At 69.1% G+C, this 55,328-nt stretch carries 56 protein-coding genes and 2 pseudogenes (2 of these 58 running past the window's edge); 26 read left to right on the top strand and 32 right to left on the bottom strand.

Annotated features, from left to right (window positions below; translation table 11 throughout):
• Positions 1–8 carry the 3' end of a PE-PPE domain-containing protein gene (locus ACXDF8_RS12065; protein ID WP_457223493.1) on the top strand. 1,483 nt of this gene lie to the left of the window's left edge, so the window shows 8 of its 1,491 coding nt (coding positions 1,484–1,491); its start codon lies beyond the left edge, outside the window; the stop codon is at positions 6–8.
• Positions 9–11: 3 nt separating this feature from the next.
• Here ACXDF8_RS12065 and satS read toward each other — a convergent pair whose 3' ends face one another.
• Positions 12–1,265 (bottom strand): protein export chaperone SatS, encoded by a 1,254-nt coding sequence (gene satS / locus ACXDF8_RS12060; RefSeq protein WP_457223492.1) that lies wholly within the window; start codon positions 1,263–1,265, stop codon positions 12–14.
• Positions 1,266–1,309: 44 nt separating this feature from the next.
• Between satS and ACXDF8_RS12055 the strand changes: the two genes are divergently transcribed.
• On the top strand, positions 1,310–1,885 hold the full coding sequence (locus ACXDF8_RS12055; protein WP_457223491.1) for a YdcF family protein: 576 nt from the start codon (positions 1,310–1,312) through the stop codon (positions 1,883–1,885).
• Between the two features lie 22 nt (positions 1,886–1,907).
• Entirely contained in the window at positions 1,908–2,531 is a 624-nt protein-coding gene (upp, locus tag ACXDF8_RS12050) for a uracil phosphoribosyltransferase (RefSeq protein ID WP_457223490.1), read from the top strand.
• Here the strand turns inward: upp and ACXDF8_RS12045 are convergent, their stop codons facing one another.
• Together ACXDF8_RS12045 and ACXDF8_RS12040 are read right to left on the bottom strand one after the other, a co-directional pair.
• Positions 2,532–4,124 carry a phospho-sugar mutase gene (locus tag ACXDF8_RS12045; protein ID WP_457223489.1) on the bottom strand — a complete coding sequence of 531 codons (1,593 nt, stop codon included), beginning with the start codon at positions 4,122–4,124 and terminating at the stop codon, positions 2,532–2,534.
• The gene (locus tag ACXDF8_RS12040; protein ID WP_457223488.1) at positions 4,121–4,573 is read right to left on the bottom strand and encodes a MarR family winged helix-turn-helix transcriptional regulator; all 453 of its coding nucleotides are present in this window, start codon (positions 4,571–4,573) and stop codon (positions 4,121–4,123) included. Before ACXDF8_RS12040 ends, ACXDF8_RS12045 begins: the two co-directional genes overlap by 4 nt.
• Positions 4,574–4,659: 86 nt before the next feature.
• On the opposite strand from ACXDF8_RS12040, the gene ACXDF8_RS12035 reads away from it, so the two are divergent.
• A complete protein-coding gene (locus tag ACXDF8_RS12035; protein WP_457223487.1) occupies positions 4,660–5,775 on the top strand; it encodes an AbrB family protein in 1,116 nt (371 codons plus the stop codon).
• On the opposite strand, the gene ACXDF8_RS12030 is transcribed toward ACXDF8_RS12035, so the two are convergent.
• On the bottom strand, positions 5,694–6,479 hold the full coding sequence (locus tag ACXDF8_RS12030; protein WP_457223486.1) for a purine-nucleoside phosphorylase: 786 nt from the start codon (positions 6,477–6,479) through the stop codon (positions 5,694–5,696). The two genes, ACXDF8_RS12035 and ACXDF8_RS12030, sit on opposite strands and share 82 nt — an antisense overlap.
• A gap of 37 nt (positions 6,480–6,516) precedes the next feature.
• On the opposite strand from ACXDF8_RS12030, the gene ACXDF8_RS12025 reads away from it, so the two are divergent.
• The 3 genes from ACXDF8_RS12025 to galE are packed head-to-tail and all read left to right on the top strand — an operon-like array spanning position 6,517 to position 9,826.
• Positions 6,517–7,704: a M20 family metallopeptidase gene (locus tag ACXDF8_RS12025; protein ID WP_457223485.1), complete on the top strand. Its 1,188-nt coding sequence runs from the start codon at positions 6,517–6,519 to the stop codon at positions 7,702–7,704.
• Positions 7,701–8,870, top strand: a complete 1,170-nt coding sequence (locus ACXDF8_RS12020; protein WP_457223484.1) for a M20 family metallopeptidase — start codon at positions 7,701–7,703, stop codon at positions 8,868–8,870. Before ACXDF8_RS12025 ends, ACXDF8_RS12020 begins: the two co-directional genes overlap by 4 nt.
• The gene (galE, locus tag ACXDF8_RS12015; RefSeq protein WP_457223483.1) at positions 8,870–9,826 is read left to right on the top strand and encodes a UDP-glucose 4-epimerase GalE; all 957 of its coding nucleotides are present in this window, start codon (positions 8,870–8,872) and stop codon (positions 9,824–9,826) included. The genes ACXDF8_RS12020 and galE overlap by 1 nt, the downstream gene beginning before the upstream one ends.
• A gap of 1 nt (position 9,827) precedes the next feature.
• Here the strand turns inward: galE and ACXDF8_RS12010 are convergent, their stop codons facing one another.
• Positions 9,828–10,307 (bottom strand): gamma-glutamylcyclotransferase family protein, encoded by a 480-nt coding sequence (locus ACXDF8_RS12010; RefSeq protein ID WP_457223482.1) that lies wholly within the window; start codon positions 10,305–10,307, stop codon positions 9,828–9,830.
• Positions 10,308–10,407: 100 nt separating this feature from the next.
• Between ACXDF8_RS12010 and ACXDF8_RS12005 the strand changes: the two genes are divergently transcribed.
• The 3 genes from ACXDF8_RS12005 to ACXDF8_RS11995 are packed head-to-tail and all read left to right on the top strand — an operon-like array spanning position 10,408 to position 14,433.
• Positions 10,408–11,823, top strand: a complete 1,416-nt coding sequence (locus ACXDF8_RS12005; protein ID WP_457223481.1) for an NAD(P)H-quinone dehydrogenase — start codon at positions 10,408–10,410, stop codon at positions 11,821–11,823.
• Between the two features lie 10 nt (positions 11,824–11,833).
• Positions 11,834–13,579, top strand: a complete 1,746-nt coding sequence (locus ACXDF8_RS12000) for a glycerol-3-phosphate dehydrogenase/oxidase (protein ID WP_457223480.1) — start codon at positions 11,834–11,836, stop codon at positions 13,577–13,579.
• Positions 13,576–14,433 carry a pseudouridine synthase gene (locus tag ACXDF8_RS11995; RefSeq protein WP_457223479.1) on the top strand — a complete coding sequence of 286 codons (858 nt, stop codon included), beginning with the start codon at positions 13,576–13,578 and terminating at the stop codon, positions 14,431–14,433. The genes ACXDF8_RS12000 and ACXDF8_RS11995 overlap by 4 nt, the downstream gene beginning before the upstream one ends.
• Here the strand turns inward: ACXDF8_RS11995 and ACXDF8_RS11990 are convergent.
• On the bottom strand, positions 14,419–15,420 hold the full coding sequence (locus ACXDF8_RS11990; RefSeq protein WP_457223478.1) for an AraC family transcriptional regulator: 1,002 nt from the start codon (positions 15,418–15,420) through the stop codon (positions 14,419–14,421). The two genes, ACXDF8_RS11995 and ACXDF8_RS11990, sit on opposite strands and share 15 nt — an antisense overlap.
• 71 nt (positions 15,421–15,491) lie before the next feature.
• Here ACXDF8_RS11990 and ACXDF8_RS11985 point away from each other — a divergent pair, with 71 nt between their 5' ends.
• From ACXDF8_RS11985 to ACXDF8_RS11975, 3 genes are read left to right on the top strand one after another with little or no spacing between them, the layout of a single operon-like run.
• Entirely contained in the window at positions 15,492–16,379 is an 888-nt protein-coding gene (locus tag ACXDF8_RS11985) for an alpha/beta fold hydrolase (RefSeq protein WP_457223477.1), read from the top strand.
• On the top strand, positions 16,343–16,723 hold the full coding sequence (locus tag ACXDF8_RS11980; protein ID WP_457223476.1) for a DUF1330 domain-containing protein: 381 nt from the start codon (positions 16,343–16,345) through the stop codon (positions 16,721–16,723). The genes ACXDF8_RS11985 and ACXDF8_RS11980 overlap by 37 nt, the downstream gene beginning before the upstream one ends.
• Before the next feature lie 31 nt (positions 16,724–16,754).
• Positions 16,755–17,327 (top strand): DUF1269 domain-containing protein, encoded by a 573-nt coding sequence (locus tag ACXDF8_RS11975; protein WP_457223475.1) that lies wholly within the window; start codon positions 16,755–16,757, stop codon positions 17,325–17,327.
• Here the strand turns inward: ACXDF8_RS11975 and nei2 are convergent.
• The gene (gene nei2, locus ACXDF8_RS11970; RefSeq protein WP_457223474.1) at positions 17,296–18,060 is read right to left on the bottom strand and encodes an endonuclease VIII Nei2; all 765 of its coding nucleotides are present in this window, start codon (positions 18,058–18,060) and stop codon (positions 17,296–17,298) included. The two genes, ACXDF8_RS11975 and nei2, sit on opposite strands and share 32 nt — an antisense overlap.
• Before the next feature lie 9 nt (positions 18,061–18,069).
• Positions 18,070–19,455, bottom strand: a complete 1,386-nt coding sequence (locus ACXDF8_RS11965) for an HNH endonuclease signature motif containing protein (RefSeq protein WP_457223473.1) — start codon at positions 19,453–19,455, stop codon at positions 18,070–18,072.
• Between the two features lie 63 nt (positions 19,456–19,518).
• On the opposite strand from ACXDF8_RS11965, the pseudogene ACXDF8_RS11960 reads away from it, so the two are divergent.
• Positions 19,519–19,972: pseudogene (locus tag ACXDF8_RS11960) on the top strand (maleylpyruvate isomerase family mycothiol-dependent enzyme).
• Here ACXDF8_RS11960 and ACXDF8_RS11955 read toward each other — a convergent pair.
• From ACXDF8_RS11955 to ACXDF8_RS11935, 5 genes are read right to left on the bottom strand one after another with little or no spacing between them, the layout of a single operon-like run.
• A complete protein-coding gene (locus ACXDF8_RS11955) occupies positions 19,969–24,480 on the bottom strand; it encodes an ATP-dependent helicase (protein WP_457223602.1) in 4,512 nt (1,503 codons plus the stop codon). The pseudogene ACXDF8_RS11960 and the gene ACXDF8_RS11955 overlap by 4 nt on opposite strands.
• A 52-nt stretch (positions 24,481–24,532) precedes the next feature.
• The gene (locus ACXDF8_RS11950) at positions 24,533–25,792 is read right to left on the bottom strand and encodes a cytochrome P450 (RefSeq protein ID WP_457223472.1); all 1,260 of its coding nucleotides are present in this window, start codon (positions 25,790–25,792) and stop codon (positions 24,533–24,535) included.
• A gap of 14 nt (positions 25,793–25,806) precedes the next feature.
• Complete coding sequence (locus ACXDF8_RS11945; protein WP_457223471.1) at positions 25,807–27,207, bottom strand: NAD(P)/FAD-dependent oxidoreductase; 1,401 nt, start codon at positions 27,205–27,207, stop codon at positions 25,807–25,809.
• Complete coding sequence (locus tag ACXDF8_RS11940; RefSeq protein ID WP_457223470.1) at positions 27,204–27,419, bottom strand: ferredoxin; 216 nt, start codon at positions 27,417–27,419, stop codon at positions 27,204–27,206. The genes ACXDF8_RS11945 and ACXDF8_RS11940 overlap by 4 nt, the downstream gene beginning before the upstream one ends.
• 58 nt (positions 27,420–27,477) lie before the next feature.
• Complete coding sequence (locus tag ACXDF8_RS11935; protein WP_457223469.1) at positions 27,478–27,846, bottom strand: heme-binding protein; 369 nt, start codon at positions 27,844–27,846, stop codon at positions 27,478–27,480.
• 109 nt (positions 27,847–27,955) lie between these two features.
• Here ACXDF8_RS11935 and ACXDF8_RS11930 point away from each other — a divergent pair, with 109 nt between their 5' ends.
• On the top strand, positions 27,956–28,216 hold the full coding sequence (locus ACXDF8_RS11930; RefSeq protein WP_457223468.1) for a hypothetical protein: 261 nt from the start codon (positions 27,956–27,958) through the stop codon (positions 28,214–28,216).
• On the top strand, positions 28,213–29,316 hold the full coding sequence (locus ACXDF8_RS11925; RefSeq protein ID WP_457223467.1) for an epoxide hydrolase family protein: 1,104 nt from the start codon (positions 28,213–28,215) through the stop codon (positions 29,314–29,316). Before ACXDF8_RS11930 ends, ACXDF8_RS11925 begins: the two co-directional genes overlap by 4 nt.
• Here ACXDF8_RS11925 and ACXDF8_RS11920 read toward each other — a convergent pair.
• Positions 29,313–29,963: a TetR/AcrR family transcriptional regulator gene (locus tag ACXDF8_RS11920; RefSeq protein WP_457223466.1), complete on the bottom strand. Its 651-nt coding sequence runs from the start codon at positions 29,961–29,963 to the stop codon at positions 29,313–29,315. The genes ACXDF8_RS11925 and ACXDF8_RS11920 overlap by 4 nt on opposite strands.
• 102 nt (positions 29,964–30,065) lie before the next feature.
• On the opposite strand from ACXDF8_RS11920, the gene ACXDF8_RS11915 reads away from it, so the two are divergent.
• Positions 30,066–31,322, top strand: a complete 1,257-nt coding sequence (locus tag ACXDF8_RS11915; protein WP_457223465.1) for a nucleotide disphospho-sugar-binding domain-containing protein — start codon at positions 30,066–30,068, stop codon at positions 31,320–31,322.
• On the opposite strand, the gene amaB is transcribed toward ACXDF8_RS11915, so the two are convergent.
• Together amaB and hglS are read right to left on the bottom strand one after the other, a co-directional pair.
• Positions 31,323–32,885 (bottom strand): L-piperidine-6-carboxylate dehydrogenase, encoded by a 1,563-nt coding sequence (gene amaB / locus ACXDF8_RS11910; protein WP_457223464.1) that lies wholly within the window; start codon positions 32,883–32,885, stop codon positions 31,323–31,325. It lies immediately after the preceding gene.
• A complete protein-coding gene (gene hglS / locus ACXDF8_RS11905) occupies positions 32,882–34,126 on the bottom strand; it encodes a 2-oxoadipate dioxygenase/decarboxylase (RefSeq protein WP_457223463.1) in 1,245 nt (414 codons plus the stop codon). Before hglS ends, amaB begins: the two co-directional genes overlap by 4 nt.
• Positions 34,127–34,156: 30 nt before the next feature.
• Here hglS and ACXDF8_RS11900 point away from each other — a divergent pair, with 30 nt between their 5' ends.
• The 3 genes from ACXDF8_RS11900 to ACXDF8_RS11890 are packed head-to-tail and all read left to right on the top strand — an operon-like array spanning position 34,157 to position 36,704.
• Entirely contained in the window at positions 34,157–34,630 is a 474-nt protein-coding gene (locus ACXDF8_RS11900) for an Lrp/AsnC family transcriptional regulator (RefSeq protein WP_457223462.1), read from the top strand.
• 50 nt (positions 34,631–34,680) lie between these two features.
• A complete protein-coding gene (lat, locus tag ACXDF8_RS11895) occupies positions 34,681–36,018 on the top strand; it encodes an L-lysine 6-transaminase (RefSeq protein WP_457223461.1) in 1,338 nt (445 codons plus the stop codon).
• Positions 36,019–36,029: 11 nt separating this feature from the next.
• Positions 36,030–36,704 carry a sensor domain-containing protein gene (locus tag ACXDF8_RS11890; RefSeq protein ID WP_457223460.1) on the top strand — a complete coding sequence of 225 codons (675 nt, stop codon included), beginning with the start codon at positions 36,030–36,032 and terminating at the stop codon, positions 36,702–36,704.
• On the opposite strand, the gene ACXDF8_RS11885 is transcribed toward ACXDF8_RS11890, so the two are convergent.
• The 3 genes from ACXDF8_RS11885 to ACXDF8_RS11875 all read right to left on the bottom strand — a co-directional run bounded on the left by ACXDF8_RS11885 (position 36,643) and on the right by ACXDF8_RS11875 (position 40,783).
• Positions 36,643–39,405, bottom strand: coding sequence for a molybdopterin-dependent oxidoreductase (locus tag ACXDF8_RS11885; RefSeq protein ID WP_457223459.1), 2,763 nt, complete (start codon positions 39,403–39,405; stop codon positions 36,643–36,645). The two genes, ACXDF8_RS11890 and ACXDF8_RS11885, sit on opposite strands and share 62 nt — an antisense overlap.
• Positions 39,402–40,235: an FAD binding domain-containing protein gene (locus tag ACXDF8_RS11880; protein ID WP_457223458.1), complete on the bottom strand. Its 834-nt coding sequence runs from the start codon at positions 40,233–40,235 to the stop codon at positions 39,402–39,404. Before ACXDF8_RS11880 ends, ACXDF8_RS11885 begins: the two co-directional genes overlap by 4 nt.
• Before the next feature lie 353 nt (positions 40,236–40,588).
• Positions 40,589–40,783, bottom strand: coding sequence for a hypothetical protein (locus ACXDF8_RS11875; RefSeq protein ID WP_457223457.1), 195 nt, complete (start codon positions 40,781–40,783; stop codon positions 40,589–40,591).
• A gap of 48 nt (positions 40,784–40,831) precedes the next feature.
• On the opposite strand from ACXDF8_RS11875, the pseudogene ACXDF8_RS11870 reads away from it, so the two are divergent.
• The 3 genes and pseudogenes from ACXDF8_RS11870 to ACXDF8_RS11860 all read left to right on the top strand — a co-directional run.
• Positions 40,832–41,344 (top strand): annotated as a pseudogene (locus ACXDF8_RS11870) (FAD-dependent oxidoreductase); the annotation flags it as partial.
• Positions 41,345–41,506: 162 nt separating this feature from the next.
• Positions 41,507–41,944, top strand: coding sequence for an ATP-binding protein (locus tag ACXDF8_RS11865; RefSeq protein ID WP_457223456.1), 438 nt, complete (start codon positions 41,507–41,509; stop codon positions 41,942–41,944).
• A 59-nt stretch (positions 41,945–42,003) separates the two neighbouring features.
• Positions 42,004–42,729 (top strand): RNA polymerase sigma factor SigF, encoded by a 726-nt coding sequence (locus tag ACXDF8_RS11860; RefSeq protein ID WP_457223601.1) that lies wholly within the window; start codon positions 42,004–42,006, stop codon positions 42,727–42,729.
• Here ACXDF8_RS11860 and ACXDF8_RS11855 read toward each other — a convergent pair.
• The 5 genes from ACXDF8_RS11855 to ACXDF8_RS11835 all read right to left on the bottom strand — a co-directional run bounded on the left by ACXDF8_RS11855 (position 42,700) and on the right by ACXDF8_RS11835 (position 47,233).
• On the bottom strand, positions 42,700–43,140 hold the full coding sequence (locus ACXDF8_RS11855; RefSeq protein ID WP_457223455.1) for an STAS domain-containing protein: 441 nt from the start codon (positions 43,138–43,140) through the stop codon (positions 42,700–42,702). The two genes, ACXDF8_RS11860 and ACXDF8_RS11855, sit on opposite strands and share 30 nt — an antisense overlap.
• Positions 43,141–43,339: 199 nt before the next feature.
• Positions 43,340–44,506, bottom strand: coding sequence for an FAD-dependent urate hydroxylase HpxO (hpxO, locus tag ACXDF8_RS11850; protein WP_457223454.1), 1,167 nt, complete (start codon positions 44,504–44,506; stop codon positions 43,340–43,342).
• A 3-nt stretch (positions 44,507–44,509) separates the two neighbouring features.
• Positions 44,510–44,830 (bottom strand): hydroxyisourate hydrolase, encoded by a 321-nt coding sequence (uraH, locus tag ACXDF8_RS11845; RefSeq protein ID WP_457223453.1) that lies wholly within the window; start codon positions 44,828–44,830, stop codon positions 44,510–44,512.
• A 4-nt stretch (positions 44,831–44,834) separates the two neighbouring features.
• Positions 44,835–45,338 carry a 2-oxo-4-hydroxy-4-carboxy-5-ureidoimidazoline decarboxylase gene (uraD, locus tag ACXDF8_RS11840; RefSeq protein WP_457223452.1) on the bottom strand — a complete coding sequence of 168 codons (504 nt, stop codon included), beginning with the start codon at positions 45,336–45,338 and terminating at the stop codon, positions 44,835–44,837.
• On the bottom strand, positions 45,335–47,233 hold the full coding sequence (locus tag ACXDF8_RS11835) for a PbuX/PucJ/PucK family nucleobase permease (RefSeq protein WP_457223451.1): 1,899 nt from the start codon (positions 47,231–47,233) through the stop codon (positions 45,335–45,337). The genes uraD and ACXDF8_RS11835 overlap by 4 nt, the downstream gene beginning before the upstream one ends.
• 33 nt (positions 47,234–47,266) lie before the next feature.
• On the opposite strand from ACXDF8_RS11835, the gene ACXDF8_RS11830 reads away from it, so the two are divergent.
• Entirely contained in the window at positions 47,267–47,806 is a 540-nt protein-coding gene (locus ACXDF8_RS11830; protein ID WP_457223450.1) for a nucleotidyltransferase family protein, read from the top strand.
• On the opposite strand, the gene ACXDF8_RS11825 is transcribed toward ACXDF8_RS11830, so the two are convergent.
• On the bottom strand, positions 47,803–48,120 hold the full coding sequence (locus ACXDF8_RS11825; protein ID WP_457223449.1) for a hypothetical protein: 318 nt from the start codon (positions 48,118–48,120) through the stop codon (positions 47,803–47,805). The two genes, ACXDF8_RS11830 and ACXDF8_RS11825, sit on opposite strands and share 4 nt — an antisense overlap.
• A gap of 1 nt (position 48,121) precedes the next feature.
• Positions 48,122–48,475 carry a DUF1707 SHOCT-like domain-containing protein gene (locus ACXDF8_RS11820; protein ID WP_457223448.1) on the bottom strand — a complete coding sequence of 118 codons (354 nt, stop codon included), beginning with the start codon at positions 48,473–48,475 and terminating at the stop codon, positions 48,122–48,124.
• Positions 48,476–48,492: 17 nt separating this feature from the next.
• Between ACXDF8_RS11820 and ACXDF8_RS11815 the strand changes: the two genes are divergently transcribed.
• Complete coding sequence (locus ACXDF8_RS11815) at positions 48,493–49,317, top strand: phosphatase PAP2 family protein (protein WP_457223447.1); 825 nt, start codon at positions 48,493–48,495, stop codon at positions 49,315–49,317.
• Here the strand turns inward: ACXDF8_RS11815 and ACXDF8_RS11810 are convergent.
• The 6 genes from ACXDF8_RS11810 to ACXDF8_RS11785 all read right to left on the bottom strand — a co-directional run bounded on the left by ACXDF8_RS11810 (position 49,310) and on the right by ACXDF8_RS11785 (position 55,206).
• Positions 49,310–51,097, bottom strand: a complete 1,788-nt coding sequence (locus tag ACXDF8_RS11810) for an acetyl/propionyl/methylcrotonyl-CoA carboxylase subunit alpha (RefSeq protein WP_457223446.1) — start codon at positions 51,095–51,097, stop codon at positions 49,310–49,312. The two genes, ACXDF8_RS11815 and ACXDF8_RS11810, sit on opposite strands and share 8 nt — an antisense overlap.
• 115 nt (positions 51,098–51,212) lie before the next feature.
• Positions 51,213–51,632, bottom strand: coding sequence for a SufE family protein (locus ACXDF8_RS11805; RefSeq protein ID WP_457223445.1), 420 nt, complete (start codon positions 51,630–51,632; stop codon positions 51,213–51,215).
• Complete coding sequence (locus ACXDF8_RS11800) at positions 51,629–52,513, bottom strand: sulfurtransferase (RefSeq protein WP_457223444.1); 885 nt, start codon at positions 52,511–52,513, stop codon at positions 51,629–51,631. The genes ACXDF8_RS11805 and ACXDF8_RS11800 overlap by 4 nt, the downstream gene beginning before the upstream one ends.
• Positions 52,514–52,532: 19 nt before the next feature.
• Positions 52,533–53,174 carry a Maf family protein gene (locus tag ACXDF8_RS11795; protein ID WP_457223443.1) on the bottom strand — a complete coding sequence of 214 codons (642 nt, stop codon included), beginning with the start codon at positions 53,172–53,174 and terminating at the stop codon, positions 52,533–52,535.
• A complete protein-coding gene (locus ACXDF8_RS11790; RefSeq protein ID WP_457223442.1) occupies positions 53,171–53,449 on the bottom strand; it encodes an acyl-CoA carboxylase epsilon subunit in 279 nt (92 codons plus the stop codon). Before ACXDF8_RS11790 ends, ACXDF8_RS11795 begins: the two co-directional genes overlap by 4 nt.
• 128 nt (positions 53,450–53,577) lie before the next feature.
• Positions 53,578–55,206 (bottom strand): acyl-CoA carboxylase subunit beta, encoded by a 1,629-nt coding sequence (locus ACXDF8_RS11785; protein WP_457223441.1) that lies wholly within the window; start codon positions 55,204–55,206, stop codon positions 53,578–53,580.
• Between the two features lie 85 nt (positions 55,207–55,291).
• On the opposite strand from ACXDF8_RS11785, the gene ACXDF8_RS11780 reads away from it, so the two are divergent.
• Positions 55,292–55,328: the 5' portion of a PH domain-containing protein gene (locus ACXDF8_RS11780; protein ID WP_457223440.1), read on the top strand. The gene runs 482 nt beyond the window's last position; 37 of the gene's 519 nt are visible here — the first part of the coding sequence; its start codon is at positions 55,292–55,294; its stop codon lies off the right edge, out of view.

Here is a 55,328-nt window from a genome sequence, read left to right as displayed (position 1 = left end):
CCGGCTAGCCGCTATTCGCGGCGCAGGCGCGACTCGACGAAGCGCTCGAGCTCTTCCCACTCCTTGGCCGCCGCCGTGTACGGTCCGGCGGGCCGGGAGTTCTCCGCGGGCTCCAGCACGTGGTTGACCAGCTTGCCCAGCGCACCGTCGTCGGCCAGCAGACGGTCGGCGGTGTCCTCTTCGGAGTAGTCGCCCACATCGCGGACCAGCTCCACAGCGAGTTCCAGCTGGTCGTGGTCGATGGCGTCGGGGCCGTCGGCGATGTCGTCGACCAGACCGGTCAACACGTAGACGTTGTCGTCGGTGACCTCTACACGCAGCGAGCCGTCGGTGGCTGCGGTGCGGATGTCGTCGTAGGTGCTCAGGTCCGACAGGTCGTGGTCGTGTTCGTCGGCCAGATAACGTGCCAGCGCCCGCTCGGAGCCGAACACGCTGATCCGGCCGTTACGACCGAGGAAGATCGGTCGGTCGTCGAAGTAGCAGCGCAGCGTGTACAGCGTCCCCGAGGCGGTCATGATCCGCACCGGATCGATGCCGACCTCGATCCAGAAATCCTCGTCGCTGCCGAGCACCGGGGCGGGCCCGGCTGCGACATCTTCGGCCACCTCCTCGTCTGAGTCGTCTGAGTCGTCGTCGGCGGCGATCACCTCGTCGCCGTCGTCCTCGAACGGCTCCTCGAGCTCGGCGGCGGCCAGCTTGGCCACCCGCTCGTCGACCTCGGGGACGGTGATCACCTCGTCGACCGCCGACAGCACGCTGTCCCAGCCGCGGGCCACGATGTCGCCGACCATGTTCCAGCGCTTGAGTCCAGCCTTACCGCTGAACTGCTCGAACCCACCCGACACCAGGCCCAGGTTGGGGTTGCCGTTGAAGAACCGTGTCACCGCGGGGAGTTCGCACACCGACCCGATGGACGAGACGATGGCCAGCGTGTTGGCCACTGCCGTCACCGACTCCTCGGTGGGCTTCTCGGCCAGCAGCTCCTCGACGGCGATCAGATCGACCTGGCGTGCCTCGGCCGGCTGCAGCTTGTGGGCGTTGACCTTGGTCACGTCGTCCCACGCGGGGTGGTCGCTCAGGTCGTTGTCGGTGTTGGTCCGCACGAAGGCGACCAGATCGGACACCGATTCGAAGGCGTACAGATCCTCGTCCTTGCCGAGGAACGCCTCCCACTCGTCAGCGCCGTCGCGCCAGCGGGGCGCCCACAGTGTGTAAAGGTCACCAGCAGTCACGCCGATGCGGACCGGAACGAGCTCAGCAGCCATGCCGCACAGCCTAACGACGGCCCCTGGCCGGTAACCTGCCCCCCGTGGGGAGGGCCGGTCGCGCGTTGGGGATCGCCGCGCTCGTCGGCGCCGTCATCCTGGCGGCGTTGGGTGTCAGCGGGTACTTCCTGTTCACCCGGCCGCACGCCGATCCGCTGGTGCCGGCCGACGCCGTCATCGTCCTGGGTGGCGACAACGACGGCCGGTTCCAGTACGGCCTGAGCCTGGCGCAACAGGGCTACGCCAACACGGTGGTGTTGTCCAATTCCTACGACGATAGAGCGGAAGCGGACCGGGCCGATTTCCGGCGGGCCTGCGCCGCCGGCACCGCGGCGGTCACCGTAATCTGCTTCACGCCGAACCCCTTCACCACCCGCGGCGAGGCGATGTACGTCGCCCGGATCGCCAAGCAACGCAACTGGACCCACGTGATCGTGGTGTCGTGGAACTACCACACCGTGCGGGCCCGCTACATCTTCGGACAGTGCTTCCACGGCTCGGTGACGATGCGCCCGGTGCCGCGCACCTACGACTACTCGCTGTGGCGCTGGGCCACCGAGTACGCCTACCAGTACACCGCGTTGGTGAAAGCGTTCGTGCTGGGCTGCGACACCCCCTGAGCACTCACTACAGTCACTGCGCATGGATGTGTGCGTGATCGACCACCCGCTGGCCGCGGCACGGCTGACCACCCTGCGTGACGAGCGCACCGACAACGCCGGGTTCCGGGCGGCCCTGCGCGACCTGACCCACATGCTGGTCTACGAAGCCACTCGGGACGCGGTCCGTGAAGAGATCACCGTGCGCACGCCGATGGCCGACAGCCTCGGCTCGCGGCTGGCACGGCCACCACTTCTGGTGCCGGTGCTGCGGGCCGGCCTGGGTATGGTCGATCAGGCGCACGCGCTGATCCCGGAAGCGCAGGTCGGCTTCGTCGGTGTCGCCCGCGACGAGACCACCCACACTCCGACGCCGTACCTGGAGTCACTGCCCGACGACCTGAGCACCCAACCGGTGATGGTGCTCGACCCGATGCTCGCGACCGGCGGCTCGATGGCGCACACGATCGGACTGCTGCACAACCGGGGCGCGGTGGACATCACCGTGGTCTGCGTGGTGTGTGCTCCGGAAGGCGTTGCCGCGCTGGAGAAAGTCGCCCCGGAGGCCAGGCTGTTCACCGCCGCGATCGACGACGGTCTGAACGAGATCGCCTACATCGTGCCCGGCCTCGGTGACGCCGGGGACCGGCAGTTCGGGCCCCGCTGACTACCAGGTTCGGGCCACGTCGAGCAGCTGAGCCTGGAGCGCGGCGGCTTCGCGACGGGCTTCGGCCAGCTCGGCGGTGACGGCACGACGCACCTCGGTGTAGCACTTGACCTTGGGTTCGGTGCCTGAGGGTCGCACCACGACGCGCACCGAGGTGGCGGCGTCTCCACCGGCCAGGATCACCGCGTCAGCCGTCTCCGATGCCCTGACGGGTACGCCGGCCACGCTCGCCGGAGGTGCGGTGCGCAACCTGGTCATCATCGCCGCGGCCTCGGCGGGGCTGGCGACCCGCCGCGACAGCGCCGCGGTGGTGTACACGCCATGCCGCAGCGCCAGCCGGTCCAGCGCCGCGGTGACCGAATCGCCTTGTGCGAGTGTGCCGGCCAGTAGGTCGCAGCTGAGGACTGCGGCGCTGATGCCGTCCTTGTCGCGGACGGCGCCGGGGTTCACGCAGTGGCCGATCGCCTCCTCGTAGGCGTACACGAGGGTGCATCCCGGCAGATCGGTGTCGGCGCGGGCCAGCCACTTGAACCCGGTGAGGGTCTGGACGTGCCGGGCGCCGTGGTCGGCGGCGATCGAGGCCAGCAGCTGGGAGGACACCAGGCTGCTGGCCACCACGCTGGTGGAGAGCAGCTCGGGCGGTGTCGTCGCCAGGATGTAATCGCCCAATAGCCAACCTGTTTCGTCACCGGAGAGCATCCGCCATCCGGTGCCGGTGGGGATACCCACCGCGCAGCGGTCGGCGTCGGGGTCCAGCGCGATCGCGACGTCGGCGCCCACCCGGGCCGCCAGCTCCAGCAACGCGTCGGTCGCGCCGGGTTCCTCGGGGTTGGGAAAGGTCACCGTCGGGAAATCCGGGTCTGGTCCGAATTGACTTGGCACAGTGTGAATGTCGTCGAATCCGGCGGCTCGCAGGGTGCGCACCGCCAGTTCGCCGCCGACTCCGTGCATGGCGGTCAGCGCCACCCGCAGCCGGCCGTGCCGGGTGCGCCGCACCGCTGCCGCCCGCTCGACGTAGGCGTCGATCAGCGCGTCGCCGGCCGGGTCGACCGGCCGGCGGGGGATCTGGTCGGCGGGCGGCGCGGCGGCCATCGCCGCCTCGATCTCGCGATCGGTGGGCGAGATGATCTGCAGCCCGCCGTCGAGGTAGACCTTGTATCCGTTGTCGGCCGCCGGATTGTGCGAGGCGGTGATCTGAACGCCCGCGGCGGCGCCGGTGTGCCGGACCGCGAACGCGACGACCGGAGTGGGCACCGGGTGGGCCCAGGTGGTCACCGCGAATCCCGCGGCGGCAAGCACTTCGGCGGCCGCCGCGGCGAACTGCACCGACCCGTGCCGAGCGTCGCGGCCCACCACGACGGACGACCCGTCCAGTCCGCGACGGCTCAACACCTGGGCCAGCGCCCAGGTGGCCCGTGCCACCACCGCCAGGTTCATCGCGTCCGGCCCGCCGCGCACCGGACCGCGCAGTCCGGCGGTGCCGAATGCCAACGGGTGGGCGAACCGCGCGGCCAGTTCGTCGCCGTCCAGCGCGGCCAGTTCGGCGGCAGTGACGGGATCGGGATCGTGGGCGATCCAGTCCTCGGGTCTCACGCGACCGATTGTGCCGGGTGGTCGGCGTCGGCGAGCTTGCGCAGGATCGGGGCGGTCAACATCAGCAGGTTGTATTCCAGCTCGCTAAGGTGGTCGTGCATCGTCTCGTGCAACCAGTCGTCCCGCTGGGCCCGGTCGCGCAGCAGCAGGTCCATGCCGGCCGGAGTCAGTTCGATCAGCTGCCGGCGGCGATCGGCGTCATCGGGGCGCCGGGAGAGCAGGGCCCGGTTGTGCAGCTCGTTGATGCTGTCGGTCAGCGACTGCACCCGCACCTGCAGGCGGCCGGCGATCTCGGCGGGCGTGGTGACGCCGGCCCGGCTGACCTCGCCGAGCACTTCGAGCTGGCTCAACGTCAACCCGTTGTCCGGACGGTGCCGGCGAAGCTGGCGGGCCAGCGCCATCATGGCCTCCCGCAGCTCGGTGGCCGCCGCAGCGCTCTCTGGGCTCATATTCCAAGTTATACCTTGTCAATTAGTGAGATTTATCCCGTGAAACGCAGGTGACATCCCAGTAAAGACAAGGTCATACTTGTTTTGTGCGTTGGGTTCTGCTGGTACTGGTGACGATCGGAGTGACCGTGCCGCTGGACCTGTTGGGCGTGCCGAGCGCGGCGTTGTTCGCCGCGCTGCTGGTTGGCGTCGTCCTCGCCGTCACCCGGCTGGCGCCCGCCGGCGTCCCGCGTCGGGCTGGGCTGGCCGCCCAGGGCGTTCTGGGCGTCTACATCGGCACCATGGTCCATTCGGGCGCACTGTCTGCGCTCGGGCCGCACTGGCCTATCGTGCTCGGCGTCGGCGTGGCGACCCTGCTACTGAGCATCGTCGCCGGGGCGCTGCTGGGGCTGCATCGCGACATCAGCGCGCTCACCGGAGCGCTGGCGCTGGTCGCCGGCGGGGCGTCGGGTCTGGTCGCCATCGCGCGGGAACTCGGTGGTGACGACCGCGTCGTCGCTGTGGTCCAGTACCTGCGCGTCGCGGTGATCACCGCGGCCATGCCCGTCGTCGTCACCCTCGTCTACCACGCCGACCGGACCTCGGCAGCTACTTCGTCTTCCCTTCAAACCGGTTCAGCGCCTTGGTATCTGAGCCTGGCGCCGATCGCCGCACTGGTACTCGCCGGCTCGATCGCGGGCCGCCTCGCGCGACTACCCGGCGCGGGTCTCCTCGGCCCGATGGCGCTGACCATCGTGCTGGAACTGGGCGGCTGGTCGCTGGGGCTCACCGTGCCAGCGGTGCTGGTGTCGGCGTCCTACATGGTGATCGGCTGGCAGGCCGGGGTGGCCTTCACCCGCGAATCGTTGCGCGCCATCGAACGCCTGCTGCCCGCCGCGCTCGGGCTGATCGTGCTACTCAACCTCGCCACGGCCGGCCTCGGCGCCGCACTGTCGAAGATCACCGGTGTCAGCCTGCTCGACGGCTATCTGGCCACCAGCCCCGGCGGCATCTACGCGGTGCTCGCCACCGCGGTCGAGACCGGCTCGAACGTGACGTTCGTGATCGCCGCGCAGGTGTTGCGCATCCTGCTCATGCTGTTCGCTGCGCCACTGCTGGCCCGCGGCTTCGTCCGGGTGGCCTACAGACGGGCCAGCACCGACGCCAGGAGCGAGCCCATCGCGGTCGCCGATGCGCGGCCCGCCGCCAGCACCTCGTCGTGACTGAGCGGCTCGCCTGTCATCCCGGCAGCCAGGTTCGTCACCAGCGAGATCCCCAATACCTCGGCGCCCACTGCGCGGGCAGCGATGGTCTCGTGCACCGTTGACATCCCGACCAGATCGGCTCCGAGCGTGCGCAGCATCCGGATCTCCGCCGGAGTCTCGTAGTGCGGGCCGGGCAGGCCGGCGTAGACGCCCTCGACCAGGCTCGGGTCGACGGCGCGGGCCAGCGCCCGCAGTCGCGGCGAATAGGCGTCGACGAGGTCGACGAACTGCGCACCCACCAGCGGGGAGCGGGCCGTCAGGTTGAGGTGGTCGCTGATCAGCACCGCCTGCCCGACTCGGTACTCCGGGCGTAGGCCGCCCGCGGCATTGGTCAGCACCACGACCCCGGCGCCCGCGGCCCGCGCGGTGCGCACCGGGTGGACGACATCACGCAGGTCGTGGCCCTCGTAGGCGTGGGTGCGGCCCAGCAGCACCAGTACGTTGTGCGATCCCAGCGGCACCGAGAGGATGCGGCCACGGTGCCCGAGCGCCGACGGCGGTGTGAAGCCGGGAATCTCCGACATCGGGATCTCGGCGACCGGCACGCCGAGGGCGTCAGCAGCCGGGGTCCACCCCGATCCCAGGACGATCGCCACGTCGTGGCGTGCGACGCCGGTGCGCTCGGCGATCACGGCGGCGGCGTGTTCGGCGTCTGGACTCACAGCCAGCGAGCCTAGTCCCGAATGCGATACTGCGTTGATGCCAACAGCCACTGCGTCGACCCGCGTCGAGGATGTGATTGCGGCACGCGGCGGTGACCTCATCGAGCTGTCCCACGCCATCCATGCCGAGCCGGAACTCGCATTCGACGAACACCGCAGCTGCGCCAAGGCACAGGCGCTGGTCGCCGAGCGGGGCTTCGCGATGAGCGCCGCGCCGGGCGGGCTGGCCACGGCTTTTCGGGCCGACTACGGCTCCGGACCGCTGGTCATCGGGATCTGCGCCGAATACGACGCGCTGCCCGGCATCGGCCACGCGTGTGGCCACAACATCATTGCGGCCGCCGCCGTCGGCACCGCGCTGGCGCTGGCCGAGGTGGCCGACGAGCTGGGACTCACCGTGGCACTGATCGGTACTCCCGCCGAGGAGTCCGGCGGTGGCAAGGCACTGCTGATCGACGCGGGGGTTTTCGACGACGTCGCGGCCGCAGTGATGCTGCACCCCGGTCCAATCGACATCGCCGCCGCCCGCTCATTGGCTCTGACCGAGGTGACCGTCACCTACACCGGTCGCGAGTCGCACGCGGCCGTCGCGCCGTACCTGGGCATCAACGCCGCCGACGCCGTTACCGTCGCGCAGGTGGCGATCGGCCTGCTGCGCCAGCAGATGGCTCCCGGACAGCTCGCCCACGGCATCGTCACCGAGGGTGGCTCGGCCACCAACATCATTCCGGGCCGGGCCCGGCTGCAGTACACGATGCGGGCCACCGACAGCGACTCGTTGAGCGCGCTGGAGGCCAAGATGCGCGGGTGTTTCGCCGCCGGCGCGATAGCGACCGGGTGCGAGTACGACCTCGCCGAGGCCGCCCCGCCCTACGCCGAACTGGCTCCAGACCCGTGGCTTGCCAATGTGTTCCGCGACGAGATGGTGCGGATGGGACGCAGTCCGGTGCCTGCCGAGATGGAGGCGGCCATGCCGCTGGGCAGCACCGACATGGGCAACGTCACCCAGCTGTTGCCGGGCATCCACCCGGTGGTCGGCGTCGACGCCGGCGGCGCGGTGATCCACCAGCCCGGGTTCGCCACCGCCGCGGCCGGTCCGAGCGGCGATCGTGCCGTTACCGAGGGGGCAACGATGTTGGCGCGCACGGTCGTCCGGCTGGCCGAGACGGCGAGCGAGCGCGACCGGGTGCTGGAGCTGCGGGACCGGCGGGGGGTGCGAGCGTGAGCCTTGCCGACACGTGCGAATCCTGGCTGGCCGCCCACTTCGACGATCTGGTCGAGTGGCGTCGCCACATTCACCGTTATCCGGAGCTGGGCCGGCAGGAGTTCGCCACCACCCAGTTCGTCGCCGACCGGCTGGTGGAGGCCGGGCTCAACCCGAAGGTTCTGCCGGGTGGCACGGGTCTGACGTGTGACTTCGGGCCCGAGTATGCGCCGCGGATCGCGTTGCGCGCCGACATGGATGCGTTGCCGATGGCCGAGCGCACCGGCGCGCCGTACAGCTCGACGATGCCGAACGTCGCCCACGCCTGCGGCCACGACGCCCACACCGCGATGCTGATCGGTGCGGCGAGCGCGCTGGCGTCGGTGCCCGAACTGCCCGTCGGTGTGCGGCTGCTGTTCCAGGCCGCCGAAGAGTTGATGCCCGGCGGCGCGATCGACGCCATCAACGCGGGCGCGCTGAACGGCGTGTCGCGGATCTTCGCGCTGCACTGCGACCCGCGGCTGGCGGTGGGCCGGGTGGCGGTCATCCCGGGGCCGATCACCTCGGCCGCGGACTCCCTGGAGATCGTCCTGCATTCGCCCGGTGGTCACACCTCGCGTCCGCACCTCACCTCCGACCTCGTGTACGGCATGGGCACGCTGATCACCGGCCTGCCCGGGGTGCTGTCCCGGCGGGTCGACCCCCGGCACAACACCGTGATGGTGTGGGGCGCGGCCAATGCCGGTGTGGCGGCGAACGCCATCCCACAGACCGGAATGCTCGCTGGAACCGTCCGCACCGCCAGCCGCGAAACCTGGGTATCCATGGAAAATCTTGTGCGCGAGATCATTTCGGGTCTGTTGGCCCCGCTCGGCATCGAGCACACGGTGAACTATCACCGGGGTGTGCCACCGGTGGTCAACGAGGAGCGTTCGACGCAGATCATGACCCACGCCATCGAGGCCGTCGCGCCCGACGCACTGGCCGACACCCGCCAGTCCGGCGGCGGCGAGGATTTCTCCTGGTATCTGGAAGAGGTGCCCGGCGCGATGGCCCGCCTGGGAGTATGGGGCGGGCAGGGGCCACAACTCGACCTGCACCAGCCGACGTTCGACCTCGACGAGCGGGCGCTGGCGGTGGGGGTGCGGGTGCTGGTCAACATCATCGAACAATCTGCGGGGTTCTGATGAAGCTTCTGGTCACCGGCGGAGCCGGGTACGTGGGCAGTGTGTGCGCCCAGGTGCTGCTGGAGTCCGGTCACGAGGTGGTGGTCGTCGATGATCTGTCGACGGGCAACGCCGACGCGGTGCCGGCCGGTGCGCAGTTCGTCCAGGACGACATCGTCGAGGCTGCGCCGCGGCTGCTCGGTGACGGCTCCTTCGACGGAGTGCTGCATTTCGCGGCGAAGTCGCTGGTCGGCGAGTCGGTCGTAGCGCCCGAGCTGTATTGGCACGGCAACGTCGTCAAGACCTTGCAGCTGCTGGAGGCGATGCGGGCCGCCGGCACGCCGCGGCTGGTGTTCTCCTCGACCGCGGCGACCTACGGCGAACCCGAGTCGGTACCGATCACCGAGGACGCGCCGAAGCGTCCCACCAACGCCTACGGCGCCACCAAGCTCGCCATCGACCACGCCATCACCTCGTATGCCGCCGCCCACGGGCTGGCCGCCACGAGCCTGCGCTACTTCAACGTCGCCGGTGCCTACGCCGGCCTCGGCGAGCGTCACGCCACCGAGACGCACCTGATCCCGCTGGTACTGCAGGTCGCAACCGGCCAGCGCGAGCAGATCCTGGTCTTCGGCACCGACTGGCCCACGCCCGACGGCACCTGCATCCGCGACTACATCCACGTCCGCGACCTCGCCGACGCCCACCTGCTGGCATTGCAGATCGCCAAGCCCGGCGAGCACCGCATCTACAACCTGGGCAACGGCACCGGCTTCTCGGTGCGGGAGGTGATCGCCTGCTGCCAGCGGGTCACCGGCAGGCCCATCGCGGTGCGCGACGTCGAGCGCCGCGCCGGCGACCCAGCCGTGCTGATCGCCTCCAGCGAGAAGGCATTCACCGAACTGGGCTGGCGGCCCCGGCACACCAGCATCGACGAGATCGTGGCCGCTGCTTGGGAATTCACCCAGTCGCGCTGAGTCAGCTCCCGTGGCCCGGCCCGATATTGCGGGCGGGACGGGTGCGCAGGTCGTGGACATACTCCGCCGGCGCACCGGCGATCTCGGCGGCGTCGGCCATCACCCCGAGGTAGCGCGCCGAGGGCAGCCCGCCCTCCCACGCGTCCAGCACGTAGAGCCAGGCCAGCACGGGATCGGTTGTGGTGTCAGTGGATTCGCACTCGATGCGGCACCGGATCTTCTTGTGGAAGCCCAGTTCCGAACCCTCCCAGCGGTCCAGGTTCTGTTCGTCGGCCGGCGTCATGTCGTAGAGCACCACGAACACCCTGGAATCCGGGTCTTCGACCAGGGTCGCCAGCGCGCCCTCCCAGCCGATGTCCTCGCCGGCGAACGTCAGCCGCCAGCCGTGCAGCCATCCGGTGCCGGCCATCGGGGAATGTGGTGCACGTTCCAGCATCTGCTCGGGATGCATGTTGGACCCGTAGGCGGCGTAGAGCGGCACGGGGGCAAGCCTAGAGCGTCCCTGTGTCGGCAGCGCAGCGACTGGGGTGATTACTTCGGTGGGGAGGAGCACACCGGCACCGTCCACTAGATTGGGCCGCGTGACGACGCGGATCGTGATCATCGGTGGGGGGCCGGCTGGCTACGAGGCCGCGCTGGTCGCCGCAGGTCGCGGCAAGGATGTGGCCGAGGTCACGGTGGTGGACAGCGACGGCATCGGTGGCGCCTGTGTGCTCTACGACTGCGTACCGTCCAAGACGTTCATCGCCTCCACCGGGGTGCGCACCGAACTTCGCCGCGCCGCCGGGCTCGGGTTCGAGATCGGCATCGACGACGCCAAGATCTCGCTGCCCCAGATCAACAACCGGGTCAAGACGCTGGCCCGCTCGCAGTCCGCCGACATCGGCACGCAGCTGCTGCGTGAGAAGGTCAACGTCATCGAGGGCCACGGCGAACTGATCGACGACGTGCCCGGCATGGCGCACCACCGCGTCAAGGTCACCGCACGCAGCGGCCAGATCGGGGTCCTGAAGGCCGACGTGGTGCTCATCGCCACCGGCGCCAGCCCGCGGGTGCTGCCCAGCGCGGTGCCCGACGGCGAGCGGATCCTGACCTGGCGCCAGCTCTACGACCTCGCCGAGCTGCCCGAACACTTGGTGATCGTCGGGTCCGGCGTGACCGGTGCGGAGTTCTGCAACGCCTACACCGAGCTCGGTGTCGACGTGACCGTAGTGGCCAGCCGCGACCAGATCCTGCCGCACGAGGACAGCGACGCCGCCGCGGTGCTCGAGGAGGTGTTCGCCGAACGCGGCGTGACGCTGGTCAAGAACGCCAGAGCCGACTCCGTGGTCCGTACCGCCGAGGGAGTCCGGGTGACCATGGCCGACGGTCGCACCGTCGAGGGCAGCCATGCCCTGATGACCGTCGGCTCGGTTCCCAACACCGGTGGCCTGGGTCTGGAGCGGGTCGGCATCGACCTGGGTCCCGGTAACTACATCCCGGTCGACCGGGTGTCGCGGACCTCCGCTGCCGGGATCTACGCCGCCGGGGACTGCACCGGGCTACTGCCGCTGGCCTCGGTCGCGGCCATGCAAGGCCGCATCGCGATGTACCACGCACTGGGGGAAGGGGTGGCCCCGATCCGGCTCCGCACGGTCGCGTCGGCGACGTTCACCCGGCCGGAGATCGCCGCGGTCGGCGTTCCGCAGACCGCCATCGACAGCGGCTCGGTGCCGGCCCGCACCCTGATGCTGCCACTGACCACCAACGCGCGGGCCAAGATGTCGCTGCTGCGCCGCGGCTTCGTCAAGATCTTCTGCCGGCCCGCGACCGGAGTGGTCATCGGCGGTGTGGTGGTCGCGCCGATCGCCTCCGAGCTGATCCTGCCGATCGCCCTGGCGGTGCAGAACCGGATCTCGGTGACCGATCTGGCCCAGACGCTGTCGGTCTACCCCTCGCTGTCCGGATCGATCGTCGAGGCCGCTCGCCGCCTGATGGCACACGACGATCTCGACTAGCCTGGAGGACATGAGCGACCCGATCCAACGACCGGGCACCGGCCAGACCTTCCTCGGGCCCACGCAGCGGGCGCAGGCCTGGGAGCGGCTGAGTGGCGAACAGTTCGACGTCATTGTCGTCGGTGGCGGCGTGGTCGGCGCCGGTGCGGCCCTGGATGCGGCCACCCGCGGGCTCAAGGTGGCGTTGGTGGAGGCGCGCGACTTCGCGTCGGGAACCTCGAGCCGCAGCTCGAAGATGTTCCACGGTGGCCTGCGCTACCTCGAACAGCTGGAGTTCGGCCTGGTCCGTGAGGCCCTGCACGAGCGGGAGCTGTCGCTGACCACGCTGGCGCCGCATCTGGTCAAGCCGCTGCCGTTCCTGTTCCCGTTGACCAAGCGGGTCTGGGAGCGGCCCTACATCGCCGCCGGCATCTTCCTCTACGACCAGCTCGGTGGTGCGAAATCCGTTCCCGCGCAAAAACATCTGACCAAATCCGGTGCGCTGCGGCTGGCGCCCGGACTCAAACGAAGCTCGCTGATCGGCGGCATCCGCTATTACGACACCGTCGTCGATGACGCCCGCCACACCATGACTGTCGCTCGCACGGCCGCCCACTACGGCGCGGTGGTCCGCACCTCCACGCAGGTGGTGTCGCTGCTGCGAGAGGGTGACCGGGTGGTGGGTGCGGCCATCCGCGACTCGGAGGACGGCGCCGTCACTGAGGTGCGCGGCCACGTCGTGATCAACGCGACCGGGGTGTGGACCGACGAGGTCCAGGCGCTGAGCAAGGAGCGGGGCCGGTTTCGGGTGCGCGCCTCCAAGGGTGTGCACATCGTGGTGCCGCGCGACCGCATCGTCTCCGAGGTGGCGATCATCCTGCGCACCGAGAAGTCGGTGCTGTTCGTCATCCCGTGGGGCACGCACTGGATCATCGGGACCACCGACACCGACTGGAACCTGGATCTGGCGCATCCGGCGGCCACCAAGGTCGACATCGACTACATCCTCGACCACGTCAACACGGTGCTGGCCACCCCTCTCACGCACGACGACATCGACGGGGTCTATGCCGGGTTGCGCCCGTTGCTGGCCGGGGAGAGTGAAGAGACCTCCAAGCTGTCCCGCGAACACGCGGTCGCGGTGCCGTCGCCCGGGCTGGTCGCCATCGCGGGCGGTAAGTACACCACCTACCGGGTGATGGCCGCCGACGCCGTCGATGCCGCCGCGGAATTTGTCCCGGCCCGGGTCGCGCCGTCGATCACCGAGAAGGTGCCCCTGATGGGTGCCGATGGATACTTCGCGCTGGTGAACCAGACTCAGAGCGTCGGAGCCCGCTACGGCCTGCACCCCTACCGGGTGCGGCACCTGCTCGACCGGTACGGCTCGCTGATCGACGAAGTGCTGGAGCTTGCGGTCGGCCGCCCCGACCTGCTCGAACCGATCACCGACGCCCCGGTCTACCTCAAGGTCGAGGCTGCCTACGCCGCGACTGCCGAGGGTGCGCTGCACCTGGAGGACATCCTGGCCCGCCGCATGCGGATCTCCATCGAATACCCGCACCGCGGCGTGGACTGTGCCGCCCAGGTCGCCGACATCGTCGCGCCGATCCTCGGTTGGAGCGAGGCCGACTGCGCCCGGGAGGTGGCCACCTACCTGGCCCGGGTGGAGGCCGAAGTGCTGTCCCAGACCCAGCCCGACGACGCCTCCGCCGACGCGCTGCGGGCGTCGGCGCCCGAAGCCCGCGTCGAGATCCTCGAGCCGGTACCCCTGACGTGAGACGTCCGGCCCCGCTCCCGGATCGTGACGGCGTCGGTCCGGCGCGGGTGCGGCTGCGCGGGGGAGCGGTGCTCGTCGAACTGGCCGACCGGTTCGGGGAGGCGGCCGCGGAGAAGGTGTTCGCCGGTGAGGTCGTCGACGCCGACGGTGTGGTCGTCACCGCCGCGACGGTGATGGCGCCGGGATCGCATGTGTACCTGTACCGGGAGCTGCCCGACGAGGTCGTCGTGCCGTTTCCCATCCCGATCCTGTATCAAGACGAGAACCTGGTCGTCGTCGACAAGCCACATTTCCTGGCCACGATGCCGCGCGGTGGTCACGTCGCGCAGACCGCGCTGGTGCAGTTACGCCGTTCGCTCGACCTGCCGGAGCTGAGTCCGGCCCACCGGCTGGACCGGCTGACGGCGGGGGTGTTGTTGTTCACCGTGCGCCGCGAGGTGCGCGGCGCATACCAGACGCTGTTCGCCCGTGGTCTGGTAAGCAAGACCTATCTGGCGCGGTCCTCGGCGTCGCCGCGCATCGAGTTACCGACAGTGGTGCGCAGCCGGATCATCAAGCAGCGCAGGGCTTTACAAGCCTTTGAAGAGCCCGGTGAACCGAATGCCGAAACGCTGGTCGAGGCACTCGGGGGCGGGCGCTACCGGCTGAGCCCTCGCACCGGCCGCACCCACCAACTCCGGGTGCACATGGCCTCGCTCGGGCTGCCCATCGACAACGACCCGCTCTACCCGGTGGTCCTCGACGTAGCGGCCGATGACTTCTCCGCACCGTTGCAGCTGCTGGCCCAACGGCTGGAATTCGACGACCCGCTCACCGGCGAGCCGCGGTCCTTCGTCAGTTCAGCGCAGCTGTAACTGTTTGCGGTAGGCAGCCGGTCCGCATCCGAACCACCGCCGACACGATCGGGTGAGCACGCTCTGCTCGGCGTAGCCGAGCTCGCGGGCCAAGTGTGCCAACGTGATTCGAGTGTCGCGCAGATACCGCGCGGTCAGCTCGCGGCGGGCCTCGTCGACGATCGTGGCGAACGTGGTGCCGTCGGCGGACAGCCGGCGTTGCAGCGCCTTGGGATGCAGGTGCAGCTGCTCGGCCACCAGTTCGAGGGTGACGGTGCCGCTGGGCAGCAGCTGGCGCACCAACGTCCCGACCGATGCGATGGCACGGGGCTCGGCGGTGGTGATGGTGTTCAGATACCGGACGACGGCGTCGTGCGCGAGCTTGTCGCGCCGCAGCGGCCGGGACAGGTCCGCGGTACGGATCGTGAAACCGATTGCGCGCTCGTCGAATACCGGCCGGCAGCCGAAGTAGTCGCGGTAATCGTCGACGTCGGTCAGCGGCGGGTGCGGCAGGTGCACCGACAGTGGGGCGTAGTCCGCGCCGAGCAGGAAACGCAGCACACGCAGGATCACTCCGAGTGACAGTTCGTCGCCCTGCGGATGCGGCGACATGTCCCGGCCGACCATCAGGTACTCGACGAAGGTGCACTCGGGATCGGTCAACATCGTGGTGCGCAGGGTGATCGCCGGGCTGTAGGCGGACAGGAAGTTCTCGAAGATGGCCAATGCGTCGGCGACCGTTGCGGCCGTGCGGGCGGCCACCCCGACCGGACCGAGGATCTCGATGCCCTGCAGCTGCGCCAGCCGGCGACCGAAGTCCGGGGTATCGGTTGCGGTGGCGGCCGACTCGATGGCGACGGCTACTCGGGGCAGTGGGACGAACACGTCCTGGCGTCCGACGCAGGCCGGGTCGATGCCGGCCGCGGCCAGTAGGGCCACGGGATCGCCGCCGAGGCGGGCGACCAGTTGCGGATAGTTCGACAGTGAGGTCCCCCGCACGATCGACATGTCCTCAAATGTCAAGTTTTGGTCGCCGAATGTCAAGGCCGCAGGCGGGCGGGTGCGGCAGCATGGCGGGTATGACGTCGATCGAGACCCGGCGGATCACCGTCGACGGCATCACCACCTCGGTGCTGATCGGCGGTCGTGGTGCACCCGGCGAGGCGGTGGTGTTCGTGCACGGCAACCCCGATGCCGGTGGTGATTGGATGCCGCTGCTGGTGCCTGTCGCCGAGTTCGCCACCGTCGTCGCGCCGGATCTGCCGGGCTTCGGTGCCGCCGACTCGCGGGCGGATGGCGACTACACCGTGGCCGGGTACGCGCGGTTCCTCCACGGCCTGATCGGTCAGCTCGGTATCGACCGCGTGCACCTGGTCGCCCACGACTTCGGCGGGCCGTTCGCGTTGACCTGGGCCGCCGACCACCCCGAGTTGGTCGCCAGCGTCACCCTGCTAAACACGGGTGTGATGATCGGCTACCGCTGGCACCGGATGGCGCGGATCTGGCGCACCCCGTTGCTCGGCGAGTTCATGATGCGCCGGACCACGCTCAGCGTCGCCCGGGCGGTGTTGGGCCGAGAGAACCGTGGCTTGTCGCGGGAGTGGGCGGACGCGATCGCCCGTCACCTGGTGCCGGCCGAGACCAAACGTGCGGTGCTCAAGCTCTACCGGTCCACCCGCGTCGACGACGTCGCCGCGCTGGCCCCGCGGCTGCGCTCGGCTGACCACGACGCCCTGGTGGTGTGGGGCGGCGCCGACTCGTACCTGCCCGCCGAACTGGCCTACCGTCAGACGCAGGCGTTCCCGCGCGCCGACATCCAGATCCTGCCCGGCGTCGGCCACTGGCCGTGGCTGGAGCAGACCGAGCAGGTTGCCGCGCACGTCGTGCCGTTCCTGCGCCGATCAATACTCAAACCGCACAAGGAGATTGAATGTCCAACGTCGTCGATACCCGGCCCGTCAACCTGAATGCCTTCGCGGAGCTGCCCGCCGACGCTCCGGTGTTCATGATCAACCTGCTCAAGTTCAACGAGGGCGAGGGCCGCGAGCGCTACCTGCAGTACGGGCGCGAGGTCCAGCCGCATCTCGATCGGGTGGGCGCCGCCATCCGCTACGCCGGGACATCGCCGGTCAACGTCATCGGTGACGGCGAGCACCCGTGGTGGGACGCCATCCTGGTGGTCGAGTATCCGACACCGCAGGCCTTCGTCAACATGGTCAGCGACCCGGGCTACCAGCAGGTGCACGAGCATCGCGCCGCGGCGCTGGAGCAGGGCGACCTGGTCGCCACCTCGCAATGGGTGGTCGGCTGATCGGCCAATAGGCCGCAATGCCCTGCCGGTGGTGACCTTCGGTCCCTGGCGGGTGGCAGTGACCTGGGTCACGATTGGCGGTATGGACGACGATCACGAGCTGGTCCTCATTGCCGCCTACCGCGACCTCGAGTCGGCGCGCACCGACTTCGGGGAGTTGGAGAAGCGGATCAAGCACGGCCTGGAGTTGCGCGCCGCCGCTCTGGTGACCAAGGACGCCGAGGGGCATCCGCACGTGATCGAGGCGCAGAATCGCCACGGCCGGGTGGCGGCCGGGTTGGGCGCAGGCATGGGAATCCTCGTGGGGCTCTTCTTGCCGCCGGTGGGGCTGGCGGTTGTCGTCGGCGGGGCCGCGGGTGCGCTGGTCGGGGCGTTCGCCGAACATGAGTTGCGCACCGGGCTGCAGCACGAGATCGGCGCCGCTCTTGAGGCCGGCACCGGTGTGGTGATCGCGCTGGTCTATGCCAACGGTCGGGGGCCGGTGGAATCGACCCTGGTGCGCGCGGCGGAGATGCGATCGCTGCGGCTGGATCGGGCGACCATCAGCACTCTCGATGACCTGGTCGCCGAGGCTATCGCTGGCACGACGGACACCAGTAGGTAATCCGTTCGGTGTCGGTCTCGGCACGCCGGATGGGGGTACCGCAACGTCGGCAGGGTTGGCCGGCGCGGCCGTAGACCCACAGTTCCTGGCCGGCCCTGCGATTGCCGGTGGTGGTGCGGTTCCAGCGGCTGCGGTTGGCCCACAACATGTCTCGCGCGCGGGTGGCGACGCGGCGTGGGTCGGTGAGCGTGCCGACCGGGCTGGTGGGCAGGCGGCCGAAGATGAAGCACAGCTCGTTGGCGTAGACGTTGCCGACGCCGGCCAGGTTTCGTTGGTCCAGCAGCGCGGCCGCGATCGGTCGGTCCGGATCGGCGGTCAGGTTCGTCGCGGCGAGATCGGGATCCCAGTCGTCACCCAGTAGGTCGGGGCCCAGATGGGCGACGGCGTCGTCGTCGTGGTCGCGCTCGAGGACTTCCAGGATGCCGAGGTCTATGCCCAGGGCTTGAATCTCACCGGCTTCCAGGATGATTCGGATCTTGTGGGCGCGCGGCACCGGCTTGCCGCGCCGGTCGACCCGCCAGCTGCCGTCCATCTTCAGGTGTGAGTGGATGCTGGCCGGGCCGACGCGGATGAACAGGTGCTTGCCGCGGCTGATCACCTCGTCGACGGTGTGGCCGCTCAGATCCACCGTGGCGTACTGCGGAACGCGGATATCGCAACGGGTCAGCGTCTCGCCGACCAGGGCCTCACGCAGGTTGGCCGCGGTGTGGAAGACGGTGTCGCCTTCGGGCATGGTTCCAGCCTAGAAGGGCGGCGGATCGGCGGTGGTCTTCGCCTCGTTGCATTCGCGTTCCCAGCGGATGCGTGCGGCCCGCTCTTGGGTCCGGGTCTGCCGACGTACGGGCATCATCACCCCCCGTCGCGGCCGGAGATGCAGGCTCGCGGTATCCGGTAGCGCGAGTTTCTCGGTGGGAGTGAAGAACTTCGGGAACAGAAGTGCACCGCCAGGTTTGGTCGTGTAGATGCGACCGCTCGGGGATGTCCAGATGACGGTGCCGTCGGGTTGTTGAGTGTCGCGCCAGCCTTTGGGTCCGGTGTGGAAGGTCTTCAAAAGGTGGTGTACCCGGCACAGCAGTTTCAGGTTGGACGGGTGCGTCGGCCCGAACGGGTACGGCACGGTGTGGTCGATGTCGGCGAATTCGGCGGGGCAGTCGCATCCGGGGAACCGGCACGTCAGATCTCGGCACCGGATGAACTCCGAGAGTGCGGTCGACGGCCGGTACCGCGGCTCGGCGCTGAGCTTCTTGCCGTCGATGATCGGCCGAAGCTTGGCCCGCACGGCCAGTGCCCGCACCGTCTCGGCCGGTATCGTGCCGTAACCGGGCAGTAGTGCTGGGGCGGAGGCCGTCTCGGCGAGCAAGTGAATCACGATCTGGCCCGGCTCTACGCCGTCCGCGCGGACGGGGCACGTATCAGACCCGCACTCGCACATCATTGCCGTGTTTCCGATGGCCAGCGCCGCCAGCGCATCGGCCCGTCGCTGCCGCTTGGTTCGGGGATCGTCGCGGCACACCGACGCGGCGAGCTGATCCAGCCGTCGGTCGAGCGCGGCCGCGTCCGGTGCACGGACTCGTCCCCACACCTCGGCCATGCCGTTGCCCGCCGGGCCGACCTCGACGTGCCGGTCGGCGTCGGCATTGCGCGCCAGCCGTACCGCGTTCGGATCCAACTCGCGGACCAGCCAATCGATGACGTCGGTGAGCTTCTTGTGCGAGAACGAGTTCCACTGGTCTGCGGTGGCTGCCAGGCGTTCGTCCATCGCCGCCAGCACCCCCAGATCCGTCACGAGGCCGGTGCGGAACACCGCCGCGGCCATCACACGGAAGTCGACGGCACCGGAGGCGAATAGCGCGCCCAGCTTCGGCAGCCGCTCGATGAGCTGCAGGCCGTAGTCCATCTGGGTGGACGCACGGCCGCGGCTGATGCCGAGTTCGGCCCCGACTTCCGCGGCAACCGAATCCCAGTTGTCGACGCACCACTGCTGACGCTCGGCGGTGTCGACGTCGTTCATTCGGCGCTGGCACAGCCGGCCGGCTGCCAGGAGCCGGTGAGCGGTCGCGACCCGCTCGGCCCGCTGCGCCTGGCGAATGGTGTCGAGGAGCGCGAGCTCATCGAGTTCTTCGAACATGTGTTCTATTGTGTCACTACCCGGTGACAATTCTGGGCTCCCTTGTGCGACCCTCATCCAAGGATGAACGTGATGACGATGGCCGCCGCGGAGCGCACTGACTTCGCGGATTTGTTGACGGGGCTGACCGCCGCGCAATGGGAAGCGCCGAGCCTGTGCGGGCAGTGGCGTGTCCGAGACGTGGCCGCCCACGTGACTGCCTACCTCGACCGCAGCCGCGCCGCCTTCGTCGGAGCGCTGTTCCGCGCCGGACTGGGCATCGATCGGCTCAACGCGCGCGACCTGTCGGCGCAGGCTTCGGGGGCCGGGTGGCGCTGGTGGAGTGCATGATTCACCAACAAGACATTCGTCGCCCGTACTGCGCGGAGCCTGGGCCGCCCGTCGCTATCGGCTGATCGCCACCGACGTCGAGTGGTCGGCCGGGCACGGCGAGCCGGTCTGGGGCCCGGGCGAAACAATCCTGATGGCGATGGCAGGCCGACCAAGCGCGCTGGCCGAGCTCACCGCCCCGACCTAGCGCAGCCGCAACCCGCGCGGGGTGCGGGAGAACCCGGCATCGACCAGCGCCTCGGCGGTGGTCTTCCGGCCCGCGTGTGCGGCGGCCTCCAAAACCGATACGCCGTCCAGCTTTTCGACGAGCACCCCGCCGAGCCGACCGCTGTTCACCAGTTCCACCAGCGCCCCGGCCGCCGCCCGTTGGGCCTCGTCATCGGCACTGAAGTTCAGCAGCGAACGCCCACCACGCTCCAGGAACCACACCAGCTCACCGTCGACCAGCACCACCAGCGCACCCGCCTTGCGGCCCGGCCGGTGCCCGGCGTCGGCATCGGGCCGCGCCGGCCAGGGCAACGCCGCACCGTACGGATTGGCCGGGTCCGCCGCGGCCAGCACCACCGCGCGATAGTCCGGGCGTTCGGGGTCCACCCCGTCGAGGTAGGTTCGCAGCCGGTCGACCGTCGAGGCCACTGCGAACTGCGCCCCGCCGAGTGACTCCAAGAAATAGCCGCGCTGGCAACGGCCGGCCTCTTCGAACCCGGTGAGCACCTTGTACAGCATGGCGAATCCGCCCGGCACGCCCTCGGCGGCGGCCGCGCCCTTGGTGAGCACACCATGCCGGTTCAGCAGCATCTCGGCCGTGAAGTGCGCTCGCACCGTCGAATCCGGCTCCGGTGCGGGCAGTGCTGACCACCGTCCGGCGACCGTGGGATCGCTCTGCCGGGCCTGCGCATGCGCGACCGAGTACCGGCTCAGCCGCGGTGCTCGCCGCTGGCGGTGCGCCGGTGCGGCCGCCCGGCGCGACCCCGGTCGGCGGCTGCCGGCCAGCATCGCGCGCACCGGGGCGTAGGTGTCACCGGTGATCCAGCCGGCCCAGATCAGTTCCCACAGCGCGGTTTTGAACTCGTCCTCGGGGCCCTGGACGAGCTGGCGGAAGAAGAACGCGCCGCGCGCCTCATCGGCCGATCCCAGTACGTCGAAGATGGCGCGATGGGTGTCGGTGAACTCGATCTCGGCAGGCACGGCGAGGGTCAGTGGCGCGGTGTCGGCGTGGTGGAACGCGATCCAGCCGTCGCTGCCGGAGATCGACCCCGCCCCCGACCAGGTCACCTCGCCGGAGGCCAGCAGCTCGTCGAGCATCGCCGGCTGGTAGTCGCGCACCCGCGGGGAGAGGATCAGGGGCTCGACCGCGGATGCCGGGACTGGCACCCCGGCCAGCTGGTCGATCACCCCGGCCAGCCCGTCGACGCCCGAGGCAGCTGAACCACCGATCTGCTGCCAGGCCGGCAGGAATCGCCCGTAGGCCGCGGTGCTGACGGGTTCCACCTGCGCCCGCAACGCGGCCAGCGAACGGCGGCGCAGAATGCGCAACACCTCGGCGTCGCACCACTGATCGGCATCGGGGCTGGCGATGAACTCGCCGCGCACCAGCTTGCCGTCGACCGACATCCGGCCCAGCACGTCGGCGGCGACCCGCAACCCCAGACCGAAGCGTCCGGTGGCCTCGGCGGTGGTGAACGGTCCGCGGGTACGGGCGAATCTGCTCATCAGCTCGCCGAGCGGGTCGGGCACCGTCTCGGTGAAACTCGTCGGTACCCCGACCGGCACGGCGACACCGACCGCGTCGCGTAGCCGGCCGATGTCCTCGATGCCCGTCCACCACGACTGCCCGGCATAGGAAACCGGCAGCACCCGCTTGGCGGCGTACAGCCCCTCGAGCCAGCCGCCGACGTCCGCGGCTGTCGAACGCTGCGCGATCTCGGCCTCGGTGAGCGGTCCGAGAAGCCGGAGCAGATCGGCCACCCCTTCGGCGTCGCGGGCTTTGCGGTCCTCGGACAAATGCTGCAACTGCCTCGACGTCGCCGCGATCACGTCCGCGTCGAGCAGCTCCCGCAGCTCCACGCGGCCCAACAGCTCGGCGAGCAGGGTGCTGTCCAGCGACAGCGCGGCCGCACGGCGCTCGGCCAGCGGGCTGTCGCCCTCGTACATGAACGCTCCGACATAGCCGAACATCAGCGACGCCGCGAACGGCGAGGGGATCTGCGTCTCCACTTCGACCAGCCGCACCCGGCGCTGGGCGATGCGACCCATCAAGTTGGTAAGGGTCGGCAGGTCGTAGACGTCCTGAAGGCATTCCCGAACCGCCTCGAGCACGATCGGGAAGTCCGGGTATTTCTTTGCCACGTCCAGCAATTGGGCGGCGCGCTGGCGCTGGTGCCACAACGGCGAGCGCTTGCCGGGATGGCGCCGTGGCAGCAGCAGGGCCCGCGCCGCGCACTCGCGGAACCGGGCGGCGAACAACGCCGAGCCGCCCACCTCGGTGGTGACCAGCGGCTCGATCTCGTCGGCCTCGAACACGAACAAGTCCGCGCCGGGTGGGGCATCCTCGGTATCGGGCAGCCGCACCACGATGCCGTCGTCGGAGGCAGTCGGCTTCTCGTCGATGCCGTAGCGCTCCAGCAGCCGGCGGCTGATCGCCAGCGCGAGCGGGCCGTGCACCTTCAGCCCGTAGGGCGAGTGCAGCACCACTCGCCAGTCGCCCAGCTCGTCGCGGAAGCGTTCCACCACCAGCGTCGTGTCACTGGGCACCACCGAGGTGGCGCCGCGCTGATCATCGAGCAGCTGCCACAGGTTGTCGGTGGCGTAGTCGGCGAAACCGAGCGCTGCACAACGTGTCTCGAACTCGTCACGACCGAGGGTGGCCAGCTCTCCGGTGAACTTGCCGATTGCCTGGCCCAGCTCGGCGGGCCGCCCGGCGTCGTCACCCCGCCAGAACGGCAGCCGGGCCGGTTGTCCCGGAGCCGGGATCACCAGCACCCGGTCGTGGGTGATCTCGGTGATCCGCCAGCTCGTCGCACCCAGCGAGATCACGTCACCCGGTCGTGACTCGTAGACCATCTCCTCATCGAGTTCACCGACACGCGAGGGCTTTTCGGACTCGGTGGCGAGGTAGACGGTGAACATGCCACGGTCCGGTATCGCCCCGCCGGAGGTCACCGCCAAGCGCTGGGCGCCGGGGCGGGCGCTCAGCGTGCCGGTGTCGCGGTCGTAGACAAGCCGAGGGCGCAGCTCGGCGAAGTCGGTGGACGGGTACTTGCCGGACAGTAGATCCAGCGTCGCCTCGAACGCACTGCGCGGCAGGGTTGCGAACGGGGCACTGCGGCGCACCACGTCGAACCACTCGTCGGCACTGATCGGTTCCAGCGCGCACGCCGCCACGGTGTGCTGGGCCAGGATGTCCAGCGGATTCGCCGGCACCCGCATGGTCTCGATCTGCCCGGCCAGCATGCGCTGAACGCTGACCGCGCAGCCGATCAGATCGGTGCGGTGCTTGGGAAACAGCACACCCCGGGAGATCTCGCCGACCTGGTGGCCCGCCCGACCGATGCGCTGCAGTCCGCTGGCCACCGACGGCGGGGCCTCTACCTGGATCACCAGATCCACCGCGCCCATGTCGATGCCGAGTTCGAGGCTCGACGTCGCGACCACCGCCTTGAGCCGCCCGCTCTTGAGATCGTCCTCGACGGCGGCCCGCTGCTCCTTGGACACCGAGCCGTGGTGCGCGCGGGCCAGCAGCGGCTCGGCCCCGTAGGTCTGACCGCTGCCCATGATGTGCGCAGGCGGCCCACCGGGCACCTGGCGGTTGGGCGGGGCGTCCAGCTCCAAACCGGACCGTTCGGCATGAATCTCGTTGATACGCGCGGTGAGTCGTTCGGCCAGCCGCCGCGAGTTGGCGAACACGATCGTCGAGTTGTGCGCTTCGATCAGGTCGACGACCCGGGCCTCCACGTCCGGCCAGATCGAGTTGTTCTCCAGATTGGCCATATCGGGCACCGGCACCTGCACGGTCAGCTCGAACGTCTTAGCCGCCGGCGGGGCGACGACGGTTGTCGGCCTGCTGCCGGAGAGGAACCGGGCGACCTCCTCGGGCGGGCGCACCGTCGCCGACAGCCCGATTCGCTGGGCCGGGTTGGCCAGCAGCGCGTCGAGCCGTTCCAGCGACAGGGCCAGGTGCGCGCCGCGCTTGGTGCCGGCCACCGCGTGCACCTCGTCGACGATCACCGTCTGCACCCCGGCCAGGGTGTCGCGGGCAGCGGAGGTGAGCATCAGGAACAGCGACTCGGGCGTGGTGATCAGGATGTCCGGCGGCTTGGTGATCAGTGCGCGCCGCTCGGCGGGCGGGGTGTCCCCGGAGCGGACGCCGACGCTGATCGCGGGAACGGGAAGGCCGTCGCGCTCGGCGATGCGGGTGATGCCGGTCAGGGGGGTGCGCAGGTTGCGTTCGACGTCGACGGCCAGCGCCTTCAACGGAGAGACATACAGCACCCGGGTGCCCGATCGTTCGGGTTCGTGGGCGAGCCGGTCGATCGCCCACAGGAACGCCGCCAACGTCTTGCCCGACCCGGTGGGGGCGATGACCAGGGTGTTGTCACCGTCGGCGATAGCCGACCAGGCCGCGGTCTGGGCCGCGGTGGGCTTGACGAACGTGCCCGCGAACCAGCCCCGGGTCAGGGGGCTGAACCGGGCCATCGCCTGGTCGGAACTCACCCGTCCAGAGTGCCAGCCACCACCGACAGAAACCTCAGTCGATCGAATCGAAGTCCACCCACAGGTGCCGCGGGCCGCGGAACACCTGATTGTGCCGGTACGGCGGGGGATCGACGACCAGCCGCGGCGAGCGCACCCGGCGCAGGAAGATCTCGAGGGCGACGTTGATCTCGAGGCGGGCCAGCGGCCCGCCGAAACAGGTGTGGATGCCGCTGCCGAAACCCAGGTGCTCGTTGTCCTGCCGCATCGGGTCGAACCGATCCGGGTGCGCGAAACGCCGAGGGTCCCTGTTCGCGGCCGCCCACACCAGGAAGACCGCTGACCCGGCCGGGATCCGCGTCCCGCCGATCTCGATGTCCGCGGTGGCCCAGCGGCTAGGGAAGAACTGCACCGCCCCCTGCAGGCGTTGCACCTCTTCGATCGTGCGGGGAACCAGGTCGGGGTCGTCGCGGACCAGATCCCAGGAGCCCTGGTTGCGCAGCAGCGTCATCACGCAGTTGGTGATGGTGTTGACCGTGGAGTCGTGTCCGGCGACCAGCAGCAGCATCGCGTTGGACTCCGCCTCGGCCTTCGACACGGGCCCGTCCGGGCCGTCGTCGTGCAGTGCTGCCGAGAGCAGGCCGGGTCCCGGCTCGCGGCTCAGGCGCTCGATGAGTTCGTGGACGTAGGTGCTCAGCGCGGCCATGCTCGCTGCGGCCTTCGCCGCGGCGGCGCGGCCCTCCTCGGTGTGCGCCTCCGGCCCGACATCGGCGCCCTGCATGAAATCGGTGACCCAGGCGTGGAACTGCGGCTCGTCGGCGAGCGGCGCGCCCAGCACCGTGAAGATCACCGACACCGGGATCGGGTAGGAGAAGTCGTCGACGACGTCCATCCGGGTACCGCCGCGTGCCTTGACCTTGTCGAGCAGCGTGTTGGCGAGGTCGGCGACCATCGCCTCCATGCTGGGGATCAGGCCGGGGGAGTGCGGCGGACCGAAGTGCCGCATGAACTGCCGGCGCATCCGGTCGTGGGCGGGCGGGTCGGAGACCAGCATGCTCATGTCGCGCGCCTGGGCCGCTTCGGCAGCTTCGAGGTGGGTTTCATGCTCGCCGAACAGGCCCGACGGGCTGCGGCTGATGTCGGAGCTGACGCGCGGATCATGGGACAGTGCAACCGCTTCCGGGTATCCGGTGACGACGTAAGTCTTGTCTGACACCTTCGCGACCGGCGTCTTGCGCAGCTCGTCGAAGTAGGGGTAGGGGTTCGGGCGGTTTTCGAACTTCATCGCCTCGGCCCAGGCGGTGGCGGCGTCCATGGGAGTGTGTCTCCTTAAGCGCGCGGCCGGAACTCGGCGCTGCGGTCGGTGGGGTCGTGTCCGGTGAGCACCACGTCGGGGTTGCCCGCGGGTTCACGCGGATCGGGGAAGCGGGCGGGCACCGGTGCGGCGTCCGCCGGACGGTCGTAACCGGGCGGCGGTGGCGGGAACGGTGCGGACTTCTCGATCAGCGAGGCGTAGTAAGGCAACCACTTGCCGTGGTTGAAGGTCACCGCGCCGACGATGCGCCCGCGCCTGCCGTAGGCCGCCGCGAAGCGGCGTTCGGAGGGCGAACCCTGGGTGAAGACAATCTGGTCACCGTAGGAGCACACTCCGACGCTCTTGACGTTCACTCCGAACTGGCCCGACCAGAACGACGGCAGCGGGAGGTGCGGGCGGCGGCCGACATCGAGGTGAAGCATGTTGTTGGCAGCCACCTGAGCTCCGAAAACCGCGTTGTCCCAATGTTCCTGGGATAGGAACTCGTACCCGTAGAGCACGTGGGGGGCACGCGCGACGTCACCGGCGACGAAGATGTGGTCGGTCACCACTCCGTTGATGTCGAACGCCCGGCACCCGGCGTCACAAGCCAGTCCCCACTGGCCGGCCGCCAGGCCCGCGCCGTCGAGCCACTCCACGTTGCGGATCGAGCCCAGCGAGGCCACCACCACGTCGACGTCGAGAACGGTGCCATCGGACAGATGCGCCTGCCGCACGTGCCCGGAGCTGTCGCCGGACAGGCCCTCCACCGCCACTCCGGTGCGCAGGTCCACGCCGGCGTCGCGCATCATGCCGGCGGCGATCTCACTGATCACCCCGCCGAGCGCACCCATCAGCGGGCCCTTGCCGCGCTCGGCGACGGTCACCGGCAGGTCGAGATCGCGGCACACCGAGGCGATTTCGGATCCGACGAAGCCCGAGCCTACGATTAGCACCCGCTTCGGGCGGGCCTTGAGTGCGGCGGCCAGTGCGGCGGCGTCGGTCACGGTGCGCATGGTGAACACGCCCTGCAGCGCGCCTTCCTCGGGCTTGGGCCACGGCCGCGCCCTGGTGCCGGTCGCGATCAGCAGCCGGTCGTATCCGACGTCGCGGCCGTTGGCCAGCTTCACCGCATGGTTCACCCGGTCGAGGCCGACGGCGGCCACGCCGAGCATCCAGTCGGCGTCGACCCGGCGCAGCCGCGGCAGCTTGGTGTGGTCGGCGGGCACCCAGCCCTTGAGCACCTGCTTGGACAGCGGCGGCCGGTCGTAGGGTTCGTGCGGCTCGTCACCGATGATGGTCAACGAGCCGTTGAAGCCCTTCTCTCGCAACGCCTCCGCAGCACGCAGTCCGGCCAGCGAGGCGCCAACGATCGCGATCCTGCCCTCGGCGCGAAATTTGGCAACGACCTCGTCGAGCGAGTACGTGCCACTCATTGGGTATCCCGATCAGCCGGGGGGTCGACCTCGACGATGATGGCCTGCACGGGGCACGAGGCCGCCGCACGCAGCACCCGCTGCCGTTGGGAGTCGTCGGGGTTGGGGTCGTACGCCAAGGCCTCCTCACCGACCAGCTGGAGAACGTCCGGTGCCAGGGGCACGCATTGGGCATATCCCTGGCACTTGTTCAGATCGACGACCAAGCGCATGACCGCCGAGACTAGCCCCGCAGGAGGCCCGACGTGGCAATTTAAGTTGACGCGGGAGCTAAATGACGCTTGCTATTTCGGCCTTCAAGGGAATGTTGCACCGGTTGCGCAGGTCGACGCCGGGCTGGCGGATCGCATTGAGCTCGTCGCGCACCTGGGGGTTGGCGGCCAGGTAGTCCTGCGTCTGCTGCTTGGCATCGGACTTCTTCAGGCCCTGCAGGCTGGTGAAGAAATCGTTGACGTCGGGATGGGTGAACAGATACGTCGTCATCGACGCCGAGACGCCGGTCATCACAGCGGTGACGTCGGCTGTCGTGCAGTTGGGGATCGGGTCGGCGGCTGCGGTTGCGGCCGAGCCAACAAGTACGCCGCCGCCGGCCAGGACCACCGCTGCGACGCGTCGGATGTGGCGAGTTGCAGAGTTCATGCGGCTCCTAGGTCGTGATATCCGGTTGGTTGGCAGTGTAGACAACTCACAGCTGTCTATAGGCGGTTGTGGCTGGGTACGATCAGCAAAACAACCCGGAGGACAACTCATGCAGCTACATCAGCTTCTGCTCCTGCCCGTCGCCGGTATCGGCGCCGTCACCGCGATTCTGTCCGCCCCGATTGCTGCCGCAGATGTCACCGGAAGTAACTCGCAGCTTCCGCAATGCGAGACCTTCGACGGCAGCTCCGTCGTGGGCGGACAGACCACCGAGTGCGCGACCCCGGGCAACGTCCAGTTGAACTCCACGCCGCAGCAGTACCCCGGTGAGGAGGGCTTCTACGGCTTCCCCGCCTTCGGCTTCTGGTGACCGAAGTCCGGCCGTTCCGGATCGCGGTGCCCGACGAGGTGCTGACCGATCTGCGTGAGCGTCTCACCCGGACTCGATGGCCCGAACGGGAGTGTGTCGACGACTGGAGCCAGGGCATCCCGCTGGACTACACCCGAGAGCTGGCCGCCTACTGGGCCGACGGATACGACTGGCGGGAACGGGAAGCGGCGCTCAACCGCTTCGATCAGTTCGTTACCGAGATCGACGGGCTGGACATCCATTTCGTCCACCAGCGCTCGGCCAATCCCGATGCGCTGCCGTTGATCATCACCCACGGCTGGCCAGGGTCGATCGTCGAATTCCACAAGGTGATCGAGCCGCTGTCGCGCGACTTCCACGTGGTGTGCCCGTCGCTGCCCGGTTACGGCTTCTCCGGAAAGCCCACCCGCGCGGGGTGGTCGGTGGAGAAAATCGCCGACGCGTGGGCGACGCTGATGACCCGGCTCGGCTACGACCGCTACGGTGCGCAGGGCGGCGACTGGGGTTCGGCCATCACCGCCCAGATGGGCCGAAACGGCAAGGGCTGCATCGCGATTCACATCAACATGCCGCTCGGATTCCCGACCGGCGACAGCGGGCAGGAACCGACCCCGGCCGAGGCCGCCGCCTATGCCCGGATGGGTGAGCACGTCCGCTGGGGCACAGGGTATTCCGAGGAGCAGGCCACCCGACCGCAGACGCTGGGCTACGGCCTGACCGATTCGCCGGTCGGGCAGCTGGCCTGGATCGTGGAGAAGTTCTGGGCGTGGACCGACTGCGACGGCCACCCAGAAAACGTCCTGACCCGCGACGAGATGCTCGACAACGTGATGCTGTACTGGGTGACCGCGTCGGCGACTTCCTCGGCGCGGCTGTACTGGCAGAGCTTCAAGAATCTCGTTGACGGCGGTCCGGTTCCGGTGCCGACCGGGGTGGCAGCGTTCCCCAAGGAGATCGTGCCCAGCCCCCGTAACTGGTGCGAGTCGCGCTACCACATCACGCACTGGACCGACATGCCGCGCGGCGGACATTTCGCCGCCTTCGAACAACCCGAGCTGTTCGTCGAGGACGTTCGGGCGTTCTTCGCCACGGTGCGCTAACGCCGCTGTGCTGCCACCGTCAGCGCGGCGGGGATTCCCGGCACCCGGGCGATGGCGTCCAGCAGGGCGTGCGCACCGGAGTCGGCCAGGTGGTCGGCGTCGACGGACGGGTCGAGGATGTGCTGGCGGCACAGCTCGAAAGTGAACGCCAGCCAGGCGTAGACGATCACCCGCAGGTCGCGCTCGACCTTGGAGTCGAGGTCACCGGAGGTGACGTCGGTGATGGCGGCCATGATCCGCTGCATCTGCCGCTCGTTGTCGACGTCGTCGATGCCTCGCAGCACCGGGTCGCTGCGGCCCATGCCGATGTAGGCCGCCCACGCGCCGTGCGGATGCTCCTCGTCGTAGCGGATGTAGGCGAGCACGCCGGCGCGCAATCGGTGGAACAGGCTGTCGCCGTCGTCGGCGGCGGTGTTGGTGGCCTCGAACAGCCGCTCACTCTCGGCGCGCACCACCGCGGCGAAGAACGCCCGCTTATCGGGGAAATAGTGGTACATCAGCGCTCGCGACACCCCGGCCCGTTCGGCGATCTCGTCGATACGGACCTCGTCGTAGGGCCGCTGCCCGAACACCTCGGCGCCCAGTGCCAGCAGTTCGCTGCGCCGGTCGTCGGGGGACAGCCGGCGGCGGGCGGGGGACTCGGCCATCGGCACATCCTAGTTGGCACATGTACAACAGCTTCTGACGAATCCGGAACGTCTCATCACCTCGGGCAGCGCATCTGCGCCACACCTGGTACCCCGGTGTGCATGGCCACGATACTGGCGTACGGCGCACCGGCACTGGGTCACCTGTTGCCGGTCAGTGCGTTGTTGAGCGAACTCGCGGCCCGGGGCCATGAGGTGCACCTGCGCACGCTGGCCGCTGGAGTCGGTGCCGGTCAGCGGCTGGGCTTGCACACCGCCCCGGTCGACCCCGGCATCGAGGCCATCACCAGCCGGGACTGGACCGCCCGCAACGTCTTCGGCGTGCTGCGAATGACCATCGACGTGTTGTGCCGGCGGGCCGAACTCGAGGTGGACGACCTCGCCAGCGCGATCGCCGAGGTCAGTCCCGACGCACTGCTGATCGACGCCAACTGTTGGGGCGCAATGTCGGCCGCCGACGCCGGCGACTTGCCGTGGACGGTGTTCTCGCCGTTCACGCCGTTTCTGCGGTCCCGCGGTGTGCCGCCGGTCGGACCCGGCATGCGGCCGTGGCCGGGGCCGGCAGGGGTGATGCGCGACCTTATCCTGCGCGCCGTGGTGAGCTCGGTGATGGACCGCCCGATGCTGCCGCGGATCAACGCCGTGCGGGCCCGGGTTGGGGCGCCGCCGGTGACATCGGTGGACGATTTCCTGCGCCGGACGCCGCAGATGCTCGTCGTGGGCGGGGAGCCGTTCGAATACCCGCACCCGGACTGGGGCGACCGGGTGCATCTGATCGGCGCGTGTTCGGCCGCGGCCGACAGCGAGATGCCGGACTGGCTGGCCGCGATCGAGGATCCGGTGGTGCTGGTCACCACCTCCTCGATCCGGCAGGCCGACTCCGCTCTCGGTCGCGTCGCACTGGAAGCGCTGGCCGACGAGCCCGTACATGTCGTGGCGACGTTCCCGGCGGGAGTGCCCGAGGACCTCGTCGTTCCGCCGAATGCGACCGTGCGCCAATATGTTCCGCACGACCCGGTGTTGGACCGGGCGGTGTGCGCGGTGACCCACGGCGGGATGGGCGCCACCGTGCGTGCCCTGGACCGCGGGGTTCCGGTGTGCGTGGTGCCGTTCGGCCGCGACCAGCCCGAGGTGGCCATGCGGGTGGAGGTCGCGCGCTGCGGAACGCGGCTGCCCGCGGCCCGCCTCACCCCGCGGCGCCTGCACGCCAAGGTCATGGCGGCCATGACGATGGCCGACGGTGCGCACCGGGTGGCCGCCGGCTTCGCGGCCACCGGCGGAGTGGCCCGCGGTGCTGAGTTGATCGAGCGGCAGCTCACCTGCAGTAGTAACGCCGATTCCGATGAAGGGCCACGATGATCAGCCGAAGTGCACGCCCTGGGCCAACGGCAGCTCCGAGGAGTAGTTGATGGTGTTGGTGGCCCGGCGCATGTAGGCCTTCCACGAATCCGAACCCGACTCCCGCCCGCCGCCGGTCTGCTTCTCGCCGCCGAACGCCCCACCGATCTCGGCCCCGGAGGTACCGATGTTGACGTTGGCGATGCCGCAGTCCGAGCCGTCGGCGGCCAGGAACCGCTCCGCCTCCCGGACGTCGGTGGTGAAAACGGCCGACGAAAGCCCTTGCGGGACGGCGTTGTTCAATTCGATCGCCTCATCGAGGGTCTCGTAGGTGAGCACGTAGAGGATGGGAGCGAAGGTTTCGTCGTGCATGATCTGGGTCTGCGCGGGCATCCGCACCACCGCCGGCTCGACGTAGAAGGCGTCCTGCCCGGCCTCGCCGCCGATGTGGTGGCGCTGTCCGCCGGCGACCACGCCACCGTCGGCGGCGGCCCGCTCGAGCGCGCCGACCATGTCGCGGTAGGCGGTCTCGTGGATCAGGGGTCCGACCAGGGTGCCGTCCGCGGACGGGTCACCGATCGGCAGGGTGCGGTAGGCGGCAACGATCCGCTCGACCAGTGTGTCGGCGACCGAGGAGTGCACGATCAGCCGGCGCAGCGTGGTGCAGCGTTGGCCCGCGGTGCCGGCGGCCGAGAAGACGATCGCCCGCACGGCCAGGTCGAGGTCGGCCGACGGCGTCACGATGGCGGCGTTGTTGCCGCCGAGCTCCAACAGCACGCGGCCGAAGCGTTCGGCGACGCGGGGACCGACCTGCCGGCCCATCCGCACAGATCCGGTCGCCGACACCAGCGCCACCCGGGGATCGTCGACCAGCGCTTCGCCGACCCCGCGGCCACCCTGGACCAGCCGGCTGACCGCGGCGGGCGCGCCCACGTCGGCGGCGGCCCGCTCGATCAGCGCCTGGCAGGCGATCGCGGTCAGCGGGGTCAGCTCGGAGGGCTTCCACACCACGGTGTCGCCGCACACCAGAGCGACGGCCGTGTTCCACGCCCACACCGCGACCGGGAAGTTGAACGCCGTGATCACGCCGATGACGCCGAGCGGGTGCCAGGTCTCCATCAACCGGTGGCCGGGGCGTTCGGAGGCGATGGTGCGTCCGTAGAGCTGGCGGGAGAGCCCGACCGCGAAGTCGCAGATATCGATCATCTCCTGGACCTCGCCGAGCGCTTCGGAGGTGATCTTGCCCGCCTCGACGGTGACCACGGTGGCCAGGTCGGTCTTGTGCTGGCGCAGCAACTCGCCCAGGCGTGCCACCAGCTGGCCGCGCACCGGGGCCGGCGTGGTACGCCACGCCGAAAATGCCTGCGCCGCCTCGGTGATCGCGGTCTGGGTCTGCTCCGCGGTGGTCTCGGCGACGGTGAAGAGAACATCTCCGGTGAGGGGGGTGCTCGCGGGCAGGCCGGGGGCGCCCGGTTCGCTGAGGGCGGCGTCGGTGCCGATGGCGCTCAGAGCCTGGTGTACCCGTGTCCGCAGGTCCTCGGCGGTGGGCAGCCCGGTGGTCGCGGTCGTGGTCGTCGTGGTCATGCGGGGGCCTCCTGGGCGGTCGCGTCGTAGAGGTCGTACGGGTCGTGGATGTGGTGGCCGATGCTGTCGGCCATCCAGTCCATGCTGTAACCGGATTGGTCTGCGCCGGTGGCGGCTTCGGCGTCGGTGTCGAGGTTGGACCGAAAGATGCCGGCCGCCGACGCCGGCAGGAAGTCCTCGTAGACCACCGGTGCCGACGGGTCGCCGCGATGGTAGTAGGCCAGCCCCTGCGACGCCATCTCCTCGTCGGTGCCGGGGAAGTAGTCGCCCCACAGCGCGGCGGGGTCGCCGGTCGCCATCGCGGCGTCGTAGCGTTCGCGGCCCTTACGGGTCAGCGCGACGCCCCGTGCCTCGACCTCGCCGAAGCGCACCCGCAGTGTGTCCTCGGTGACGGTGCCGTCGTCCTCGCGGAAGCGCCGTGGTTCGGCGAGAGCGCGAAACGACGTCTGGCGCAACAGGACATCGGGGCCGCTCCAGCGCGGCGGGCCCTGGATCGCATCGATCATCGCGATCCCGCGTTCGCTCATCCGCTGGTAGAGGTCATCGATGTCGAGCACCCGGGGAGTGAGGTGATTGATGTGTGTGGTGGGGACGCCGGCGATGTCGGCCGCCACCGCGGAGACGGCGGTCAGTTCGGCGTACCAGGCGCGGTCGACCGGTTCGCGGGACAGCGCGAAGGCGGCGACCGCCCGTGCCACGAAGTCCTGCGCGGTGCTGGCGTCGCAGCCGTCGGCGGCGGCGATGCGGCGGGCGTCGGCGATGAGCGCCGGATCGAACAGCTGCCGGCGGCTCAGGAACTCCTCGACGCGCCCGCGCAGGTCGTCGTCGAAGAACCGCGCGTCGCGGGTCGCCAGCATCGAGGTGAACACCCGGAACGGGTTGCGGGCCAACTCCTCGGCGTTCACCGGCCGGAACGCCGTCGACACCACCGGTACCGGTGAGGCCGCCTCGCGCAGGTCGTAGTAGCCCACCGGGAACATGCCAAACGCAGCGAAAAGATCTGCCACGGCGGCTAATTCGGCCGGAGTCCCCACCCGGATCGCGCCGTGGCGTTCGGCGGTGACCCGCTGGATGGAACCCAGGCGCTCAGCCCGCGGATGGGTGGCCACGTAGTCGCGGTTGACCGCCTCGCTCACCTCCACCAGCGTGGTGTAGGCCGGTACCTCGGCGCCGTACATCGCCGACAGCGCGGCGGCGAAACGGGCACGCAGCTGCCAGATCGCGACCTCGGGTGCGCTCATCGGCTGGCCCCGGTCCGATAGTGTGCGGCCATGGTGGACAGCGCGGAGGTGGGCCACGGTCTCGACGAGGTCGACCGCACCCTGGTGCGGGAACTCGTCGCCGACGGTCGTGCGACGCTTGCGCACCTCGCGGCGACAGCCGGCTTGTCGGTGTCGGCAGTGCAGTCGAGGGTGCGGCGCCTGGAATCGCGCGGGGTGGTGACCGGGTACAGCGCCCGCGTCGACCCCGAGGCATTCGGGCACATGCTGTCGGCGTTCGTGGCCATCACTCCTCTCGATCCGTCCCAACCCGATGATGCTCCTGCGCGCCTGGAAGGCATCCCCGAAATCGAGGCGTGCTACTCGGTGGCCGGCGAGGAGAGCTACGTGCTGTTTGTGCGTGTCCCGTCGCCGCGAGCGTTGGAGGGTCTGTTGCAGCAGATCCGGACGACCGCGAACGTGGGCACACGAAGCACGATCATTCTAAACACATTTTACAGTGATCGAGTCTTCTTGCCGGAATAGTTGACGCCACTGCGCCGTCATGGGCGGAAAAATTACGATACGATCGGCCAATGACGGAACTCTTGTCGCGTGATGACTTGCACACCGCAATCGAACCCGGGAACGTGCGTACGGTGCTGGCCCGACGGATCCTCGCCGACGGGCTCGATCTGGTGCTCGACCTGGAACGCTCCGCGGGGTCGGTCCTGGTCGACGCCCGCGACGGCAAGACCTACCTGGACATGTTCACCTTCTTCGCCTCCTCGGCGCTGGGCATGAACCATCCCGACCTCGCCGGTGACGAGGCGTTCCGCGCCGAACTGGCGCAGGCCGCGATCAACAAGCCGTCCAACTCCGACGTCTACACCGTGCCGATGGCCCGCTTCGTCGACACCTTCGCCCGGGTCTTGGGCGACCCGGCGCTGCCACACCTGTTCTTCGTCGACGGCGGCGCCCTCGCGGTGGAGAACGCGCTGAAGGTCGCGTTCGACTGGAAGAGTCGGCACAACGAGGCCCGCGGCATCGACCCGGCGCTGGGCACGCGCGTTCTGCACCTGCGCGGCGCCTTTCACGGGCGCAGCGGCTACACCCTGTCGCTGACGAACACCGACCCGAACAAGGTCGCGCGGTTCCCCAAGTTCGACTGGCCGCGTATCGACGCGCCCTACCTGCGGGCCGGTGCCGATATGGACGAGCTGGAGGCGGAGTCGCTGCGCCAGGCCCGCGCGGCGTTCGAGGCGCATCCGCACGACATCGCCTGCTTCATCGCCGAGCCCATCCAGGGCGAGGGCGGGGACCGCCATTTCCGTCCGCAGTTCTTCGCCGCGATGCGCGAGCTGTGCGACGAGTACGACGCGCTGATGATCGCCGACGAGGTGCAGACCGGCTGCGGTATCACCGGCACCGCCTGGGCCTACCAGCAGCTCGGTTTCACCCCCGATGTCGTCGCGTTCGGCAAGAAGACCCAGGTGTGCGGGGTGATGGCCGGCCGGCGCGTCGACGAGGTGCCCGACAACGTCTTCGCTGTCAGCTCGCGGATCAACTCCACCTGGGGCGGCAACCTCGCCGACATGGTGCGCTCGCGTCGGATCCTCGAGGTCATCGAGGTCGACGAGCTGTTCGCCCACGCCGCGCAGATGGGCACGCACCTGCTCGCCGGTCTCGAGGCGCTCGCCGAGGAGCTACCCGACGTGGTCGGCGACGTCCGCGGCCGCGGCCTGATGTGCGCGGTCAGTCTGCCCGATCCGGCGCACCGCGACGCCGTGCTCAGCGCGCTGTGGGAGCGCGGCGTGATCATGCTCGGCAGCGGCCCCGACAGCGTGCGATTCCGTCCCGCGCTGACCGTCACCCGCGCCGAGCTCGACCGTGCGGTGGCGGCGCTCAGAGAGGTATTGCTCGCGGCCGTCTAGCATTTTGGAGCATGCGGCTGCCTGTGCTGATCGGCGTGGCGGCGGTGCTGCTGAGCGGATGCGCGCAGACCGTCGCCGGTAACGCGGTGTCCAATCCCGCCCACGCCATCACGCCGCTGCGCGCCGACGACACCGACCAGGTGCTCATCGGCCCGGCGCAGCTGCGCGACATCGTCGGCGTCAAGCTCCAGACCGATGCCGATCAGGCCCGGCCCATCCCCGGGTCGTCGGCGGTGCCCGCCTGCTCCGCCCTGGACGCCGCGGGTATGCAGGCGTTCCTCGGTGACAAGTGGGCAGGCTTCCACGTCCTGCTGTTCACCGACGGCGACCGACATGATCACGTGGTGGCCGAGGCCGTCGCCGTGTATCCGGATGCGGCGTCGGCGGCAACACAATTCGGCGTCGGGACCAAGAACGCCAAGGCCTGCGACGGTCAGCGCGCCTTGAGCGCTGGCGGCGACGCCGCCTGGAAGTTCAGCGTCCCGGAGATCACCGCGGACACCGTGCGCTGGACCAAGCAGCAGATCGGCATCCCGCTGCAGTGGACCTGCGCCGCGGAAGCCCGGTTGCGCAACAACGCGATCGTGCAGGCGATGGCCTGTCAGGGCGATGACGGGGGTCAGGTCACGGTGACGACGATGACCGACCGGATGTCGGCCAGTGTGTGGGAGCTGTCGGGTCGCTGAGCGCACGCCACACCCGCGCCGGGGTCATCGGCAGGCTGCGCAGGCGCACCCCACACGCGTCGGCGATCGCGTTGGCCAGCGCGGGGGCAACCGGGTTGTAGGGCGACTCGCTCATCGACTTGGCGCCCATCGGCCCGAATTCGTCGACGGTGTCGGCGAAGTAGACCTCGGTCACCGGCAGGTCGGCCAGCTGCGGAATGTGGTAGTTGCGCAACGCGTCCGTGGTCACCGCGCCATCCGGTCCCATGCGCATCTCCTCGAAGAGGGCCGACCCGATGCCCTGCGCGGTACCACCTTCGACCTGGCCGCGGCACTGTTCGGGGTTGATCACCACCCCGGCGTCGACGGCCTGGACCGACTGCAGAATTCGCACCTGTCCGGTCTCGATGTCGACCGCCACCCGGAACGCGTGCACGTTGAACGCCACCGACCTCGGTGATCCGTCGTGGTGCCCGGTGCCGCTCAGTGGGCCGTCGCGCAGCAGATCGCCGAAGCCGACCAGGATCTCGCCGCACTGGACCCCGTTCGGCCCCAGTTCGCACGACACGACCGCTGCCCCGGTACCTGCCGCGGCGGCGGCCAGCAGCTCGCGGTGCAGCGCACGACAGGCGCGAAGCACGGCGGTGCCCGCCACCACCGTTCCCGCCGAACCGAAAGCGCCGGTGTCGTAGCCACCAAGGTCGGTGTCGGACTGGCGCAGTTCGATCCGGTCGCTCGTGGTGTTCAACTCCGCTGCAGCCAGCTGGGTGTGCACCGTCGACGTGCCGTTGCCGAACTCCGCGGTACCGATCGAAAGCGTGTACTGTCCTTCGGAATTCACGGTCACCGTCGCATCGGCCAGATGTCCGCGTGGCGGAATGGTGGCGATCATAGCCAGGGCCATGCCCTCGCCGACGCGCCACTGCGGACCCGGTGGCGGGGCCACGCCGTTGCCGCGACGCAGCGCCGACTGCGCCAGCTGCAGGCATTGGTCCAAGCCGTAGCTACCGAAGGCCAGATCGTCGGAGGCCACGTGCCAGTCGACGAAGTCGTCACCGGGCACCACCACGTTGCGGCGGCGCAGTTCGTACGGGTCGATCCCGAGCCGGCCGGCCAACTCGTCGAGCGCACACTCGACGGCGAAGATCACCTGCCCCAGCCCGTATCCGCGGAACGCCCCCGACGGTAGGTGATTGGTGTAGACGGCCTCGGCATCGACCCGCTTGTTGGGGCAGCGGTAGACCGACAGTGACTCGCCGCAGCTGTGGAACAGCACCCCCATGCTGTGATTGCCGTACGCCCCCGCGTCGACCAGCGCGTCGACCCCCAGCGCGGTGAGCACACCGTCGGCCCCCGCCGCGACCGTCACGTCGACGCGGTACGGGTGGCGGCACGGGGCAGTGCGGAACTGGTCGGTGCGAGTGAACTCGTAGCGCACCGGACGGCCCAGGCGCAGAACGGCGAGTGCGACGAGGTCCTCGACCAGCATCTCCTGCTTGGCGCCGAAGCCGCCGCCCACCCGCGCCGCGATCACCTGCACCCGGTCGCGCCGCAGGCCGAAGATGTGGCACAGCTCGTCGCGGACCAAGAACGGGACCTGCGTGCTGGCCCGAATCACCAACCGCCCCTGTGCATCCCGCCACCCGGTGCAGCCGTGCGTCTCCAGGTGTGTGTGCTGCACCCGGGCGGTCGTGTAGCGGCCGGTGACCACCGCCCCGCCCGCCGCCATCGCGGCGTTTGTTCCCGCCTCGACGTTGCCCACACCACCGTGCAGCTGAGCGACCACATTGCGCGATGGGTCGGCGATCCGGGCCGCAGGTCCCTTGTCGGCGTGCAACAGGGGAGCGCCGGGCCGGCGTGCCTGGTCGGGATCGAACACCGCGGGCAGCCGCTGGTACTCCACGGTGATTGCGCGACAGGCTTGTTCGGCGGTGGCCAGGTCGTCGGCCACCACCGCTGCCACCCGCTGGCCGACGAAGCGCACCGTATCGTCGAGCACCCGGGTGTCGTCGGGATCGTCGGCGCGCAACTCGTGGCGCGCGGTGGAGAAGGCCACCGCCGGACTGTCGAGGTGGGTCAGTACCAGCCGGACTCCCGGAATCGACTGTGCTGCAGCGGTATCGATGGCGACGATGCGGGCATGCGGAAGGGGGCTGGTCAGTACGGCCATGTGCAGCAGCGGTTCGTCGGGTTCGAAGTCCATGGTGTAGCGCTCGGTCCCGGTGACCACCCGCACCGCGGCGGGTGGACTCACCGACCGGCCGACGCCGGCCGGCTTCTCGGTGTTGGATGTCCCAGCCAGGGCGTCGGTGATCGACCGGTAACCGGTGCACCGGCACAGGTTTCCCTTCAGCTGCTCGGCCAGCTGCGCCGGGTCGTCGCCGGTAAGGGTCGAGCCGGTCACGATCATGCCCGCGGTGCAGAACCCGCACTGGAATCCGCCGGCCTCGACGAACCGCCGCTGCAGCGGGTGCATGTCCTCGGGGCTGCCCAGGCCGGCGACGGTCGTCACGTCGCGTCCCGCGGCGCGAAACGCCGGATAGATGCACGAGTGCATCGGTTCGCCGTCCACCAGCACTGAGCACGCGCCGCAGTCCCCGGCGTCGCACCCCTTCTTGACCTCGAAATGCCCGTGCTCGCGAAGGTAGGTGCGTAGACACTGCCCAGGCCGGGGCTCATCGGGCTGCTCGACCCCGTTGATGCGGATGTTCGCGCCGCTCACGCCAGCTCCGCGCAGACCTGTCGGGCTAGCAACAGAGCCATAGCCGCGCGCCAGTCCGGGTCGCCGTGCGCGTCGTCGGTCCAGTCCTCGTCCGGGATCGACGCGTGCGCGCCGCGAAGCTGTTCCTCTGCGGGCCTGCCGGCGAAAGTGAACAGGTAGGGCCGCACGGTGGCACCGGTGATCGAGACAGTCAGCCGGCCGCCGTCGTCGGCGGCGTCGCGCCGCCCGATGACCACCACGCCGGAGCGCCCCAGGGTCGACGGGGCGACCTTGCGGTACGCGGTCCTTGCCCGCAGTGCCGGGGCCGGTAGGTGCACTGACCGCAGTATCTCGGCCGAGGCCAGCCGGTTGTGCGCAGCGCCGGTGACGAATTCGCGCACCGGCATCCAGTGCTCGCCGCCGTCGGGTCGCCAGATGAGTAGTCGGCCGTCGAGCGCGGTGCACAGCGAAATCATGGAGCCGGCGGGGAAAGACAAGCAGATGTTCCCGCCCACGGTGGCCGTCTTCCACACCTTGAACGACGCCTTCAACGCCGACGCGCACTGGCGGAACAGTGGTGCGGCGGCCCAGCCGGGTCGCTCGTCGGGCAGGCGTCGGGACAGCGCCGCGACCTGCTCGATGCTGCAGGTCGCGGCGATCTCGAGGCCGTCGTCGCTGACGGTGAGCGGCGCCCAGCCGAGCGTGGTGAGGTCGACCAATCTGCGCAGGTGGACTTGAGGCTCGGAGAACAACCACGTCCCGCCGGCCAGGACGGCGTCGGCAGGGCCCAGCGGCCACACCTCGGCGCGACGGGTCGGGGTGTCGACCACCTCGACGGTCGGGATATCCACGTCACGAACGTAGAGCGCGCGGGCCGACGCCGCACGCCAGCGTGCTGATCCGCGAGCGGCCGCCCCCACGGCCGCTCGCGGTCAATCAGTAGCTACGGATCAGCGAAATCAACTTTTCTTTGCTCAGTCCGGAGTATCCGGAGATACCGAGTTGCTTTGCTCGCTTCTTCAGCTCTGCCACGGTCCAGCCTTCGTACGCACAGGACCGGGATGGCCGGAAAAGGCGGATATCGTCGGTGTTCGAGCCGTTCCTGGTGGACGTTGCGGTGTTCAATACGTCCTACCCCCTTTGCTGAGGTTGCTGCCTCTTCGCAGGGGTCTTTACCCAGCCCGACCGGCGGGCCAAACATTTCCTATTCGCGGATCTCGTCCGGATCCGGATCCTCGACGACCTGCAGCTGTTCCTGCCAGTCCGATTCGTTGCTCTCGAGCGGCACGTCGGACGGGCCGACGACGATGTCCGGCTCGACGGGTTCCGAAGCGGGCCGCAGCTGCTCGACAGCGTCGGCGATCGGCACGTCGTCGGGGAAGGAATCGGTGTCAGTCATCACCTGTCACGCTACTCGCGCACGCGGCGGAGTTACGGCTCAACTCCGGTGGGTATCGCCTCGACCGCGGCGGGTCGAAAAGACAGCCCGCGCACCTCCTACGACGAATTGGTCGGCTGGACCACACGACACTTTCCCGGATCCGAGCCGACCCATTACTGGTCCGCGCAGGATTACGTAGCCGTCGACGAACTGCCCTATGTCGGCCCGCTGCTACCTGGTAGCGACCACTTCTTCGTGGCAACCGGATTCGCCAAATGGGGCATGACCAACGGCGTCGCCGCGGCGCTGCTGCTCGCCAAGCGCCTCCTCGGCGGGCAACACGCCCGCTGGGCGCCGGCGTTCGCCAGCTGGAGCCCGCACGAGCCGACCGGGCTGGCAACTGGCCGCCGGCTGGGCGACGCCGGTGACTCATCGCAACGGAAGCCTGCGCGACGGCGCCAGGTCGGTCAGCGGACCGCCGTGGAACGTGGTCGCGCGGGACTGCCCGTTGCACGGATCCCGATTCAACGCCGACGGCACCGTCCTGGAGGCCCGGCCACTCGCGACTTGTCCCGATGATGGGGGCGCCGCTTTCGGGTGAGCAGCGACCGGCGCATGTTTGAGCTCTGCCACCGGATGGGTATGAAGAGGCGACCATGACGACGACTTCCTGGGCACGCGACCGTGGTTAGCAGACCCGAGGACTGGAGTAGTGTCGGGTCGACATTGCCAGGAGGCCAGATGACGGATGGCGAAAGCCGTGGCAGCGGGCACCAACGTGGTGCCAACGCTGTCGAGTTGAGAGTTGCTGCGAGGCTGGAAAACCTCGCCGTGCTGCGTACCGTGGTCGGCGCGGTCGGGACATTCGAGGACCTGGATTTCGACGCCGTGGCCGATCTGCGGCTGGCCGTCGACGAGGCCTGCACCAGGTTGATCCGCTCGGCGTCGCCGGACGCGACGCTCGTGGTGGTTGTCGACCCGCGCGACGACGTGGTTGTGGTGGAGACGTCGACGACATGTGACACCTATGACGTGGTCACTCCGGGTAGCTTCAGCTGGCATGTGCTCAGCTCTCTGACCGACGACGTGCAGACCTTTCACAACGGTCATGAGCCCAGTGGCGACGGGCAGGTGTTCGGTATCACCTTGACCACGAGGCGGGCGGGCTCCGGGCAGTGAGTCCCCGAGCGAACAGTTCGTCACCCCGGACGAATTCGGAGTACGCCGACGTCCCGGACATGTTCCGGGAGTTGGCGAAACTGGATCCGGATTCGCCGGAATTCCAACGTAAGCGAGACCGCATCGTCGAGCGGTGCCTGCCGCTGGCCGACCACATCGCCCGCCGCTTCGATGGCCGCGGCGAGCCGCGCGACGATCTCGTCCAGGTGGCGCGCGTCGGTCTGGTCAATGCCGTCATCCGTTTCGACTTCGAGACCGGTTCGGACTTCGTGTCATTCGCGGTGCCGACGATCATGGGCGAGGTCCGCCGCCACTTCCGGGACAACAGCTGGTCGGTGAAGGTGCCGCGCCGGCTCAAGGAATTGCACCTACGGCTCGGCACGGCGACCTCGGAACTGTCCCAGCGGCTGGGCCGCGCACCGACCGCCTCCGAGCTGGCCGAGGAACTCGGCATGGAGCGCGAAGAGGTCGTCGAAGGCCTGGTCGCGGGTAGCTCCTACAACACGCTGTCGATCGATTCCGGTGGCAGCGGCAGCGACGAGGACGCACCGGCGATCGTCGACACCCTCGGCGACGTCGACCTCAGCCTGGACCAGATCGAGAACCGCGAGGCCCTACGGCCCTTGCTCGCGGCACTGCCGGAGCGGGAACGCACCGTGTTGCTGCTGCGGTTCTTCGAGTCGCTGACCCAGACGCAGATCGCCGAGCGGGTCGGCATCTCCCAGATGCACGTGTCGCGGCTGCTGGCGAAGTCGCTAGCTCGGCTTCGCGACCAGCTGCAGTAGCCGGCGTGGCTCGCCATCGAGCAGCGCGATCGCTTCCGGCACCGACTCGGCGATCGGAAGCGCGTGGTCGGGATCGCAGACCCGCAGCAGGCGCGACACGGACTCGCCGGTCACCAGCGCCCAGCGGGATGCGGCATTCGCGCACCGGACGTTGATGGTATGGAGGGCTGAAAAGCCAGCTGTCCCAAAGAATTCCAGTGGACTTAAGTCCAGCACCAGCCGGACGCCCTCGGTGGCGCACTCGTCGACATGGTCGGCGAAGGCCGCGCTGTTGGACGCGTCGAGTTCGCCGCGGACGGTGATAATGCCAACGGCCTCGTCGGGCCAGTCGGTGGTGAAACGTGCGGTGTGGCACTCGCGGGTTTGCGGGGCAGCCGGACGCGTGGATTGATCTGTTCGTACAACAGACATGGTGACTCCATCAGTGAACGAGCATTCGTACTGTGGATCACGTCAAGTAAAAAACTCGTGGGTGCAGGGAGAATGCCTGCCCTGCACGTCTTTGACGCTGTTCCGGGCGGCTGTTAACTCAACCTGTCCCAGACGATACCCCTACCGCCGCAGGCTGGACCGGCACAACCGCGGGTTCTCATCATCTTCACACCCCCGATCAGGGTAGCGGTGTCAGCGGGCCGCCCATGATGTTACCGACAATTCCACGAATGATGTTGCTGCCGTCTTCGTTTCGCAACTCGCGGTACCACTGCGCGGTGATCTCCGGCTCCTTGGCGTGGGTGACGTCGCAGCGTCGGCGGGCGCGCAGCACCAGCTCACCGGCCCGTTCTGTGCGTGCACGCTGATAGGCCGCCAGCGCGGCATCGATGTCTTCGGGATGGTCGCGCAGCGCCCACTGCAGGGCGACGGCGTCCTCCATCGCCGAGCAGCCGCCCTGTCCGATGTCGGGGGTGGTGTTGTGGGCGGCATCGCCCAGCACCGCCACACGGCCGCGTACCCATGTGTGGAAGGGGTCGAGGTCGAGTATCTCCACCCGGTTGGTGCTCGACGGGTCGAGCGCATCGATCAGCGCGTGCACCCCGGGCGCCCAGCCCGCGAAATGGGATCGCAGCACCTGGCGGGCCGAGCCGCGCTCGTAGCTCATGCCCTGGGGCTCGAGCACGTCGAAGAAGAAGTAGAACCGGCCCCCGGCAACCGGCATCACCGAGACGCGTTTGCCGTCGCCGACGTAGGTGGTCCACTCGGTGGCCGGCCCAATCCGTTCGTCGACGTCCACCAGGCCGTTGAAGTTCACGTAGCCGGCGTAGCGGCGGGTGACCGGGCGGGCCAGCACGTACTCGCGCGTGACGGAGTTCGCCCCGTCGGCGCCGATCACCAGGTCAGCCGAGACGGTCGTCCCGTCGGCGAACGTCACGGTGGCGCCGCCGCCGGTGTCGCGCACGCCGGTCATCGTCATACCGAAGTGGATGCGGTCGACTCCATAGGCCTGCATCAGCATGAGCTGCAACTCCGCGCGGGCGATGGGGTAGGGGCGCTGGCCGACCTCGTCGATCAGCGGCTCCATCGAGAAGCGGCACATGGTCTCGCCGGTGTGGCCGTCGAGGTAGCTCATACTGTCGACGATCCCGCCGAGCGCGGCTGTCTGTTCCTCCAGGCCAAGGTAATTCAGGCATTTGACGCCGTTGGACCACACCGAGATGGCGGCGCCCACCGGCTTGTTGTCGGTGACCCGCTCGTAGACCTCGGTGTCGATGCCGATCTGCCGTAACGCGATCGCGGTGCTCAGGCCGCCCATGCCCGCGCCGATGATCACCGCCTTCATTGCTCAGCTCCCCCGGTAGGTCGAGTAGGAATACGGCGACAACAGCAGTGGCACATGGTATTTGCCTGTCGGTTCGGCGATCTGGAAGGCGATGACGACCTCGGGGTAGAAGCTCGTCACGCCGCGGCAGCTGAAGTAGCCCGCGGTATCGAACCGCAGCCGGTGCAGCCCGGCGGCGAGATCCTGGTCGAAGGCGATCCGGCCGTCGGCATCGGTCGTGGCGTCCGCGATGGGGTGCCCGCCGGCGTCGGTGAGGGTGACCGCGACCCCGGTCGCGGCGGCGCCGATCGCGGCGTCGAGGACGTGGGTGCTCAGGTGTGCCATGCGATCACTCTGCCGCAGGTGCGCTCAGCAGCCGCTGCAGGCGCAGGCGGTTGATCTTGGCCAGTTCGCTGCGCATCACCCGGCGTTCGGTTTCGGGGTCGTTGCCCAGCCGCTCGGTGAGGATACCCAGGAGTTCCTCGGCCGAGCGCCCGCTGGCGCAGACCAGGTACACATAGCCGAACCTGCCCTCGTAGTCGCGGTTGCGGGCGGCCAATTCCGCCTTGACGGCGGCGTCGGCATCGGCCACCCCGGCCTGCTCGCGCGCCGAGGACGGGTTGTCGGGGCGATCCCCGATGCGTGGGTGGCCGTCCAGGGCGGCGTCCAGCTCGCTGTCGGGGAGTTCGGCCAGCACCCGGTCGGCGCGGTCCAACAGCGCCTCGGTATCCGCGAACGGCCCGCCCGCCAGCACCCGGCGTGCCCAGATCGGCGACGAGCACACCTCGAACAGGGCGTGCATGCGCTGACGCTCGGACATCTGGTTGAACGCGGGCAGGCCGACGGCTCTCACGTCAGCTCGTTGAGCCGGTTGAACCGCGCGGCGGCGATCGGGTTGGCGTCGGCCACCAGATCGGCGAAGCGGTAGTTGGCGATCTTGGCGATCTCGATCAGCGCGAACGCCCGCTCGGCGGCTGGCGGGTTGTCCATCCGTGACCAGCCGTTGCGCAGCACCCGGTCGAAGTGTTCGGTTTCCCGCGCGCAAATCACCAGCGGGAAGCCGAAGTGCTCGCGGTAAGCCGTCGCCAACTCCACCACGTCATTGTGGTCGTCGTCGCTCAAATTGCTCAGCGCCACATGGTCGACGGCCAGCGCGTGTCCGGTCTCGTCCTCGGCGCCGAGGTCGGGGAAGGCGTCGAGCAGCTCGCGCTGCTGGTCGGCCGAGCCGGTGAGCACCGCGTCTGAGAACGCCTCCCGCAGGGCCTTGGTGTCGGTGAACGGACGGGCCGCGAATGCCCGGGCAACTGCCCACGGCACGTCCTGCACGACGTGGCCGAAGACCTCGGTGAAGCGTTCTGCGGTCATCGCGTTGACCTCGTCGAGGGTGATGGTGCCCGCGCCGGCTACGCGCGGGCCGCGGCTGCCGGTGTGGAAGAAGACGATGTTGAGCACGATCGCGGTGATCGCCCCGATGCTGATACCGCTGCCGAACAAGAGGTCGATCCCGGTCGGCATGGCCTTGGCGACGTCGGGATAGGTGGTCACCCACAACGCCAACGCCAGGCTGGTGGTGACGATGATCAGGTTGCGGTGGTCGGTGAAGTCCACCTTGCCCAGGGTCTGGATGCCCACCACCGCGACGGTGGCGAACAGGGTCAGCGCGGCCCCGCCGAGGACCGGCTGCGGGATGGCCGACACGACCGCGGCGACCTTGGGCAGGAACCCGAGCACGATCATGATGACGCCGGCGGCGGCCACCACCCATCGGCTCTTCACGCCGGTAAGCCGCACCAGACCGACGTTCTCGGAGAACGCCGTGTAGGGAAAGGAGTTGAAGACCCCGCCGATCACGGTGGCCAGGCCGTCGGCGCGCAGCACGTTGCCGATGTCGTCGGCCTTGATCCGCTTGCCGACGATCTCGCCGGTGGCGATGGTGCTGCCGGTGGACTCCACGGCCGTGATCAGCAGCACGATGATCATGGTGATGCAGGCCGCCACGTCGAACTTGGGCATGCCGAACAGGAACGGCGCGGTGAACCCGACCAGGTCGGCGGCGCCCACCTTGGCAAAGCTCATGTCGCCCAGCGCGAACGCCACCGCGCAGCCGGCCACCAGGCCGAGCAGCACCGCGATGGTGGCGACGAAGCCGCGGAAGAGCCGCTGGATGGCCACGATCACGGCGATAGTGCCCAGCGCGTAGAGCAGCCAGCGCAGGTTGGTGGGGTCGTGTTCGCCGGTATGCGGGTTGGTCACGGCGTCACCCGCGCCGACCGGCACCAGGCACAGGCCGATGATCGTGATCAGGGTGCCCGTCACCACCGGCGGGAAGAATCGCAACAGCCGGATGAAGACTGGGGCGATGAGGAAGGTGAACACGCCGGCGACGATCACCGCGCCGTAGACGTGGAGCAGGCTGGCCGCGCCGCCGCCGTGGGCCAGGCCGATGGCGATGATGGGTGCCACGCCGGCGAAGGTGACACCTTGGAGTAGCGGCAGTCGCACGCCGATCTTCCAGAAGCCGACGGACTGGATGATCGACGCGATGCCGCAGGTGAACAGGTCGGCGGTGATGAGCTTGACCAGGTCCTCGGACGGCAATTTGATGGCGCTGGCGATCAGGATCGGCACCAGTACGGCGCCGGCGTAGAACGCGACGACATGCTGGAAGCCGTAGGTCGCGAGCTTCGGGACGGGCAGCACCTCGTCGACGGGGTGCACCCGCTTCTTCGGTTTCACCGGGGCGGACATCGTCCAAGAATCACCCCAGTTCACACTGTTCGCATGTCGAAGCGTGGCCGGGCGGCGGGCGTGCTGCTGGCTGCAGGCGCTGGAATCCGGTACGGGATGCCGAAAGTCCTTGCCAGCCAAGGTCGTTGGCTCGACGCGGCGGTGGCGGCGCTGTCCGGGTGCGATGAGGTGGTGGTAGTGCTGGGTGCGGCCGTCCTCGACGTGCCCGCGCCGGCCCGCGCGGTGATCGCCGACGACTGGCGCCACGGAATGGGTGCCTCGCTGCGCGCCGGCCTGGCGGCGGTGGGTGACGCCGACTTCGCCGTCGTACTCACCGTCGACACTCCGGATATAGGTGCCGACGTCGTCGATCGAGTGCTGGCGGCGGCACGGTCCTGCGATTCGGGTATCGCGCGGGCGACCTACGGTGCCCGTCCCGGGCACCCGGTGGTCATCGCCCGGCGGCACTGGCCCGCGCTGGGGGAGACCCTGACCGGTGACGAGGGCGCCCGCCGATTCCTGGCCGGACGCAGCGACGTCGCCGCTGTCGATTGTTCCGACCTGGCGACCGGTATCGACATCGACGAGCGCTAGATGCCGATCGACTCGGCGAATCGGCGCACCGAGTCGGCGGCGGTGCGGGTCGCCTCATCCTGGCCGGGCCGGCAGCGGTGGATGATCGCGCCGGTTGCGACGTCGAGCACCACCTCGCCGAGCAGCTCACCGGTTGTCGGCTCGCAGACCGCCCACGAATAGGCAATGTCGTGCTGCCACCCGGTAAGGGTCTTGGTCACGTAGTCCGGATCGGCTTCACCGAGGTCGGCCAGCGCGGGCCGGTCGTCTATCCGATCATCGGCGCGCAGCGCGCGCAAATACCAGCTGCCGGCGTTGATTTCGACAGGATCCATGTCAACGGCGACCGTAGAGCAGCATGCCGAGCACCGGGAGCGCCAGCCAGGCCAGCCAGCCGTGTGGCACCAGAATGGTGAACGCCAGGGCCGCAAGCGGAATGAGGGCCATCACAATGGCGCGCCAGTCGCGGACGCGTTCGGTGTCCTGGCGCGATGCGACGCCGGGTTTGGCCGGCAGGTCGGCGAAGATCGGGTCCAAGTCGGCGCGGGTGACAGCGGCACTGACCGCCGCACTGCGTTCGGAGAACTCATCGGGGTTCAGCCGGCCCTCGGAGAACTGCTTGCTCAGCAATTGCATGGCCTCTTCGCGCTCGGCGGTGCCGATCCGCACCCGCTCGATGTCCTCGCTCACAGCGTCCATCATGCTCGATGGCGGGAGGCCGACGTCGGTGGGCCGAGCCGGCCCGGCAATGGCACAATCTGGGCATCGGCACCCTCACTTTCGCGCTCGTCGGCTTCGGTCTGTTGATGGCCGCGGGTGTGCTGATCGGCGGCAGTAGGTGGGGCCCGGCGTTGATCGTCCTTGGGCTGGTCACCGCGCTTGCGGGGGTCACGATCGGGGTGTGCACCCAGGGGTGGGTCACCGCACTGGACGGCCCGACGGCGTCGGTGATCAACCAGTGCACGCAGCGTTGTCAGCCGTTACGTGCCGTGGCGGCGGAGGTCGCCCGGATCGGCAACCCGGCCGCCGTCGCGATCGCCGGGGTGATCAGCGGGGCGTTGCTGTCGATTCGCTACCGGTCACTGGTTCCCGGCATCGTGGTGGTGGGCACCACGGGTTTCGCCGTGTTCGTCAAGGACTTCATGAAGGCCACCATCGAAAGACCGGTCAGCGCAGCCGAGGCCGCGGCGGCGCCGGGGCTCAGTGAAGCCCTACATCCATTTCCGTCGGGGCATGTCGCGGGCACCGCCACATTGCTCGGTGTCGTGGCCGTCGGCATTGGCGCACACAGCCAACGGGTGCTGCGCGGCATGCTCGTCACGCTCGCCGTGGCGGGAGCGCTGATCGTCTCGGTCAGCCGACTCATGCTCGGCGCCCACTGGCTCAGCGACATATTCGGGGGAGCCCTGCTGGCGGGAATCGCCGTCACGCTCGGCGCCGTCACGCTCAGCACGACAACTCGAGCCCGACGGCGACGCCCGGCTGCACACCGCGCCGTGGTTCAACGGCGCCGGGTCCGCAGCGCTACTTGATCTCGGCCAGGACGGTGCCCTGGGTGATCGCGGCGCCCGCCTCGACGGCCAGCCCGGTGATGACGCCGTCCTTGTGGGCGGTCACCGGGTTCTCCATCTTCATGGCCTCCAGCACCACCACAAGGTCACCGGTGGCAACGGTCTGGCCTTCTTCGACGGCCACCTTCACCACGGTGCCCTGCATCGGCGCGGTGACCGCATCACCGGAAGCGGCGGCACCGGCGTGCGCGCCGCGCTTGCGCGCCTTGGGCTTCTTGCGGATCACGCCCGACTCGACCGCCCCGCCGCCATTGCCGAGCGCGAGGTCGCCGGGCAGCGACACCTCGACGCGGCGGCCACCGACCTCGACGACCACCTTCTGGCGCGGCTGGGGCTCTTCCTCGTCGACCGCGCCACCGCCGGTGAACGGTTCGACGATGTTGTCCCACTCGGTCTCGATCCAGCGGGTGTGCACGGTGAAGCCGTCCTCGTCGCCGATGAACGCCGGGTCGCTGACGACCGCGCGGTGGAACGGGATGACGGTGGCCAGGCCTTCTACGGTGAACTCGTCCAGGGCGCGGCGGGCGCGCTGCAGAGCCTGCTGGCGGGTGGCACCGGTGACGATCAGCTTGGCCAGCATCGAGTCGAACTGGCCGCCGATCACCGAACCGGTCTCGACGCCGGAGTCCAGCCGCACGCCGGGGCCGGTGGGCGGGACGAAGTTGGTGACGGGTCCGGGGGCGGGCAGGAAGCCGCGGCCGGCGTCCTCACCGTTGATGCGGAACTCGATGGAGTGTCCACGCGGCGTGGGATCTTCTGTGATGTCCAGCTCTTCACCGTTGGCGATGCGGAACTGCTCGCGAACCAGGTCGATACCTGAGGTCTCCTCGGTGACCGGGTGTTCCACCTGCAGGCGGGTGTTGACCTCGAGGAACGAGATCAGGCCGTCCTGGCCGACCAGGTACTCGACGGTGCCGGCACCGTAATACCCGGCCTCCTTGCAGATCCGCTTGGCGGACTCGTGGATCTCCTTGCGCTGCGCGTCGGTCAGGAACGGGGCCGGAGCCTCCTCGACGAGCTTCTGGAAGCGGCGCTGCAGCGAGCAGTCGCGGGTGCCGGCGACGACAACATTGCCGTGGGTGTCGGCGATCACCTGGGCCTCGACGTGGCGCGGCTTGTCCAGGTAACGCTCGACGAAGCACTCGCCGCGACCGAAGGCGGCGATCGCCTCACGGGTGGCCGACTCGAACAGCTCGGGGATCTCTTCGATAGAACGGGCGACCTTCATGCCGCGGCCGCCGCCACCGAATGCCGCCTTAATGGCGACCGGGACGCCGTACTCCTTGGCGAACGCGACGACCTCGTCGGCGTCCTTGACCGGATCCGGGGTGCCCGGCACCAGCGGTGCCTTCGCGCGGGCGGCGATGTGGCGGGCGGTGACCTTGTCACCGAGATCGCGGATCGACTGCGGGCTCGGGCCGATCCAGATCAGCCCGGCGTCGAGGACCGCCTGGGCGAAGTCGGCGTTCTCCGAGAGGAAGCCGTAGCCGGGGTGGATCGCGTTGGCGCCCGACTTGGCGGCCGCGTCGAGCAGCTTGCCGAAGTCGAGGTAAGACTCAGCCGAGGTCTGGCCGCCGAGGGCGAACGCCTCGTCCGCCAGCCGCACGTGCGGCGCGTCGGCGTCGGGCTCGGCGTACACCGCCACACTGGCCAGTCCGGCATCCCTGGCCGCCCGGATCACGCGGACCGCGATCTCACCACGGTTGGCGACGAGGACTTTGGAGATGGTCTGACTGGGCACCGCGCCTCCTGCTTAGCGTGACTCTAAGAACGTTCTTTAAAAATAGGTTCGCACGGCAGTGTAAGCGGCGCCCCTCAGACACGAGCGAGCCGGTGCCCCTACCGGTGAGTAGGTTTCAGCCGCCTGTGCGCAGACGGCGCTTGATCCGCGTCAGCATCGCCGACATCCCGCGCAACCGCAGCGGACTGATCAGCGCCGCCAGACCGAGGTCGGCATAGAAGTCGTCCGGCACGGCCAGGATGGCGGCCGCGGACTGCCCGTCCAGACCCGTTGCCAGGATGGAGGCGAACCCGCGTGTCGTCGGCGCCTCGACCGGGGCGCTGAAGAACAGCCGGACGTGGTCGGTGTCGGAGGCGTCGACGTGCAGGAACAACGGCGACTGGCACTCCGGGACCGGCTCCATGGCCGCCTCTTCCAAGGTGGACGGCAGTGCTGGTAATTCATTGGCGAACTCCAGCAACAAGGTCAACTTGTCCTGGCCCTGCACGTCGGCGAAGTCGGAGACGACCTCGGCCAGGGCCGCCGGCATGCTCATACGGTGCCGGGCTGGTCCCCGGCGACGATCGGCACCCGCACGGTATTGCCCCACTCGGTCCACGAACCGTCGTAGTTGCGCACACCCGGGATCCCCAGCAGATAGGTGAGCACGAACCAGGTGTGGCTCGAGCGCTCGCCGATGCGACAGTAGGCGATGATGTCGTCACCGGGCTGCACGAAGGAGTACACCTCCTCGAGTGCGGCGCGGCTGCGGAACCGGCCGCTGTCGTCGGCGGCCTTGGCCCACGGCACCGACACGGCGGTGGGAATGTGGCCGCCGCGCAGCGCACCCTCCTCCGGATAGTCGGGCATGTGGGTGCGTTCGCCGGTGTACTCCTGCGGGGAGCGCACGTCGATCAGCGTCGAATGGCCCAGGGAGGCAAGCACATCGTCCCGGTAGGCGCGGATGGCGGCGTCGTTGCGCTCGACGGCGGGGTAGCCGGTGGTGGCCCGGCTGGGTACGTCCAGCGTGGTGTCGCGGCCGTCGGAGATCCACAGATCGCGCCCGCCGTTGAGCAGCCGGACGTCCTGATGGCCGAACAGGGTGAACACCCACAGCGCGTAGGCGGCCCACCAGTTGCTCTTGTCGCCGTAGATCACCACGGTGTCGTCGCGGGAGATGCCCTTGCGGTTCATCAGGTCGGCGAACTGCTCACCGGTGATGTAGTCGCGTACTCGCGGATCGTTGAGGTCGGTGTGCCAGTCGATCTTCACCGCGCCCGGAATGTGGCCGATGTCGTAGAGCAGCACGTCTTCGTCGGACTCGACGATTGCCAGTCCGGGGGTGCCCAGGTGAGCCGACAACCAGTCGGCGGTGACCAGGCGCTCAGGGTGGGCGTAGTCCTTCAGGGCAGGGCTGGGATCTGCGGAAAGCGGCACGGGATGAGCCTACCGCCGATCAGCCGACCGGATTGGCCGCCCAGAGCTCACCGATCGAGAGCCCGACCGCGGCCAGCAGGCCACGGGTGAGCGACAGCCCGAGCCCGACCACGTTCGACGGGTCGCCGTCGACGCCCTCGATGAACCAGCCACCGAGCCCGTCGAGGGTGAATGCGCCGGCGACCTGCAGTGGTTCACCGCTGGCGACGTAGGCCGTCAGGTCGGCGGCCGCGGGCGTGGCGAACCGCACCCGGGTCACCTCGGCGCGTGCGGCGGTGTGGACCGTCGCGCCGTGGCGCACCCGCACGACGCAGTGTCCGGTGTAGAGCAGACCGTTGCGCCCGGCCATCGAATGCCATTGCCGCATGGTCTCTTCCGCGGTACCTGGCTTACCGCGCAGCGCACCGTCGATGTAGAGCATCGAATCGCAGCCGATCACAACACAATCCACGGCCGCATCGTGGTCCAGCACTGCGCAGACCGCGTTCGCCTTGGCGGTGGCCAGTGCGGTGACGACGTCACCGGGCTCGGCATCGGGTCCGAGTGCGGCGACGACGGCGTCCTCGTCGACACCGGAGACGATCACCAGCGGGTCGATGCCGGCGTTGCGTAGCACCCGCAGCCGGCCCGTGGAGGCCGAGCCCAGGACGACGCGCGTCATCTCCGCATGTGCGTCCGCTCCAGCAGCGTCACCCGATGCCAGCTGGTGATGCCATAGCGAAGCTTGTCGACCGGATGGCCCCACAGATTGAGCTCCTGCGGACCCGGCGCCGCGCCGCCACCACTGGCGGCAGCCAGCACGGTGACCAGCGCGGCGATGTCCTCGTCGCTCGGGTTGCCCCGCTCGATGCGGATTTCCGGTGTGGCCGGCTCGGGATTGTCGAGCGTGATGTCGCGCGGGTCGCTGAGTTCGGTGATGTCCTCGTGCTTGGTCACAATGCCCAACCGTTCGTCTCGTTCGCTGCGCTCTCTCGACTCACAGCGCCCAACCGTTCGTCTCGTTCGCTGCGCTCTCTCGACTCACAGCGCCCAACCGTTCGTCTCGTTCGCTGCGCTCTCTCGACTCACAGCGGAATGTTCCCGTGCTTCTTCGGCGGCACCTGGGCGATCTTGCGCTCCAGCAACCGCAGGGCGGTGGAGATGTAACCCCGGGTGTGCGACGGCGGGATCACCGCGTCGACATAGCCGCGCTCGGCGGCGATATAGGGGTTCACCAGGGTATCCTCGTAGTCCTGCTGTAGTTCCAGGCGCAGGGCGTCAACGTCCTCGCCCTTGGTCGCGGCGTCCTTGAGCTGGGGGCGGTAGACGAAGCCAACCGCGCCCGAGGCGCCCATCACCGCGATCTGCGCCGTCGGCCAGGCCACGTTGACGTCGCAGCCCATGTCCTTGGACCCCATCACGCAGTAGGCGCCGCCGTAGGCCTTGCGGGTGATGACGGTGATCTTCGCGACCGTGGCCTCGCCGTAGGCGTAGAGCAGCTTCGCGCCGCGGCGGATGATGCCGTTGAATTCCTGTTCGGTGCCCGGCAGGAAGCCGGGCACGTCGACCAGCATCACGATCGGGATGTTGAAGCAGTCGCAGGTCCGCACGAACCGGGCGGCCTTCTCCGAGGCGTTGATGTCCAGGCAGCCGGCGAACTGGGTGGGCTGGTTGGCCACAATGCCCACCGGACGACCATCGACCCGGCCGAAACCGACGATGATGTTCTGCGCGTAACCGGCCTGAACCTCGAGGAATTCGTCGTCGTCGAGGATGCGGGTGATCACCTCGTGCATGTCGTACGGCTGGTTCGGCGAATCCGGGATCAGCGTGTCGAGCTCGAGGTCCTCGTCGGTGAGGTTCTCCTCGATGGCGCCCGGATGCGGCGGGGCCGGGTAGCGCGGCGGCTCGGCGTAGTTGTTGGGCGGCAGGTAGCTCAGCAGGTCGCGAACGTAGTCCAGGGCATCCTGCTCACCGGAGGCCACGTAGTGCACGGTGCCCGACTTGGCCATGTGGGTGTGGGCGCCGCCCAGCTCCTCCATGGTGACGTCCTCACCGGTGACGGTCTTGATGACGTCGGGCCCGGTGATGAACATCTGGCTGGTCTGGTCGACCATGATGACGAAGTCGGTCAGTGCGGGGGAGTAGACGTGGCCGCCGGCCGCGGCACCCATGATCAGCGAGATCTGCGGGATCACGCCCGAGGCCTTGATGTTGTTGTGGAAGATCCGGCTGTAGAGACCGAGGGAGACCACACCCTCCTGGATGCGGGCGCCGGCACCGTCGTTGATGCCAATGAGTGGGCGGCCGGTCTTGAGGGCCAGCTCCTGAACCTTGACAATCTTCTCGCCGTAGACCTCGCCGAGGCTGCCGCCGAAGACGGTCGCGTCCTGGCTGAAGATGCAGACCTCGCGGCCGTCGATGGTGCCGTAACCGGTCACCACACCGTCGCCGACCGGGCGGTTCTTCTCCAGGCCGAAATTGGTGCTGCGGTGCCGGGCCAGCGCGTCCAGTTCGACGAACGAGCCCTCGTCGAGCAGCGCCAGGATGCGTTCGCGAGCGGTGAGTTTGCCCTTGGCGTGGACCTTGTCCACGGCGGCCTCACCGACCGGATGCAGCGCCTCCTCGGCGCGCCGACGCAGATCCGTCAGCTTGCCAGCGGTGGTGTGGATGTCGATCGTGTGCCCGGAGGCCGGTTCGGTAACGCTCGTCATGGGTCACGATGGTATCGGCAACCTTAAGGAGCCGCTAAGGGCACCGTGTCTTGTGTTCCAGCGCGTCGTGCCGTAGGGAATGACCATGGGTTATCCGGACAACGTGCTCGCCGGTGACGAGC

This window comes from Mycolicibacterium sp. CBM1 (assembly GCF_054073305.1).
This window is presented reverse-complemented; position numbering and strand designations above follow the sequence as displayed.

Coding starts and splice junctions, on each gene's coding strand:
- ACXDF8_RS11930 (WP_457223468.1), top strand. CDS start 27,956: ATGCAGCTACATCAGCTTCTGCTCCTGCCCGTCGCCGGTATCGGCGCC.
- ACXDF8_RS11950 (WP_457223472.1), bottom strand. CDS start 25,792: ATGGACGCCGCCACCGCCTGGGCCGAGGCGATGAAGTTCGAAAACCGC.
- hpxO (WP_457223454.1), bottom strand. CDS start 44,506: ATGAAGGCGGTGATCATCGGCGCGGGCATGGGCGGCCTGAGCACCGCG.
- ACXDF8_RS11830 (WP_457223450.1), top strand. CDS start 47,267: ATGTCGAAGCGTGGCCGGGCGGCGGGCGTGCTGCTGGCTGCAGGCGCT.
- hglS (WP_457223463.1), bottom strand. CDS start 34,126: ATGAGCGCACCCGAGGTCGCGATCTGGCAGCTGCGTGCCCGTTTCGCC.
- ACXDF8_RS11855 (WP_457223455.1), bottom strand. CDS start 43,140: ATGTCTGTTGTACGAACAGATCAATCCACGCGTCCGGCTGCCCCGCAA.
- ACXDF8_RS11825 (WP_457223449.1), bottom strand. CDS start 48,120: ATGGATCCTGTCGAAATCAACGCCGGCAGCTGGTATTTGCGCGCGCTG.
- ACXDF8_RS12000 (WP_457223480.1), top strand. CDS start 11,834: ATGAGCGACCCGATCCAACGACCGGGCACCGGCCAGACCTTCCTCGGG.
- ACXDF8_RS11865 (WP_457223456.1), top strand. CDS start 41,507: ATGACGGATGGCGAAAGCCGTGGCAGCGGGCACCAACGTGGTGCCAAC.
- ACXDF8_RS11860 (WP_457223601.1), top strand. CDS start 42,004: ATGTTCCGGGAGTTGGCGAAACTGGATCCGGATTCGCCGGAATTCCAA.
- ACXDF8_RS11990 (WP_457223478.1), bottom strand. CDS start 15,420: ATGTCGATCGTGCGGGGGACCTCACTGTCGAACTATCCGCAACTGGTC.
- ACXDF8_RS11980 (WP_457223476.1), top strand. CDS start 16,343: ATGTCCAACGTCGTCGATACCCGGCCCGTCAACCTGAATGCCTTCGCG.
- ACXDF8_RS11805 (WP_457223445.1), bottom strand. CDS start 51,632: ATGAGCATGCCGGCGGCCCTGGCCGAGGTCGTCTCCGACTTCGCCGAC.
- ACXDF8_RS11875 (WP_457223457.1), bottom strand. CDS start 40,783: ATGACTGACACCGATTCCTTCCCCGACGACGTGCCGATCGCCGACGCT.
- ACXDF8_RS11900 (WP_457223462.1), top strand. CDS start 34,157: ATGGTGGACAGCGCGGAGGTGGGCCACGGTCTCGACGAGGTCGACCGC.
- galE (WP_457223483.1), top strand. CDS start 8,870: ATGAAGCTTCTGGTCACCGGCGGAGCCGGGTACGTGGGCAGTGTGTGC.
- ACXDF8_RS11835 (WP_457223451.1), bottom strand. CDS start 47,233: ATGTCCGCCCCGGTGAAACCGAAGAAGCGGGTGCACCCCGTCGACGAG.
- ACXDF8_RS11955 (WP_457223602.1), bottom strand. CDS start 24,480: ATGGCCCGGTTCAGCCCCCTGACCCGGGGCTGGTTCGCGGGCACGTTC.
- ACXDF8_RS11785 (WP_457223441.1), bottom strand. CDS start 55,206: ATGACGAGCGTTACCGAACCGGCCTCCGGGCACACGATCGACATCCAC.
- ACXDF8_RS11965 (WP_457223473.1), bottom strand. CDS start 19,455: ATGTTCGAAGAACTCGATGAGCTCGCGCTCCTCGACACCATTCGCCAG.
- nei2 (WP_457223474.1), bottom strand. CDS start 18,060: ATGCCCGAAGGCGACACCGTCTTCCACACCGCGGCCAACCTGCGTGAG.
- ACXDF8_RS11945 (WP_457223471.1), bottom strand. CDS start 27,207: ATGAGTGGCACGTACTCGCTCGACGAGGTCGTTGCCAAATTTCGCGCC.
- upp (WP_457223490.1), top strand. CDS start 1,908: ATGGATGTGTGCGTGATCGACCACCCGCTGGCCGCGGCACGGCTGACC.
- ACXDF8_RS12025 (WP_457223485.1), top strand. CDS start 6,517: ATGCCAACAGCCACTGCGTCGACCCGCGTCGAGGATGTGATTGCGGCA.
- ACXDF8_RS11815 (WP_457223447.1), top strand. CDS start 48,493: ATGGCGGGAGGCCGACGTCGGTGGGCCGAGCCGGCCCGGCAATGGCAC.
- ACXDF8_RS11985 (WP_457223477.1), top strand. CDS start 15,492: ATGACGTCGATCGAGACCCGGCGGATCACCGTCGACGGCATCACCACC.
- ACXDF8_RS11935 (WP_457223469.1), bottom strand. CDS start 27,846: ATGAACTCTGCAACTCGCCACATCCGACGCGTCGCAGCGGTGGTCCTG.
- lat (WP_457223461.1), top strand. CDS start 34,681: ATGACGGAACTCTTGTCGCGTGATGACTTGCACACCGCAATCGAACCC.
- ACXDF8_RS11795 (WP_457223443.1), bottom strand. CDS start 53,174: ATGACGCGCGTCGTCCTGGGCTCGGCCTCCACGGGCCGGCTGCGGGTG.
- ACXDF8_RS11920 (WP_457223466.1), bottom strand. CDS start 29,963: ATGGCCGAGTCCCCCGCCCGCCGCCGGCTGTCCCCCGACGACCGGCGC.
- ACXDF8_RS11890 (WP_457223460.1), top strand. CDS start 36,030: ATGCGGCTGCCTGTGCTGATCGGCGTGGCGGCGGTGCTGCTGAGCGGA.
- satS (WP_457223492.1), bottom strand. CDS start 1,265: ATGGCTGCTGAGCTCGTTCCGGTCCGCATCGGCGTGACTGCTGGTGAC.
- amaB (WP_457223464.1), bottom strand. CDS start 32,885: ATGACCACGACGACCACGACCGCGACCACCGGGCTGCCCACCGCCGAG.
- ACXDF8_RS12040 (WP_457223488.1), bottom strand. CDS start 4,573: ATGAGCCCAGAGAGCGCTGCGGCGGCCACCGAGCTGCGGGAGGCCATG.
- uraH (WP_457223453.1), bottom strand. CDS start 44,830: ATGGCACACCTGAGCACCCACGTCCTCGACGCCGCGATCGGCGCCGCC.
- ACXDF8_RS11915 (WP_457223465.1), top strand. CDS start 30,066: ATGGCCACGATACTGGCGTACGGCGCACCGGCACTGGGTCACCTGTTG.
- ACXDF8_RS11940 (WP_457223470.1), bottom strand. CDS start 27,419: ATGCGCTTGGTCGTCGATCTGAACAAGTGCCAGGGATATGCCCAATGC.